The sequence below is a fragment of the Pseudomonadota bacterium genome (genome assembly GCA_016195085.1).
In the GTDB taxonomy this organism is placed as follows: Bacteria; Pseudomonadota; Alphaproteobacteria; order SHVZ01; family SHVZ01; genus JACQAG01.
On record JACQAG010000013.1, the window covers coordinates 1 to 56988 of the forward strand.

Sequence of the window (56988 nt, forward strand, 5' to 3'; positions counted from 1 at the left end):
ACCGACCCAAACCCAGCGCCGCGCCTTCGATCTGCTCGCCCTCCAACCGACGCTGTAGTCAGGACCCGCAACCAAATGCGAGTCACATCAGCGCCTTGCTCGAAAAATGGGTAAAGTTCGGACTAGGCCATCGCCGAGCGGTCGCCGGAGGCGCACACGTAAAACTTAGAAACGCGGACAGGTTCTAGCAGGCTAGCAGGGGCACGCTCGGCAATCGTGAACCATCGTCTGCTGCCTATTGCATCTTGAATCGGTTCTTCAACGCGAGAAGAAGCAGAAAAAGTAGAACCGATGAAAACAATGCATGTAAGGCGGCAACAGTTGGCATGATTGGTACGACTTTGACGGCTTCATCGATTGTCGTTTTCCACAATGCTTCCCATGAACCGGTGAATGGATACAGCACGGGTAGTGTCTGGCGCAGCGTATAGTGGATATGCGCTAACATGCGCGTCTCGGCCGTTGCAGATGCTACTGAATCGAATCCAATCCGATACACGGTGGCACCAAGCAGTGCGCCGACTCCCGCGAGCCAAGCGATTGGCCGAGCTATACTCTGCCCATAAAGAGAAAAGAGTCCGTACGTCTGCGCAAAAATCCTTACAATGCCGCGCTCCTTTACGCTACGGCAGCGCAGCTCCATGACAAAAAATAGCTGCTCGTCGCGATGGGCCTCGTGCTCCCTTCGGATCTTTTTTAGCGTCTGATATGCGGCCTCAGCTCCATCGCTTTTGATGTCTTGGAACTGCCTCCAAAAGTGACGACCAACAGAAAATGACGTGCCGGGATGTAGTCTCGCGCCGTGGAATTCAGGTGCTACGGCAAATTTGCAATCGCGGAAATCCGAAAACCCTTCAAGGAGCACACCTTGAAATATCGCGCGATCGTCGAATACAGCTCGGTCAAACCTCACCTGCCCGCGAAATGCAGTGTCACGAACGAACGTAACGCTACGCGCGAAGTGAGCACGATTGAGTCTTACGTTATCTTGGAAGGCTCCCGAAACGGTAACTGGACCCTTAAATTGCGCTCGGTAAAATGAGCATATTTTCCTTGCTTCAATGCGCTCGAGATTAACGTCTTTTTCGAAGATTGAACGTACCCCTCGAACAATACCTGACCAGGTTCCACTGAACTCAAGTTTTCCGTAGAACCTTGCATGGCTGATGTTGAGGGCCGGTCGTGGGCCTTCATTCACGAAATGAGCGACCAACTGGGCGCGCCCGCGTATGCATGTTCGAACCAAGCTCACTGGGCCGCGGCACGTCCCGCTGATTAAGAGGTCGCCTTGAACTTTGGCTCTATCAAGTAGGACATCTCCGTCGATATCGACTCCAGTTAGATAGAGGTTACCTTGGATCTCTCGTGATCGGAGATCGATACTAAATTTGGAATGCAATTGACCTTGAAGCGTGACGCTCTCACCAACTAGTACAGGACGAAAGATGCCGCCATGCGTCGTAGTCGTTTCCAACAGTGTGATGTCCTTAGCGAATGTCGTAGCTTCGAAGAGAACGTCGCGCATAAATCGGCATTTCTTGAATGTGACCTTGCCTGCGAAGACCGTATTGGTCAGATCCAAGCCATTCTCAAATTGTACGTTTTCGAAGTGAATATCTCCGGCGATTTCCGCACCGCAGATGAAGTCACGTGCGTCCAATAGAACGTCTCGTAGGATCAGTCGCCCCGGTATTCGCAGACCTCTGATGTGACTGGTTAGCCTTCCGCCGTAGTGGACGATGTCCGATCGCTCGTTGATGTGAAGCTTGGATTGACTCTCATGCCATACCTTCAGTTGATCTGGAGTCCACGTGAAGAGTGAGGCCAAATCGGTTTGCGGCATTCCGCGTTCCACGCTTTAGTTGAATGGTCGTAAGGCACTCAAACGAATTTCGGCGGCGCCTGGAATCCTTGATACTCCCGCTCGAGCGCCTGAGCGAAGGCGATCGTGACCCAGTCGCCGTATTGTGGGCCGACGATCTGCACGCCGACCGGCAAACCCTGCGGCGAAAGCCCGATGGGGGCCACGGTCGAGGGCAGATAGGAGATCCCGGTCAGCCCCGCCCAGAAGAAGAGCGCATTCATCGGCCGCTTCTTGCCATTGATGGCGACCTGCCGCTGGTTCATCGGCCCGTGATCATGGGGAAAGGCGACGGTCGGCGCGGTCGGGCAAAGCAAGACATCGTAGTCCTCGAAGAAGCGCGCCCAGCGGCGGCGCATCTGATGGCGCTGCTCGTTCAGCACCAGCCAATCCTTGTGATGCAGCACCTGGCCGCGGATGATCGCGGCCGTGAGGCTGTCGTCTTTTGGGTCGAGCTTTTGGGCCGCTTCGAGATTGCGCTTGAAATCCGCCGCCGGTTGGCGGGCGGAGAGTGCCGCGATCATCATCGTGACGAAGACCGACAGGCATCGTCCCATGTCGATGTCGGGCCGCGCCTCTCTGACCTTGACCCGGCTCTTGGCGAGGAAGCCGAGGAGATCCTGCAGCCGATCGCCGACCGCGGCATCGACCTCGGCAACCGGGTCGCTCTCCATCACCGCCACGCGGAAGTCGCGAAGCCGGCGCTTCGCCGGGCGCGCCGGGACCAGGCGATAGCCGCCGCCGGCGAACTCCTCCGGACCGGCCATGATTTCGAGCGCGATCGCCAGATCCTCCGCACTCCGCGCCATGGGACCGATCACGGATATGTCGGCCGATGCCGCCCAGTCGCCGAGCGCGTGGCCGCGGTTGGGGCAGAGCCCGAAGGTCGGCTTGTGTCCGTAGACGCCGCAGAAATGCGCCGGCACGCGGATCGAGCCGCCGATGTCGCTGCCGATCTCGAGTCCGGTCAAGCCCGCCGCCAGCGCCGCCGCCGCCCCGCCCGAGGAGCCGCCCGGCGTGCACGCGAGATCCCAAGGATTGCTCGTGGTGCCGTAGATCTCGTTGTAGCTCTGCCAATCGGCGAGCCAGATCGGCACGTTGGTCTTGCCGAAGACGACGGCACCCGCGGCGATGAAGCGGTCCACCGCCAGCGCGTTCCACGGGAGCCGATTGTCTTTGAACTCCGGCACGCCCCAGTTCGTCGGCATGCTGCCGGCGGCGAAGGAATCTTTCACCGTCATCGGCACGCCGTGCAACGGCCCCCAGATTTCGCCCTTGGCCAGCGCCCGGTCGGCGGCCTTGGCCCGCTTGCGCGCGGCCCTGAGGTCGGTCGCGACCACGGCATTGACCGCTTTGTTGTGGCGCTCCAGCCGCCGCCAATAATGCTCGAGCAGCTCGAGCGATCCGAGCTTGCGGCGGCGAATGGCGGCAGCGAGCTTTTTTGCCGACCAGAAAGCGATATCGCTCATGGAGTCTTCTCGTATCCGTGGGAACATGCGTGAGGCTGCGGACAATGCGTATAGGATCCCCGTGGACGATGGCAGATCATTGAGATCCTTAGAGCGCGCCGGCCGCTCATGCTGAGACTGCTCGGGCGCAATCCGGGTTTTGCGATCTTCGTCGCGCCGCTCAGTAATGGAACTCGGCGATGGCGACCTGCCCCGCCGCCGGCGACTCGGCTCGGACGGTCATGTGCTCGCTGTTGAACACCACCGCCACCGGCTTGCCCGCCTGGGCGAAGCTCATGCTGGCGATCGAGGTTCCCGGCACGCCGGGATTGACCCCGTCGGGCACCTTGCCGTCGATGGTGAAGGTGTCGCGGCCCTCTCCGAAATAGCCCCTGGGACGACTGATGGTGACGGTGGCGGCGGCGTCCTTCAGCTTCGGGTCGATCGGCTTCAGGTGCAAATGCACAGTGCGGCTGGAGCGAGGGAAGGGTGTCCGATAGACGTGTTGGGTCGGGTAGCCCGGAGCGTCGACGACGAACTCGTAATAGGCATCGGGCTTGGCCGCAAACGGGCCCCAGCGTCCGTCGAATCCGGTGATGGCGCGATGCGCCGCCGCTCCCTCTCTGGCGCCGGTCGCGGGATCGACCGAGAAGACCTCGACGCTGGCGCCCGGCACCGGCAGGTTGGTGGAGGCGCCATTGGCAAAGCCGGCCACCATGCCGTCGAGGCTGGGTGCGGGCGAGGGTGCGATGTCGGTGGTCGCCGGCTTCCGGCCGAGGACCGCCTCGTACATGACCGCGAAGGCTCGGGCATGGAAGGCCACCTCGCGATGGTCGAGCCCGGGAAGCACGATGTTCTCCGCGCCGGCGAGCGCGGGCGCATCATAGTCGACGCCGGTCGGCTGGCCCGGCCTGCCGATGAACTCGCCGGTCGGCTGGGCGTATTTGTCGGATTTGTCGCTGCGCATGGTGACGAAGCGCACACCTGGATACACCTCGCCATCGGCGTTGAGCCTGGTCATGAAGGTGCCGCCGCCATTGAACTCGCTGTTCGGGCTGGTGGTCGCGACATAGACGCCGTGATTAACCCCGCCGCCCAGAATCACCAGCGCCACATGGGTGTGGCCGCCGCCGAACTTGACGTAGTTGCGGATGGTATTCGCACCCCGCGAGTTGCCGACGAGAACCACCTTGTCGCGGCCGGTTTGGATCAGCACCCGGGTGACGGCGGCGGCGAGCTGGGCTGCCTGATCGGCGCTGGTCGAGCGGTTCTCCTCGCTCTTGGTGTCGTCGCCGGGCGCCTGCGGTGCCGCCATGTCGACGGCGATCAGCAGGCTGGGATCGTAGCCGTTGGATTCGAAACGCCAGATCGTCGTATGCCACAGCCCGGCATTGTCGCCATTGCCATGGACGAAGACGATCGGCAGCGCCGGAGAGCCGCTCTGAGCCAGCGCACCCGGCGCCAGGACGAGGCCGAGGCCGACGACGATGCGCCGCAAGATCGCGATCATTGGCGTTTTCCCTTTCTGTCAGCTCGTGTCCTGATCGAGACGTTCGTCAGATAAGGCGGCACCTGCACATCGATCGTGCGTCCTTCGACAAGCTCAGGATGAGCGGAATTGCGCGTTGCGGAAAGACCGGCGTGGCAGAAAGAACAACCTCATCCTGAGCTCGTCGAAGGACGCACGGCAGCGGTCCAAGACTCCATCGTGCACTGACGAACTTCTCGATCGGAACGCTTGTGGATTCACAGTCTATTCCGCCGCCTCGGCGGTGGCACTCTCCGGCCGCCAGATCAGGATCGGCTTGCGCGCCGCCGCGGTCTCGTCCAGGCGGCGACGCGGCGTCAGCCTGGGTGCTGCGTGGAAATACGCGGCGTCGCCCGCTTTGGCGCGGCGCGCCAGAGCCCGCATGGTCTCGATGAACTGGTCGATGGACTCTTTGCTCTCGGTCTCGGTCGGCTCGACCAGCATGGCGCCGTGCACGATCAGCGGGAAATAGACGGTCATCGGGTGATAGCCCTCGTCGATGAGGGCCTTGGCGAAGTCGAGGGTGCTGACGCCGGTATCCTTGAGGAAGCGATCGTCAAACAAGGCCTCGTGCATGCAGGTGCCGGGGAAGGCCGGCGTCATCTCGTCCTTGAGCCGGGACAGCACATAGTTGGCGTTCAGCACGGCATCGCCCGCGACCTGCGCCAAGCCGTCGGAGCCGTGGCTCATCATGTAGGTGAGCGCGCGTACGAACATGCCCATCTGCCCGTGGAAGGCCTTGAGCCGTCCCAGCGACTTCGCACCCGCACCGCCTCTGGACGGGAATTCGATGAGCTCGAAGCCCTTGGGCCCATGCACCAGGAGCGGCAAGGGCGCGTAGGGGGCGAGGGCCTCGGAGAGCACCACCGGCCCGCTGCCCGGCCCGCCGCCGCCATGGGGCGTGGAGAACGTCTTGTGCAGGTTGATGTGCATGGCATCGATGCCGAGATCGCCGGGCCTGACCCGCCCGACGATGGCGTTGAAGTTGGCGCCGTCGCAGTAGAGATAGCCGCCGGCGGCATGCACGGAATCGGCGAGCTCGCCGATCTCGCCCTCGAAGAGACCGCAGGTGTTGGGGTTGGTCACCATGACCGCGGCCACGTCGGGCCCGAGCCGGGAGCGGAAGGCGGCCAGATCGACACGCCCCCTCGCGTCCGCCGGCACCGCCTCGACCGTATAGCCGGCCGCAGCCGCGGTGGCAGGGTTGGTGCCATGGGCCGATTCCGGCACCAGCACCCGGCCGCGCTTCTCCTTCCGCGCATCATGGGCGGCGCGGATCGCCAGCATGCCGCAGAGCTCGCCATGGGCGCCCGCCGCCGGCGAGAGGGCGACGGCCGGCATGCCGGTCAAGGTCTTCAGCCAGTGGGCCAGCCGGTCGATGAGCTCGAAGGCACCCTGAACGGTGGAGATCGGCTGCATGGGATGGATGTCGCTGAAGCCCGGCAGCCGCACCATCTTCTCATTCAGCCTGGGATTGTGCTTCATCGTGCAGGATCCCAAGGGATAAATCCCGGCATCGATGGCGTAGTTCTTCTGGCTGAGCCTGGTGAAGTGGCGGATCACCTGCGGTTCGGAAAGGCCTGGAAGCCCGATCGGCTTCCGGCGCGCGAGTCCGCCCAGGCGATCGGCCAGATCCGGCGGCGGCGGCAGGTCAACCCCAGTGCGTCCCGCCTGGCCCTGCTCGAAGATGAGCGGCTCCTCATGGCTCAAGCCGCGATGGCCGGCACCGGGCGCTTGCGTGCCCGCCGCCTGGGCGAAGCCGCCCTGGGTGACGCTGGCGGTCACCGCCTTGTTCCAGTCGCTCATCTGACGGCCTCCGCGAAGGCACCGGAAAGTGCCTCCATGTCGCTCTCGGTGGTGGTCTCGGTCGCCGCCACGATCAGGAGATCGGCGAGGTCCTTCTGGCGCGGATAGAACCGGCTCACCGGCACGCCGGCGAGGATGCGCTTCTTCGCCAGGCGCTCGACCACGCGGGCGGCCGGCTTCGCCAGCTTCACCGTGAACTCGTTGAAGAAGGCCGGGTTCAAGACGCTCACGCCGGGAACGCGACCGAGCTTGTCGGCGAGCCGCATAGCGGCCGCGTGGTTGAGGGCTGCCAGCCGGGTGAATCCGGCATCGCCGAGGAGCGCCATATGGATGGTGAAGGCGAGCGCGCAGAGGCCGGAATTGGTGCAGATGTTGCTCGTCGCCTTCTCGCGGCGGATATGCTGCTCGCGCGTCGACAAGGTCAGCACCCAGCCGCGCCTGCCGTCGACGTCGTGGGTCTGGCCGACGAGACGCCCCGGCATCTGGCGCACGTATTTTTCGCGCGACGCGAACAGGCCGACATAGGGGCCGCCGAAGGTGAGGCCGTTGCCGATCGACTGGCCCTCGCCGACGACGATGTCGGCACCCATGGCGCCCGGCGATTCCAAGGCGCCCAAGGCGACGATCTCGGTCACCACGACGATGAGCAAGGCGCCTTTGGCATGCGCCGCTTCGGCGATCGGCGTGAGGTCGCCGATGCGGCCGAAGACGCTGGGATACTGGACGACCACCGCGGAGACGTCATCGCCGAGCGAATTTACGATGTCTTCCGTGCCGTGCGGGTCGGGGGCCAAGAGCTCGGCTTTGAAGCCGGCAAATTTCGCGTGGGTGGCGACGACCTGGCGATACATCGGATGGAGCCCGCCGGAGAGGACCGCGCGGCGGCGGCGGGTGATCCGGTTCGCCATCAGCACGGCTTCGGCGGTCGCGGTCGAGCCGTCATACATGGAGGCGTTCGCCACCTCCATGCCGGTGATCAGCGCCACTTGGGTCTGGAATTCGAAGAGATATTGCAAGGTGCCCTGGGCCACTTCGGGCTGATAGGGCGTGTAGGAGGTGAGGAACTCGCCCCGCTGGATCAGGTGGTCGACGGCGGCGGGCACGTGGTGGCGATAGGCGCCGGCGCCGATGAAGCTGGGGCAGGAGCCGGCGGCGAGGTTCTTGGCCGCGATGGCGGAGAGCAGGCGCTCGACCTCGATCTCGCCCAGATGCGCCGGCAGATCCACCGGGCCTTTGAGCCGGGCCTGCTCCGGCACGTCCTTGAAGAGCGTGTCGACCGATGGCACGCCGATGGCGGCCAGCATCTGGCGGCGGTCGTTCGGCGTCAGCGGCAGGTAGCGCATCAGGGCTGCTCGCCGAGAAATTTCTGATAGGCCGCTTCATCCATGAGCTCATCGAGCTCGGCCGGCTTGGCGAGCTTGATCTTGCAGAACCAGCCGGTGCCGGTCGGGTCCTCGTTCACCGTGGCTGGTGTCTCGGCGAGCTTGGCGTTCACCTCCACCACCTCGCCGGTCACCGGCGCATAGACCTCGCTTGCCGCTTTGACCGACTCGACGGTGGCGCATTCGCCGCCCTTCGTCACCTTCTTGCCCTTGGCCGGCAGCTCCACATAGACCACGTCGCCCAGCTGCTCCTGGGCGTAGCTCGAGATCCCGATGGTGCCGACACCGTTCTCGACCCGGACCCATTCATGGTCCCTGCTGTATTTGAGCTCGCTCATCAGTCCTTCTCCCTGTTCAGCATCATCGGCCGCGCCGGTAGCGGTGCGGCACGAACGGCAGATCGGCCACCCGTGCCGGCCGCTTGGTGCCGCGCACCTCGGCGAAGATCTGGGTGCCGGTTTTCGCTTGGCTCATGGCGACATAGCCCATCGCGATGGGACCGCCGAGGCTGGGTCCGAACCCGCCCGAGGTGATTTCGCCGATGGTCTTCGCCTCGGCATCGGTCAGGCTGGTATGGGCGCGGGCCGGGGCCTTGTCCTTCGGCCGGATGCCGACGCGCCGCCGCGCCGTACCTTCGGCAAGCTGCCGCTTGACGATCGCCGCTCCGGGAAAGCCGCCTTCCTCCCGCCGCCGCTTGCCGATGGCCCAGGCGAGATCGGCTTCGATCGGCGTGGTGGTGGGATCGATGTCTTGGCCGTGCAGGCAGAGCCCGGCCTCCAGACGCAGCGAATCCCGGGCGCCCAAGCCGACCGGCTTCACACTCGGATCCTCCAAGAGCTGACGCGCCAGCGCTTCCGCATGCCTGCCGGCAACCGAGATCTCGAAGCCGTCCTCGCCGGTGTAGCCGGAGCGGGTGACGAAGCAGGGAAAGCCGCCGACCGCGACCGCAGCGCCGGACAGGAAGACGAGCTTGACCGCATCGGGCGACAGCTTCGCCATCGCCTTCTCCGCCCCCGGGCCTTGCAGGGCCAAGAGTGCCTGATCCTCCAGATAGTCGATGCCGACGCCCTTGAGATGCCGGCGCATATGGGCGAGATCGGCATGCTTGTTGGCGGCATTGACGACCATGAAGAGATGGTCGCCGGCATTGGTCACCATCAAATCGTCGAGGATGCCGGCCTGCTCGTCGAGGAAGAAGCTGTAGCGCATGCGGCCCAAGGCCAGCGCCTTGAGCTCGCCCGGCACCAGCCGCTCCAAGGCCGGCACGCGCTCGGCGCCGGTCAATTTCACCTGGCCCATATGGGAGACGTCGAAAAGGCCGGCCGCTTCGCGGGTGTGCAGATGCTCGGCCAGGATCCCGGCGGGGTATTGCACCGGCATGTCGTAGCCGGCGAAGGGCACCATCTTGGCGCCGAGCTCGCGATGGAGCGCGTTCAACGGCGTCTTGGCGAGGGACTGATCGGCCATGGTCTTGAGCGAACTCCGGGCTCGGCGCGGCACCGGAGAAATTCCGGCGCCAACGCCCCCTCTGTCGCTCAAACCTGAAAGATTGGCCCCAAGGGCAGGGAATCGCCCTTCGGGTTTACCTCTTCGGTGAGGCGGGTGGTGCCCGCCTGCTTTCCAGAGTGTCCTCCCCCCACGGTCCTGGGACCTGAGAGTTTCCGGGGCGGTTGCTCCTTCGGCGCCGGCCTAAGCCAAGGGGCTCGGCCGATCTCTCCCGCGGGGATCAATGGACCGCGCCAAGGTGAGCGCCGGCCCGATAAAAGTCAACATGAGGCGACGGCGGAACAATGCTTCCGTTTGGTAACTGAGTAATATTCCGTCATGGCCGGGCTTGACCCGGCCATCCACGTCGTGTCTTGCGATCGCGATGTTGCTCGCCGAGACTTCGTCCGTGAAAGGCGGATGGGTCTACATCATCACCAACCGGCCAAACGGGACGCTCTCTGTGGGTGTCACCAGTGATTTGGCTCGCCGTGCCTGGGAACATCGGGAAGGCGTGGCAGACGGCTTCAGCAAGCGGTGTGGCCTCAAGCGACTCGTCTATGTCGAACGCCACGACGATATCGGGGTTGCCATCCAACGAGAGAAGACCATGAAACATTGGCCTCGCGCATGGAAGGTCCGGCTGATCCTGGCCGAAAATCCCCGATGGGACGACCTATACGATCGGCTTGCGTCATGACGTGGATGGCCGGGACAAGCCCGGCCATGACGATAAGAATGATATTTCAGCCTGCATCAAACTGCGGATCTCAGCCGTATCGGAGGATTGTCGATCACAGATACCTCGCCCACAGATACACATGGGCGATGGCGACGCTGATCAGCATCAGCCAGAAGGCGTGCTTGGTGTAGGTCCAGAAGCCGAATTCGATGCCGTTGCGCTCGGCGATACCGGCGACGGTCAGATTGGCCGACGCGCCGATGAGGGTGCCGTTGCCGCCGAGGCAGGCGCCCAAGGAGAGCGCCCACCACAACGGCTCGAGCTTGTCGGCGCCGCCGAAGCCGGGCCCTAGCGCCTTGATCAGCGGAATCATCGTCGCCACGAAGGGAATGTTGTCGACGATGGCGGAGAGGAAGGCCGACGCCCAGAGAATGATGTAGGCGGTGAGCGCGAAGCTGCCGCCGGTCGCCCGGACGAGCCGGTCGGCGAGCCAAGCCAAGACCCCCGTCACCTCGAGCCCGTGCACCACGATGAAGAGGCCGACGAAGAAGAAGATCGTGATCCAGTCGATCTCGTTGTAGGTCTCGGTCACCCGCCGGCTCTGCTTCTCCTTCTCGCCGTGGTGCTCGATGTTGTGGAGCACCATGAGGGCGGCTGCACCCAGGAGCGCGATGGTGCCCGGCTCGAGCGCGAGCTGGCGCGCCAGCACGAAGGCGATCATCACCATGCCGATGACGATGAGCGATGCCCACAGCAGCGGCCAGTCGGTGATGGTGGCGCGCTCGTCCATGGCCATGACGCGGGCGCGCGCCTCGGCCGTCGCGTGCATGGATCGGCCCCAGACGAGGTGGGTCGCCAGCGCCTGGACCGCCATGACGACGAGGATGACCGGGGTCAAGTGCAGCACGAACTCGTTGAACGACAGGCCGGCGGCCGAGCCGATGATGATGTTGGGCGGGTCGCCGATGAGGGTGGCGGTGCCGCCGATGTTGGAGGCGAAGACCTCGGCGAAGAGGAAGGGATAGGGTGGGGCGCCCAGCTCGCGGGCGACCACGAGCGTGACGGGCGCGATCAGCAGCACGGTAGTCACATTGTCGAGGAAAGCCGACAGCACCGCCGTCGTCACCGACAGCATCAGCAGCATGACCCAGGGCTCGGCCCGGCCCTTCTTCGCCGACCACACCGCCAGATACTCGAACATGCCCGAGCGGCGCGAGATCGAGACCAGGATCATCATGCCGGTCAACAGCGCGATGGTGTTGAAGTCGACGCCCTTGACCGCTTCCTTCTGATCCAAGACGCCGACGGCGATCATCAGCCCGGCGCCCAAGAGCGCCACGATCGAGCGGTTCATCCGCTCGGTCACGATGAGAACATAGGTCGCAACGAGAATGGCGGTCGCGATCCACACCTGGCTCACAGGGCTGTCCCTTTCGGTATAATTCTCAGCGGCCCTGCGTGCGATGCTGGTATTGGAGCTGCGCCTCGGTCAGCTGGAAGCCGAACAGCACGGAGTAGCCCGGACCCTTGAGGCGCTCGGAGAGCGGGATGCGCTGGCGCAGATCCTCGCTCAACAGCACGCGGGCCTGCTTGCCCTTGAATTCCGCCTCGGTATCGAAGGCCTCTTTCTGCAGGACCTGTCCATCGGGATCGAGGACCGCGGCGAAGTATTGCACGCGCGCCTTGCCGTCGCGGTCGGCCAGGCCTTGGAACGCCTGAATCTGCACGGTGATCTCGATGGTGACGCCGGTCTTGTCATAGGTGCAGCTCGCCGCCAGGCCGGCAAAGGCGAACTCGTAGCGCCGGTCGGTCACGTCGCGGCCGGTACCCTCGCGGAACTCGGTCAGGCGCGACAGATCCTGTAGCACGGCCACCCGGGGACAGGCCGTCGGCGCTTCCTTCTTGCTGCTGCTGCTGCAGGCCGCAAGCAGGAGGACCAGAAGGACGAGCAGCGGGGAGAGATGCCGCACCGATGGCCTAAAGCGACTTGTGCGTGCCGTCGCAGAAAGGTTGCGTCTTCGTCGCCTTGCAACCGCAGAAGTAAAGGGTCTTTGCCGCATCCGCCGGGTACATCAATGGTTCCAGGCCGGTACCCTTGTGGCTGCCGTCGCAGAAGGGCTGTTTGGCCGAGCGACCGCAGCGGCACCACCAATACTGCTTTCCGGCGTCGACGTTGACTGCATAGGGCGCCTTCTGTGCCGGTATCGGATCTGCCATATCTCTCTTCCTTCGCACGTTTGGGTGTACTAGGGTCCCGGCGAATCCCGGGGCATTGCCACCATGCCCGCCAATCCCGCTCGGGGGTCGGTTCCCGAGAGCCGGCTCGAGGCTGGCGGGCGGCGGCGACTGTAGAGAACGGCCGCGGCGGAGACAAGGGCGCCCGCTTGGCCGCTAGTGTGATGATTCCGAAGTTCGTCGGCGAACTTCGGAATCATCACACTAGATTCAACGGGACACTAGGGAGCAATGAGCTTGAGCGAAGCCTCACCGTCGCTGACTGTGCTGTTGGCCGCGCCGCGCGGCTTTTGCGCCGGCGTCGATCGGGCGATCCAGATCGTGGAAGAGACCTTGAAGCGCTTCGGCTCGCCGGTCTATGTGCGCCACGAGATCGTGCACAACCGGTTCGTGGTCGAGGGGCTGGAAGCCAAGGGTGCCGTCTTCGTCGAGGAGCTGGACCAGGTCCCGGACGGGGCGCCGGTGGTGTTCTCCGCCCATGGCGTGCCCAAGACCGTGCCGGAAGAGGCGCGTCGCCGCGGCCTGGTGCAGATGGATGCGACCTGTCCGCTGGTCAGCAAGGTGCACCACGAGGCCGAGCGGCAGCATGCCGAGGGAAGGCAGATCGTGCTCATCGGCCATGCCGGGCACCCGGAAGTCATCGGCACCATGGGGCAGCTGCCGCCGGGTGCGGTCCTGCTCGTGGAAAATCGCGAGCAGGCCGAGGCGCTCCAGCTCGAGCCGCCGTTCCGGCTCGCCTACATCACCCAGACGACGCTGTCGGTCGACGAGGCCGCCAGCATCGTCGCCATCTTGAAGCGCCGATTTCCCGCGATCGTCGGCCCGCGCAAGGAGGACATCTGCTACGCCACGACCAACCGGCAGCGTGCGGTCAAGGAGCTGGCGCCCAGGGTCGACGCGGTCCTGGTGATCGGCGCGCCGAACTCCTCCAATTCGCGCCGCCTGGTCGAGGTCGCCCGCAGCGCCGGCTGCCCCAAGGCGCAGCTTCTGCCGCGGGCGAGCGCGCTCGACTGGGCCTGGCTCGACGGCGTCACCCGCCTCGCCATCACCGCCGGCGCCTCGGCGCCTGAGGCCCTGGTGCAGGAGCTGGTGAGCCTGCTCCGCCAACGCTTCCAGGTGAGCATCGAGGAGGTGGCGGTGACCGCGGAAGACGTCTTCTTCAAGCTCCCCCGCGCGCTTGCCTCGTGAGACTCGACCTCGGACATCTATGAGACGCAAACCCTCACCCGCCGCGCTGCGCTCGGCACCCTCTCCCGCGATGCGGGCGAGGGGCTACGAAAGCGCGGCGCAAGAACCCCTCTCCTGCATCGCGGGAGAGGGAGGGACCCACGCGCATGCGTGGGAGGGTGAGGGCACGCGCCCGCGGTTCCGCGTTCGCTAACCCCGACGATGGCCGTCTATACCGCCGTCGCCGACGACGAGGTCGCCGAGTTCGTCGCTGCCTATGACATCGGCACGCCGGTCAGCTTCGCCGGCATCGCCGAGGGCGTGGAGAACTCCAATTTCCTGCTGCGCACGACGACCAGCAGCTACATCCTGACCCTCTACGAAAAGCGCGTCGCCCTCGGCGACCTGCCGTTCTTCCTCGGATTGATGGAGCATTTGGCCTCCCGCGGCGTCGCCTGTCCGACGCCGCTGCATGCCGGCGACGGCAAAGCCTTGCGCGAGCTGAACGGCCGTCCAGCCGCGGTCGTGACCTTCCTCGAAGGGCTGTGGCCCCGCCGCATCCTGCCCGTCCACTCAACCGCGGTCGGAAAAGCGCTGGCGGAGCTGCATCGCGCCGGCGCCGATTTCTCCATGCGGCGCCCGAACGACCTATCGGTCGCCGGCTGGCGGCGCCTCTTTGCCGCCACGGCGGGGAGTGCCGACGCGGTCAAGCCTGGTCTCGGCCAATATCTCGCCCGCGAGCTGGCTCACCTCGAAGACGCCTGGCCGTCTTGTCTCCCGGAGGGCGTCATTCATGCCGATCTCTTCCCCGACAACGTGTTCTTTCTCGGCGAGCGGCTCTCCGGCCTCATCGATTTCTACTTTGCCTGCACCGACTTTCTCGCTTACGACCTCGCCGTCTGCCTGAATGCCTGGTGCTTCGAGCCGGACTGGAGCTTCAATGTGACCAAGGCCCGGCTGATGGTCGGCGCCTACCAGAAGGAGCGGCCGCTCGCCGCCGACGAGCTGGCCGCACTGCCGCTCTTGTGCCGCGGCTCGGCGCTGCGCTTCCTGTTGACCCGGCTCTACGACTGGCTCAATCACCCGGACGGCGCCTTGGTCAAGCCCAAGGACCCGCTCGAATACGTGGCCAAGCTCCGCTTCCATCAGGGTGTCTCGAGCCCCGCCGGCTACGGCCTCGACGGCCCGCCATGAGCGAGGCCCCATGAGCGAGCTAGAGGGCGGCGGCGAGGACTTGGTGGAGATCTATGCCGACGGTGCCTGCAGCGGCAATCCCGGTCCCGGCGGCTGGGCGGCGATGCTGCGCTATCGCGGCGTGGAGAAGGAGCTCTCCGGCGGCGAGCCCATGACCACCAACAACCGTATGGAGCTGATGGCGGCGATCCGCGCCTTGGAGAGCTTGACCCGTCCGGTCCCGGCGCGCGTCCACACCGACTCGACCTACGTCAAGGACGGCATCACCCGCTGGATTCACGGCTGGAAGAAGAATGGCTGGCGCACAGCCGACAAGCAGCCGGTGAAGAACGTCGATCTGTGGCAGCGCCTGGATCAGGCCTTGGCCGGGCACAGGGTGGAATGGGAGTGGGTCAAGGGCCATTCCGGCCATCCCGAGAACGAGCGGGTCGACAAGCTGGCGCGGGCCGCGATTCCGAGGGCCGAGGCGGCTAACCCGGAAGGCTGAGCGGAACCACCGTCGCGGCGCTGGTCTCCTGCATCTGCGGGAAATGCCCTTGCATGGCCTCGATGCGGGCGAGCCAGCGCCGCACCGCGTCGAAGCCGGTCAAGTCGAAGCCGCCTTCGTGGCAATTATGCGTGTAGGCGTAGAGCGCGATGTCGGCGATCGAAATGCCGCCCTCGACGAACCAGTCCTGCCGAGCCAAGTGCTGGTTCATGACCGAGAGCGCGTGCATGCCTCTCGCGTGGTTCTCGGCCAAGCGCCGGGCCTCCGCCGGATCGGCCGCCATGAAGCGGCGGATGTAGCGATTGACCGCGATCGCCGGCTCGTGGCTGTACTGCTCGAAGAACATCCAGCGCAGCGTTTCGGTCTGCAGCCAGGGATCCTCCGGCCAGAAGCCGGTGCCGCGGGCGAAATAGAATAGGATGGCGCCGGACTCCGACAGCATGCGGCCATCGTCGAGCCTGACCGCCGGCACCTTGCCGATGGGATTGAGGCGCCGGAATTCCGGCGTGCGCGGCCCGCCGCTCACCTGGTTGACCTCGACGCGGGCATGCTCGATGCCGAGATAGCCCCAAAGCAGCCGGACCTTGTAGACGTTGCCCGATTCCAGATTGCCGTAGAGCGTCAGCATCCCGGACCTCCAATGCTGCCGGCGAAGTCGACGCGACAGGCTTGGCCTGAGGCCAACGCCGCCTCGAAGACGCATGCCGCCGCCGCGACATCCTGCAACGCGGTCCCGGTCGAGTCGAATATGGCGATCTCTCCGGGCCGGCGGCGGCCGGGCTTGCGGCCGGCGACGATCGCCGCCAGCTCCCCATGCACGTCCGCCGCGCGCATGGCTCCGGCCTGGATCGCGTGCCTGAGATCGCCGCCCTCCATGCACTGCTCGAGGTGATCGACGACCACGGTCGAAGCCGCCATCAGGTCGGGCGCCAACTCCTGCTTTTCCGGGTTGTCGGCGCCGACCGCGGCGATGAATGCGCCAGGCCGAACATCGGCCAAGCCCAAGAGCGCCGCCCTGGCCGGCGTGCAGGTCACGCACACATCGGCGCATCTGGTCGCGCGGGCGATCGTGGCCTCGACGCGGATCTCGATTCCGAGCTCGGCTGCGAGCTCGTCCGCGAAGGCGGCGGCGACTTTGGGATCGCGGTCGACCACCAAGGCGAGCTCCAGCGGCAGTACCTCTTTCAGCGCCCGGAGCTGGTGGCGCCCCTGCACGCCGCAGCCGATGATGGCGACGACCTCGGCGTCGGGCAGCGCCAGGTGCATCGCCGCCACTGCCGTCATCGCCGCGGTGCGCTTGGCGGTGATCTCGATCGAATCCAGCACGGCCAGCAAGCGTCCGTTGCCGCCGTCGAAGAGGCCGATCATGCCCTGGATCGTCGGCAGGCCGAAACGGTCGGGATTGGTCGGGAAGTTGGCGTTGATCTTGGCCGCGACATAGAGGCGGTGCAGCCTGAGCCCGCCGGCCTTCACATGGAAGCTGCCGGCATCGGCATGGAGGCCGAGCACGGCGGGGCCGATGGCACGGCCCTTGTCTTGCTCGATCAATGACGCTTTGACGACCCGGATGCAGGAACCGATATCGAGAAGCCGCGCCACATCGGCCTGGCCGAAGATGAGCGTTCCCGTGTCACCCGAGGAGGGCGTCGTCATATCACCCGCCGTATCATCAGGTTCTGCCAGCGTCGGCGCTCCTCCCGTCCGGAAAGGTCATCATCGGCAATCCCGAGATCGCGGAGGAGATGGGGTCCCAGCGGCGGCAAAGGCTGGCGCGGGCCGAGCGTGCGTCCCGCCCGACAGCGCGCGGCGAGCCGGGCGGCGAAGCGCTGCAGCCTCGATGCCGGATCCCAGGGATGCCAATGCGGCTCCCACGAGGCCTCGCGGCACCACGCATAGAGGCAATCGACCAGCGGCAAGCCCAGGCGGAGCGCGTCCTGCTCTTCTCGCGATCGATCGAGGAGGCCGGCGAGGATGGCGCGCGCACCGGCGGCTTCCGGCACCACCGCGCCGGCGTCGTTGGCGGCGGCGCCGACCGCCCGCTCGAAGCGCCGAATGCCGGGCGCGTCCAGCCGGAACACATGCACGAAGTCGCCGAGCCTTTCCAGCTCGACGATGCCCCCCAGCCTGACGCCGGCGACGGCAAAGGGAATGGCGCCGGTGGCAGCGGCGAGCCGATCCACGTCCTCTACGGCGGCGAAGCGGAATTCGCTGGCGGTGTCGACGAAGCGCCGCACCAGCCAAGCGCAAGCGAGCGGCTCGAGAGCGAGCGGTCGCCGCGTGACCCAGATCATCGAAGCGGCTGCCCATGTAGGCGCGTCACCGCCGGCTCGGGCGCGGCGCGGCAATAGGGATTGCGATCGAGAGGTGAGGGGAGGGATTGTGCCAAGATCATACCGTTGCTCCCAGGCGAAGCGACGGCAGAACTTGGACGGTGATCGTCTTGGGATGCCGGGCGTCTGCGGGAGCCCGACTTGGGTCAGCCTACAACAGCTCGACGCCGGCAGACAACGGGATTGCCATTGGCGGGATTGCCATTTGCGCCGGTGAAAGGAGGCGGCAGCCGGCCGGAGCGAGCCGGCCGCCGCATCGAGATCACAGCACCGACAGGATGTGCTCGGCGCTGGAGACCTTGAACTCGCCCGGATTCTCCACTTCGAGCTGCTTGACGACGCCGTTCTCGATGACCATGGCATAGCGCTTGGAGCGCTTGCCCATGCCGAAGCCGGTGCCGTCCATCTCCAGGCCGACGGCGCGGGTGAAATCGCCGTTGCCGTCGGCGAGCATCACCACCTTGTCGCCGACGTTCTGGCTCTTGCCCCAGGCGTCCATGACGAAGGCGTCGTTGACCGACAGGCAGGCGATCATGTCCACACCCTTGCCCTTGAGATCGGCGGCCTTGTCGCGGAAGCCCGGCAGATGCTTGGCCGAGCATGTCGGCGTGAAGGCGCCGGGAAGCGCGAACAGCACGACCTTCTTGTTGGCGAAGAGCTCGGTGGGAATCACGTCCTTCGCGCCGTCCGATGTCATTTGTCTCAGCTTCGCCGCCGGAACCTTGTCGCCGACCTTGATCGTCATGGCACCCTCATCTTCATAATTCGTTGGGGAATGGATGACCGCGGGGGGGCGGTCCTGCGTCAAAGGGACGCGTCCCTAACATAAGCATGCGCTCCGCCGTGTCCAGCCGCTTCGGCTCGGCCGGGTTTCCCTATGCAAAACACCACGCGTCGCGGGCATCGAGGGGCCAAGATGACCTGCGGCTTCAGGCATGTAGCGTTTGCGCCGCGTTGGGCCGTTGGCGTAGGCTTTGCAAAGGGCTGTACGCAGACCTTCGGCAGGAATTCGGGGTGGGGTTCTTACGCATCGCTGGAGGACGGGCATGTTGAGCCTGGTCCTTCTCGGCGTGGCTTTGTTGCTGCTCTTGGGAGCGCTGGCGCCGTTCGTCGGTGGCGAGGCCGCTGCGCGCCGCATCGTCTACGGGGCAAGCCTCGCCATCTCGGCGGTTCTGGCAGTGCTGGCGATCGCAAGGTTGCTCGAGGGCGGACCGCCGGCGAGTGCCGTCTTGCCCATCGGCCTGCCCTGGCTCGATGCGCATTTTCGGCTGGACGAGCTGTCCGCCTATTTCCTGGTGGTGGTCAATCTGGTGGCCGCCATCGTCAGCATCTTCGCCTTCGGCTATGCCAGCCACGATGTCGAGCCGGCACGGGTCACCCCGCCCTATCCGGTGTTCCTCGCCGGCTGCAATCTCGTGCTCATCGCCGACGACGCCTTCATGTTCCTGTTGTCCTGGGAGTTCATGTCGCTGTCGTCGTGGCTCCTGGTCATGGCCAACCATCGCCAGCCGGAAACCCGCCGCGCCGCCTTCGTCTACCTGGTGATGGCGGCCTTCGGCACGCTCATGCTGCTGTTTGCCTTCGGCGTGCTCGCCGGACCGGCCGGCGACTACGATTTCGATTCCATGCGCGAGGCCAAAGTTAAGCCGCTGCTCGCCTCGGCCGCCTTCGTGCTGGTGCTGCTCGGCACCGGCTCCAAGGCCGGGCTGGTGCCGTTGCATGTCTGGCTGCCGCTGGCGCACCCGGCCGCACCCTCGCATGTCTCGGCCCTGATGAGCGGCGTCATGACCAAGGTGGCGCTCTACGGCATGATCCGCGTGCTCTTCGATCTCCTGGGTGAGCCGGCCTGGTGGTGGGGCGGGCTGGTGCTGCTGCTGGGTGCGGTCAGCGCCGTCATCGGCGTGCTCTATGCGCTGCTGCAGCGCGACCTGAAGGTGATGCTCGCCTACAGCACGGTCGAGAATGTCGGCATCATCGTGCTCGGCATCGGGCTTGCGCTCGCCTTCAAGGCGAGCCGTCTGCCCGATCTGGCGGCGCTGGCGCTAGTGGCCGCACTCCTGCACGTGATGAACCACGCCCTCTTCAAAAGCCTGTTGTTTTGCGGCGCGGGCGCAGTGCTGGTCGCGACCGGCCAGCGCGATCTGGAGAAGCTCGGCGGCCTCATCCGCCGCATGCCGCTGACGGCGCTGTTCTTCCTCGTCGGCTGCCTGGCGCTCTCCGGCCTGCCGCCCTTGAACGGCTTCGTCTCGGAATGGCTGACCTTCCAGGCGATCTTCTCCTCGACCGCGTTCTCGAACGAGCTCTTGCGCCTGGGCGTGCCGGTCGCCGGCGCGCTCTTGGCGCTCTCGGCCGCCTTGGCGGCGGCGTGCTTCATCAAGGCGTTCGGCATTGCCTTTCTCGGGCGGCCGCGGGGAGCGGCGGCGGCGGCCGCACTCGAGCCCGAGGGGGCGATGACGGCGGCCTTGGCGCTGTTCTCCTTCGCCTGCCTGGTCTTGGGTGCCTTTCCCGGCTTCGCCATCCTCATCGCCGACCCGGTGGCGCGCACGCTTTTGGGCGACGGTCTGCCGGTCAATGTCGGCGGCTTCCTCTGGCTCACTCCCTTTCCCGATGGCGCCACTTCCTATAGCGGTCTCATCGTGCTGGTGCTGGTGCTGTCGGTGCCGCTGTCGATCGTATGGCTGGTGCAGCGCCTGGGGGTTCGCCAGCAGCGGCGCTCCCACTTGTGGGATTGCGGCTTTCCCGACCCGAGCCCGGCCACCCAATACACCGCATCCAGCTTCTCGCAGCCGATCCGCCGCGTCTTCGGCACGGTCCTGTTCCGTGCGCGGGAGAGCGTCGACATGCCGCCGCCCGGCGACATGCGCCCGGCTAGGTTCGCCGTCACGCTGGTGGATCCGGCCTGGGATTGGCTGTTCCAGCCGATCGGGCGCATCGTCGGCTACGTCACCCAGCGCATCAACATCCTGCAGTTCATGACCATCAGGCGCTATCTGTCGCTGATGTTCACCGCACTCGTCATCCTGCTCCTGGTCGTGGTGGTGAACCAGTGACCGGCCTCATCTTGCAGATCGTGCAGAGCCTGTCGGTCCTGCTCGTAGCACCGCTCTTCACCGGGCTCGTGCGCAAGATCAAGGCCCGCCTCGTCGGGCGCGTCGGGCCGGCCTTGGTGCAGCCCTACCGCGACTTGGCGAGGCTCATGCGCAAGGAGGCGGTGGTGGCGGAGCATGCCTCCTGGCTGTTCCGCTCGACTCCCTATGTGGTCTTCGCGCTGGCTTGGCTGGTGGCCTCGGTGGTGCCGACGTTTGCCATCGGCCACGCGCTCGCCGGCGTCGGCGATCTCATCGCCATCGTTGCCTTGCTCGCCACCGCGCGGTTCTTCCTGGCGCTTGCCGGCATGGACATCGGCACCAGCTTCGGCGGCATCGGCGCCAGCCGCGATTTGATGATCGCCTCCTTGGCCGAGCCGGCGATGCTCATGGTGGTGTTCTCGGTGGCGCTGGTCGCCGGCTCGACGGCGCTGCCGACGATCGCCTCTTTCGTCTTGACCGACGGCATCGGTCTCGAGGTGTCGCTGGCGCTGGCGCTCATCTCCGTCGTCATGGTGGCGATCGCCGAGAACGGCCGCATCCCCATCGACAATCCCGCCACCCATCTCGAGCTCACCATGGTGCACGAGGCGATGGTGCTGGAGTATTCCGGCCGGCACCTGGCGCTGATCGAGGCGGCCGGCATGCTGAGGCTGGTGATCTACGTGTCGCTCATTGCCTGCATCTTCGCGCCCTGGGGTCTGGCGCGCGCCGAGGGAGCGGGGCTCGCCGACTACGCCGTCGGCTACGCGGTCTTCGTCCTCCATCTCGGCTTCGCCGGCCTGGCGCTCGCCGTGTTCGAGACCTCGATCGCCAAGATGCGGGTGTTCCGCGTCGGCGAATTCTTAGGTGCCGCCCTCATCCTGGCGCTGCTGGCGGTGATCTTCCGCTTCGTCTCCGACGTGTTCTGATGCCGGCAGCCGCCAATCACTTCTACTATGACGTGGCGCATCTGTTGGGCGCCTTGGTGCTGCTGTGCAGCTTCGTCCTCATCTACCAGCGCCGCCTGACCGGAATCATCAATGCCTTCACCATGCAGTCCCTGGCGCTGGCGCTGGCGGCCGCCTGGCAAGCCTTCGTCCAGGACGCCCCGCATCTCTTCGTGACCGCCGGCATAGCGCTCCTGTTCAAGACCGTGACCGTGCCGGTCGCCCTCCACTGGATCGTTCGCCGCCTGGCGATCCACGAGACGGTGGAGAACGCGCTCGGCATCGGGCTGTCGCTGCTCTCCGGGGTCGGACTGGTGGCGCTCGCCGTGCTCCTGGTGCTGCCGGTCACCGGCTCGACCGCGGCCTTGACCCGCGAGACCTTGGCGATGGCGCTGTCGATCCTGCTCCTGGGCCTCCTCATCATGATCGCCCGGCGCAATGCGATCGCCCAGGTCGTCGGCTTCATGTCCTTGGAGAACGGGCTGGTCCTGGCGGCGGTCGGCGTGAAGGGCATGCCGCTGGTGGTCGAGATGAGCGTCGCCTTCTCGCTCCTGGTCGCCTTCATCCTTTTCGGCCTGTTCTTCTTCCGCATCCGCGAGCGCTTCGACACCCTCGACCTGCAGTTCGTCGAGAGCTTCCGAGGCGAGCGCCGGTGATCTCGATCGCCCTCATCCTCGGGATTCCGCTCGCCGCCGCCTCGATGCTGGCCTTCGTGCCGCAGCACAAGATCGGCGGCTGGCTCAATACCGGTGCCTCCTTCCTGACGCTGATCGCCGGCGCCAGCCTGTTGATCGGCCGGCCCGAGCCCTCGGCCTTGGCCTTCATCGACGACTTCAACATCTATCTCGTGGTGCTGACCTCCTTCGGCGCCTTCACCGCCGCCTGGTTCAGCGCCGGCTACATCGACCACGAGGTCAAGACCGGAAGGCTGTCGCCGGCCTATCTGCGCTTCTACCACGCCATGTATCAGATGCTGAGCTTCGGCATGCTGCTGGCGCTGGTCAGCAACAACATCGGGGTGATGTGGGCGGCGATCGAGCTCGCCACGCTCACCACCGTGGTCATGGTCAGCCTCTATCGAACCCGGCCGGCGCTGGAAGCCGCGTGGAAATACTTCATCCTGGGTTCGGTCGGCATCGCGCTCGCCTTGTTCGGCACCATCCTCGTCTACTTGGCGGCGCAGACGGCAATGGGCCCCGGGCTGCAGGCCTTGTCTTGGTCGTCCCTCTACAAGGAAGCGCCCAATTTCCAGCCCGAGCTCTTGAACCTCGCCTTCGTCTTTCTGCTGGTCGGCTTCGGCACCAAGGTCGGCCTGGTGCCGCTGCATGCCTGGCTGCCCGACGCCCATGCCGAAGGTCCGACGCCGATATCGGCGGTGCTGTCGGGCCTGCTCTTGAACGTCGCCCTCTATGCGGTGGTCCGCTACAAGATGCTGCTCGCCGCCAACGGCGATGCGCTGGCCCCGGGCCCGCTGTTGATTTCCATGGGCCTCTCCTCGCTCATCGTCGCCTCGCTGATGCTCTATCGCCGGCGCGACATCAAGCGGCTCTTCGCCTATTCCTCGATCGAGCATATGGGCATCATCACCTTCGCCTTCGGCATGGGCGGCCATCTGGCGAATTTCGCCGGCCTTCTGCACATGGCGATGCACAGCCTGACCAAGTCGGCGATCTTCTATGCGGTCGGCCTCATCGCCCAAGCCAAGGGCTCGCAGCGCATCGAGGACATCAGGGGCTTGACCTCGAGCAATCCCGTCTTGGGATGGGGCTTCGTCGCCGCCGTGGCGGCGATCGCCGGCCTGCCGCCCTTCGGCCTGTTCATGAGCGAGTTCCTGCTGGTCTCCTCCACCTTCCCGCGCTCGCAATTGCTGGCGGTCGTGCTCGTCTTTGGCCTGGTGCTCGCCTTCGGCGGGCTCATGGTGCGCCTGCATCAGATCGCCTTCGGGCCCGCCGAGGGCGAGGCGAAGCCGATCACCGCCTCGCTGGTGCCGCTGTTCGCGCATCTCGTGCTGATTCTCCTGGCCGGGCTCTTTCTGCCGCGGCCGCTGGTCGCCTGGTTCCAATCGGTCGCGGACTTGCTAGGCTGAACCCAAGATGAGCGACGCAGCCGGTCTCGCCAGCGTTCTCGCCACTCTCGGCCCCGAGGATGGAACTCTGCCGTGGCCGCGCTATCGCCTGGACCGCGAGAGCTGGCGCGGCCTCATCGCTCGGCTGGCGACGGTCGACTGGTCCCTGGTGGCGCTCTGGGGCGAGGAGAAGACGGTGCAGCTGGCGCTCCGCGACGAGGTCGCCGGAACCCAGGCCCTCGCCCGCCTCGACTGTCCCGAGGGGAGCTATCCCTCGCTCGCGGCGGTGAGGCCGGGGGCCATCCGGCTCGAGCGCGCGATCCGCGATTTGCATGGTCTCGACGCCGAAGGTGCCGCCGATACCCGTCCGTGGCTCGACCATGGCAGGTGGGGAGCGATCTCGCGGCTGATCGCCGCGGCACCTTATCCGTTCCTTCCCGTCGAGGGCGAAGGGGTGCACCAGATCCCGGTCGGCCCGGTGCATGCCGGCATCATCGAGCCGGGGCATTTCCGCTTCCACGCCAATGGCGAGACCGTCGTCAGGCTGGAGGAGCGGCTGGGCTATGTGCACAAGGGCACCGAGCGGCTGATGCAGGGAAAGACCGCGCTCGAAGCCGCGCGCCTGGCCGGGCGCCTCTCCGGCGATGCCACCGTCGCCTACGCCATCGCCTTTGCCCGCGCCGTCGAGGCCGCACTCGGCGTGGAGCCGCCGCCGCGCGCGGTCTATCTCCGCGCGCTGATGGCCGAGCTCGAGCGCATCGCCAACCATTTCGGCGATTTCGGCGCCATCTGCAACGACGCCGCCTTTGGCTTCATCCAGGCGCATGCCACGGTCGCCCGCGAAGGCGTGCTGCGCGCGGCCGAGACCTGCTTCGGCCACCGCTTGATGATGGACCGGGTGGTCCCCGGCGGGGTCGCCGTCGACTTGGCGGAGGCCGCCGGCCCGCGCGTGGCGCTGCTGATGACCGAGCTCGCCGACAGCCTCGCCTATCTCATGCGCATCTACGACAACAAGCCCTCGCTGCAGGATCGCACCGTCTCGACCGGTGTGGCACTCTCGGAGCTGGTGCACCGCTTCGCCGCCGGCGGCTTCGTCGGCCGCGCCTCGGGCCGCGCCGTCGATGCCAGGAAGTCCCCGGGATACCCGCCCTACGACGATCTCGACTTCGATATTCCGACGCGCAGCGAAGGCGACGTGCACGCCCGGCTGATGATCCGCATCGAGGAGCTGAAGCAGTCCTTCCGCCTGGTCGAGCAGCTCTTGGAGCGCATGCCCCAGGGCGAGATCCGCCGCGAGCTTCCGTCCGCGGTGGGTGGGGGCGGGAGCGGCGAAGGCATCGCCGAGGTCGAGAGCTTCCGCGGCGATGTGTTCGTCTACGTCAAGCTCGACGGCGAAGGCCGCGTCATCCGCTGCCACCCCCGCGATCCCTCCTGGTTCCAATGGCCGCTCTTGGAGGCCTGCGTCGAGAACAACATCGTCGCCGACTTCCCGCTCTGCAACAAGTCGTTCAACTGCTCCTATTCCGGACACGATCTCTGATGTGGCGCCTGATTGCCAAGACGCTGGTCAAGGGTCCGTTCACCATCGCCGCGCCGCCGCCTTCCGGCGACGGCCTGGCGGAGCTGGCGAGCCGGGTCGATTCGGCGGCGCGCGCCCGCCTCGGCCGCAGCCTCGTTATCCGCGAGGTCGATGCCGGCTCCTGCAATGGCTGCGAGCTCGAGATCCATGCGCTCAATAATCCCGTCTACGATCTCGAGCGCTTCGGCATCCGCTTCGCCGCCAGCCCGCGCCATGCCGATGTGCTGATGGTGACCGGGCCGGTCACCAAGAACATGGCCGAGGCCCTGAAGCGCACCTATGACGCCACACCCAACCCGAAATGGGTGGTGGCGATCGGCGATTGCGCCTTCGATGGCGGGCTGTTCCAGGGCGGCTATGCGGTCGTCGGCGGGGTCAAGGAGGTGGTGCCGGTCGACCTCCACATCCGCGGCTGCCCGCCGACGCCGACCCAGATGCTCACCGGCCTGTTGGCGCTCCTGGAGACCGTCGAGCGCCCGCAGCCCTGAGGCAGGAGCGCCGCGTAGCCTCGGCACGGAGGCAGCCTCGTCAGCAACCGGCGCTCGTGCCATGATGCCGCCATGGGACCGCTCGCCATGCCTCGGATGCCGTCCTCCTATGCCTGGACCCTGTTGGCCGGGGCAGCACTCGGCTTCGCCTATGGCGACAAGGCCTTTCCGGACCTCGAAATGGTGATCCCGGATCCTTACTGCGACATGCTCCTGGGCGTGGGCGGCGCGCTCTTCGCCGGGCTCGCGCATGAGGTGGTGGTGCGCCTCCGCCAGCGGCTCTGAGGGGGCCTGCGAAGGCTCCTGCCGATCCCATCTCGCAGGTCCGGCCGCTCCGCGTCCGATGCCCCTTGCATGTAGCACATTTTGTACTACATTGTCGTGTCCGAGGACCATGCGATGGCCAAACAGATCAGCCTCCGCGATGCGAACCAAGGCTTTGCACGCTGCGTGCGCGCGGTCGAAGCCGGCCAGGAATTCGTGATCACCCGCAACGGCAAGCCTGTCGCTCGTCTCGTGCCGATCGCCGGGCACCGTGTTCTGACCTCGCAGCAGCAGGCTGCGCGAGCCCGCGCTCTGGCCCGAATGCGGAAGGGCTGGCCAATCGGCGCCGGCAAGCTCAACCGGGCATCCTTGCATGAGCGCTGAGCGCTTCACGCTCGATACCAACATCCTTGTCTATAGCGTCGACTCCAAAGCCGGCACCCGCCACATGCTGGCGCTCGAAATCGTGAACCTGGCGGTCGAGCGCGATTGCTGTCTCACATTGCAAGCGCTCTCGGAGTTTTACGCGGCCGTCACCCGCAAAGGGATCGTGCCGCCCATGGAGGCGGCCGCTCAGGCGGAAGACTGGCTGGAGATCTTTCCCGCCGCCGCCGCTTCGCAGACCTCGGTGAAAGCGGCCCTGGCAAGCGTCGCCTCCGGGCGGGCGTCCTACTGGGACGCACTCTTGCTGGCGACCGCCGCGGAGGCCGGCTGCACGACGATTCTGACGGAAGACCTCTCCGATGGAAGCACGTTCGACGGCGTGCGCATCCACAATCCGTTCGCGAGAAACGGCCTCTCCGGCCCTGCGCGCAGATTGCTAAGCGTCAAATAGACGCCTGCACGCCGCGGCAGAGCCAACTTGCTCGCATTGAGAGCGGCCGCCGCTCACTTCAGCAGGTCGGCGACCTTGTCGATGCCGGCTTGCACGCAGGGCTCGTCCACGCCGGGCGAGCCGGAGACGCCGGCGCCGCCGATCACGTCCTCGCCGACCTTGATCGGCAGCCCGCCGCCGATGGCAATCACGTTGGGGAGCGTTACCTGCTGGCGCACGGTCGGGTCGTTGTCGGCGAAGCGCTTGGCGTAGGCCGTGGTCGGCTGCCGGAACGTCATCGCCGTGTAGGCCTTGCGCCGTGCATTCTCCATGGTGTGCGGGCCCGAGCCGTCGCCGCGGAACGCCACCAGAGTCTCGCCGCCGCGATTCACCACCACAGCCGAGACCCTGTAGCCCTTGGCCTGGCAGCTCTCGACGGCACCCTCGGCGATCGTCTTGGCGATGGCGTAAGACAGATCCTTGCGCTCGAGGAGCTGCGCATCGGCAGCCGAGCCCATGAGCAAGGCCAGCCCGGTACTGGCGACCAACGGACCGATGCGACGCATGCTGAAGCCTCCCCTTGTTGTATCGAGTGATAAACAGCGCCGGAGGGGACCTTAATCCATAGTCCGGTCCCAGGCGATCACACCGGGCGTCGCGCCTTGAGGGCGGCGGTCAAGGTGCCGTTATCGAGATAGTCGAGCTCGCCGCCGACCGGCACGCCGTGGGCGAGGCGCGAGACGGTGAGGCCGATTCCGGCGAGCCGGTCGGCGATGTAGTGGGCGGTGGTCTGCCCCTCGACCGTGGCGTTGGTGGCGAGGATCACCTCGCGTCTGCCTGGGCCGCGGGCCCGCTCGATCAGGCGGGTGATGCCGAGGTCGTCCGGCCCGATGCCCTCCAAGGCCGACAGGGTTCCGCCCAGCACGTGGTAGAGGCCGTTGAAGGCATGCGCGCGCTCGAGCGCCCAGAGATCGGCCACGTCCTCGACTACGCAGATGATCGATTGGTCGCGCCTTCGGTCGGTGCAGATGGCGCAGGGATCGATGGTGTCGAGATTGCCGCAGGTGGAGCAGAGCTTCACCGTCTCCGCCGTCTCGGCCAGCGCTTGGGCGAGCGGCAGCATGAGCTGGTCGCGCTTGTTCAGCAGATGCAGGACCGCCCGCCGGCCGGAGCGGGGCCCGAGTCCGGGCAACTTCGCCAGAAGCTGGATCAGGCGCTCGATCGCGGTGGTGTTGGGCATAGGCTCGCGGAGACTCGCTATTGGCCTAGCCTCGGCCCTTCGGCCGGCATTGCATGCCCCCACCCCGACCCTCCCTCAGCAAGCTGGGGGAGGGAGCGGTCGGTGCGCCGTCGACTCCCTCCCCCGCGGATGCGGGGGAGGGTTGGGGTGGGGGCACGCGCATGCGCACGCTTGCTACGGCCGGATTGCAATCAAAACGGCAGCTTCATGCCCGGCGGCAGCTTGAGGCCGCCGGTGAGCTTGGCCATCTCTTCGGCGAGCTGTGCTTCGACCTTGGTGCGGGCGTCGTTGGCGGCGGCCACGATCAGATCCTCCAGGACCTCGGCTTCGCTCACCACCAGGAGCGAGGGGTCGATCTTGATGCGGCGCATCTCGCCCTTGCCGGTGACGGTCACCTCGACCATGCCGCCGCCGGCATTGCCGGTCACCTCGACCTGGTCGAGCTTGGCTTGCATCTCCGCCATGCGCGCCTGCATCTGCTGCGCCTGCTTCATCATCTGGCCGAGATTCTTCATCGCTCGCTGTCTCCTTCGGGCTCCCCGCCATCCGGCGGGGTATCGGTTGCAGCACCGGGTTTCGGCAACAGGTCGCGCACGGACTCGATGCGGGCGCCGGGAAAAATCTCGAGCGCCGCCTTGACCAGCGGGTGGTCGGCGGCGGCGGCAAAGCGGCTGTTCTCGGCGGCCTGGCGTTGCGCTTCCAAGGTCGGCTCGCCCTCCTCGCTGGACACGCTGACGACCCAGCGCCGGCCCGTCCATTCCGAGAGGAGCCGTCCCACCTGGCCGATGAGGTCCGCTTCCGCCTGCTCGGTCACCCTGAGCTCGATCCGGCCTTGGGCGGCATCGAAGCGCACCAGATGCACATCGCCCACCAGCTGGGCAAACAAGATCGCCTCGCGGCGCTCGGCGAAGAGCCGGGCCACTTCCGCATAGCTCTCCGGCGCCGGGCTCGCCTTCGGCTTGTCCGCCACCGGCACTGGCACCGATGCCGCGCGGGGTGCCGGCGCGCCGCCGCCGACCGCTTCCAGGCGCGAGGCGGTGCCGCCGGACCCGCCGCGCGGCGTGCCGCCGCCCCCAGCTCCACGGCCGCCAACTCCACCGCCATCGCCGCCGCCGGCCTGGATCTGACGCACAAGCTCGGCCGGCGAAGGAAGGTCGGCCGCATGCGCGAGCCTGACCAGCAGCATCTCCAGGGCCTGCAACGGCAATGGGGCGGCCTGCACCTCGGCCAAGCCCTTAAGCAGGATCTGCCAGGCCCGGGCCAAGGCCGAGATCGCCAGCGCCTGGGCGAGACGCCCGCCATGGCCCCGCTCCACCTCGGTCAGCATCATCGCCGCCTCGGCCTTGGCGGCGAGCTTCAGCCTTGTCACCAGATGCACCAGCTCCAAAAGATCCTGGGTCAGCGCCACCGGATCGGCGCCGCCGCGATAGAGCGGGTCGAGGCGCTTCAGGGCTTCGTCGACCTTGCCGCTCATGACCGACTCGAAGAGGAGGAAGATCTCGCTGCGATCGACCAGGCCCAGCATGCCGGCGACCTCGGCCTCGAGGATCGTGCCCGACCCGATGGCAATGGCCTGATCCATGAGCGACAAGGCGTCGCGGGCCGATCCGTCGGCCGCTCGTGCGATCAGCCCGAGTGCCGCCGCCGCCGCCGTCACGTTCTCGCGGAGGGCAAGGGTGCCGAGATATTGCGCCAGCGTGGCGGCGTCGATCCGCCTGAGGTCGAAGCGTTGGCAGCGGGAGAGCACGGTCACCGGAACCTTGCGGATCTCGGTGGTGGCGAACACGAACTTCACATCGGAGGGCGGCTCCTCCAGCGTCTTCAGCAAGGCGTTGAAGGCCTGGGTCGAGAGCATGTGCACCTCGTCCAGGATGTAGATCTTGAAGCGGGCGCTCACCGGCTTGTAGCGCACCCCGTCCAGGAGCTCGCGGATGTCGTTGACGCCGGTGCGGCTGGCGGCGTCCATCTCCAAGACGTCGACATGGCGATCCTCGGAGATCGCCTGGCAGTGCACGCACACCCCGCAGGGCTGGATCGTGGGGCCGCCCTTGCCGTCGCTGCCGATGCAATTCAGCGCGCGCGCGATGATGCGCGCGGTGGTGGTCTTGCCGACCCCGCGCACGCCCGTCAGGATGAAGGCATGCGCGATGCGCCCGGTGGCGAACGCATTCGACAGCGTGCGCACCATCGCCTCCTGGCCGATGAGCTCGGCGAAGGTGGTCGGCCGGTATTTGCGGGCGAGCACACGGTAGGGCGCTTCGGCTGCGCCCGCCGGAGCGGCTGCGGGGAGGAGTGAGTCGGTCATGCCGCCGGCGGAACCATCTATGAAGGTGGGAGACTGGACGGCGACCCGGGCCGGAACTCGTTACGGCTGCTTCCTTCCGGACCTGGCCGGGTTGGCGAGGAGCCCGTCCGTCGCCAGCCTCCCGATGGCACTATATCAGGCTCGGACGGCCCCTGGGCAAGGGATGGGACCCATGGCAATGGCATGGGACTTGGGGTGATAATCGGCCAACCGAATTCACCGAAACACATGCAGGGCCATGGCTGTCATCAACTTCTATGCCCATGGGGGTCTGGATCGCGCCGCGCATCTGCGCGAGGCGGCGAATTGGCTGGAGGCGGCCCTGGCGCGGCAAGGCACCAGGCTGGTGCCGGTGTGGCAAAGCCGGAACCTGATCCAGGCCGCGGCGGAGATTCCCCAAGCGGCTCTGCTGCCGGCCGCCGAGGCCGCCGATCTCTTGTCCGAGGCGGGTGCCGTCGCCCTGCTCGGCAATCTGGACGAGGTGGCGCATCTGGCCGTCGATCTTTCGCATCTGGCCGAGGCCGAGGCGCAGCGCCGCGCGGAGCGATGGGGCGAGTGGCTCGATCTCCGCCGCGTGGGTCCGGTCATCGACCGCCGCCATGGTTCGCTCCTGGCTTATGCGCGGGGGCTCATGCATTGGCATGCGCGCCACGGGTTCTGCGGGGTGTGCGGCAGCCCGACGGAAAGCGCCAGCGCCGGCCATGTCCGCAAATGCCGGAACCCGGCTTGCGGGGCCAGCCACTTCCCGCGCACCGACCCCGCGGTCATCATGCTGGTGCACGACGGCGAACGGGCGCTCTTAGGCCGGCAGAAGATCTGGCCCAAGGGCATGTATTCGACCCTGGCCGGCTTCGTCGAGCCGGGCGAAAGCCTGGAGGAAACCGTGGCCCGCGAGGTGTTCGAGGAGAGCGGCATCCGCGTCAAGGATGTCGTCTACCACTCCTCGCAGCCCTGGCCGTTCCCGGCTTCGCTGATGGTCGGCTTTCATGCGACCGCCGCCAGCCGCGCCATCGATCTCAATGTGAGCGAGCTCGAGGACGCGGCCTGGTTCACCCGCGCCGAGATGCGGGCCTTCGCCGATCAGGGCAAGAGCCTGCCGCGCCTCGACTCGATCGCCCGCCAGCTGGTCGAGGACTGGCTCGCCCGGGGTTGAGTTCTCTACACCATTACATCGTCATACGCGGGCTTGACCCGCGTATCCATCCTCGAGCGGCAAATCCGAAGTACGATGGACCCGCGGATCAAGTCCGCGGGTGACGATACAAAAGGAGTGCCCTCCGCGACGTTGCGAGCAATCCTCTCCTCAATCATCCGCCGGCTGGTTCTGCATGCGGAAGGGATGGGCGGGATAGACGCCGAGGATCTTGAAGGTGCCGCGGCGGCTGAAGAACTTCAGCTCATCGAGGGCGTGCTGCATGCCGCGCTCGTCCGGATGGCCCTCGGAGTCCACGTAGAACTGCGCTGCCTCGAAGCTGCCGCCGACCATGTAGCTCTCGAGCTTGGTCAAATTGACGCCGTTGGTGGCGAAGCCGCCCAGGGCCTTGTAGAGGGCGGCCGGCACGCTGCGCACGCGGAAGACGAAGCTGGTGATGAACTTGCGGCCGTCATTGCGGGGCACGCCGGGATCGCGGCTCATGATGAGGAAGCGCGTGGTGTTGTGCTCGGCGTCCTCCATGTTCTCGACCAGGGTGTCCAGCCCATAGATCTCGCCGGCCAGCCGGCTGGCGATCGCCGCCACGCTCTTGTCGCCCCTCGCCGCCACTTCCTTCGCCGCCCCGGCGGTATCCACGGCGACCACGGGCTTGAGGCCCAGCTTGCGCATGGTGGCTCGGCATTGGGACAGCGCGTGGATGTGGCTCCTCGCCGTCTTCACGGTCTCCAAGGTGGCGCCTTTCGGCGCCAGGAGCTGGTGCTCGACGCGCTGGAAATGCTCGCCCACGATATGCAAGCCCGAGGCCGGCATCAGATGGTGCACGTCGGCGACGCGGCCGGCGACCGAGTTCTCGATCGGGATCATGCCGAGATCGGCGCGGCCTTCGGTGACCGCGGCGAAGGCGTCCTCGAACGACACGCAAGGGAGCGACGTCAGGTCCGGCCTCACCGTGCGGCAGGCCAGATCGGAATAGGCGCCGGGCTCGCCCTGGAAAGCAATGGTGCCGCGCGGCGCGGCTTCGGCAGCTTGTCGCATCATCGGCTCTGGCGTGGGGAGGACGAAGCGAGCAGCTGACGTGCCCGCTCAAGGTCGGCCGGAGTATCGACGCCGAGCGGAACCGTGTCAACGAGCGCGACCGCGATCTGCATGCCGGCCTCGAGCGCCCGCAATTGCTCCAGCCGCTCGCGCTTCTCCAGCGCACCCGGAGGCAGCCTGACGAAGCGTTCCAGGGCCGCTCGGCGATAGGCGTAGAGCCCGATATGGTGATAGACCGGCCCCGGCCCGGTCGGCACCGTCGCCCGGCTGAAATAGAGCGCACGGCCGATGCGAAGGCCGCCGCTCGCGGTCCGCGGCGGGAAGGACACCACCGGCTTCACCACCGCCGGATCGCCGAGCTCCTCCTCGCGGGTGATCGGCGCCGCCACGGTGCCGATATCGACGTTGGCCTCGGCCAGGCCGGCGAAGGCGGCGCGCACCGTGGCCGGGTCCACCGTCGGCAGATCGCCCTGGACGTTGATCACCGCGTCGTGGCGGCGCCCCGGATCCAGACGCTCGAGCACCTCGAAGATGCGGTCGCTGCCCGAGGGGTGCTCCGGGCGGGTCAGCATCGCCTGGCCGCCGGCAGCGATGATGGCATCCGCGATCGACTGCTCGCCGCAGGCGACTACCACCGGTCCCAGGCCCGCCTCCACCGCGCGGCGCCAGACATGCACGATCATCGGTGCCCCGTGGATATCCGCCAGCGGTTTGCCGGGAAGTCTGGTCGCGTGCAAGCGCGAGGGGATGAGCACGATCGGATTGGCGGGCAGCGTCATGGGCCGGGCGGGGTAGGAGTTCTCCGAGTGCGGCATTATGCCGCGTGATTTGGCGCGGCAAGGGCGAGCCTTGTCCGCGGAGGCCCGTTATATCCTCAACCGGCTCCGGGCGAAGGGTTTTTCGCCGGCCGCGGTCTTGAGGCTTCTGGCAGAGGAAGAGGCATGTCGAGCTACGAATGGAACAAGGTCGCCGGCGCCATCCTGCTCGCAGGCTTGATCGCGATGATGTCGGGCTTTCTGGCACGCCAGCTGGTGAGCCCGCACCATGTCGAGCGCCTCGCCTATGCCTTGGTCCAGCCCGGCGAGAAGGCCGCCATCCCCGGCGGCAAGGAGGCTCCGGCGCCGGCCGAGATCCCGCCGGTGGCCCCGCTCTTGGCCAAGGCCGATGTCGCCGCCGGCGAGCAGGTCGCCAAGAAGTGCACCCAGTGCCATACCTTCCAGAAGGGCGGCAAGAACGGCGTCGGCCCGAATCTCTGGGGTGTGGTCGGCAATCGCCGCGCGCATCTCGACAACTTCGCCTTCTCCAAGGGCATGACCGACAGCAAGGACCAGCTCTGGGATTACGAAGCCCTGAACAAGTTCGTCACCAGTCCCAAATCCGTCGTGCCGGGCACCAAGATGGCCTTCCCGGGCCTGCCCAAGGCCGAGGATCGGGCCAATGTCATCGCCTGGCTCAGGACCCAGTCCGACAACCCGCCGCCCTTGCCCTGAGCCGCCGCCCCGCCCACCCTGCCAGAAGCCGCTGAGACGTCCTTGTCGACGGCCTGTCCGGCTGACCTCGTCCATTTTGCCGAAGAGCTCGCCGAGGCCAGCGGCGCGGTCATTCGCCCCTATTTTCGCAGCCACCCGCCGGCCGAGGACAAGGCCGATCTGTCGCCGGTGACGGTGGCCGACCGCGAGGCCGAGCTGGCGCTCCGCGCGCTGATCGAAAAGCGCCACCCGAGCCACGGCATCATCGGCGAGGAATACGGCAGCGTGCGCGAGAGCGCCTCCCATATCTGGGTCCTGGATCCGATCGACGGCACCCGGGCGTTCACCACCGGCAAGCCGATGTTCGGCACCTTGATCGCGCTCCTCCGGGACGGTCAGCCGCTCTTGGGCGTGATCGACCAGCCGGTCTTGCGCGAGCGCTGGCTCGGCGCCGCCGGCCGGCCCAGCACCTTCAAAGGCGCGCCGGCGCGGGTCAGAAGCTGTCCCGGGGTCGGCCGCGCCATCCTCAATGCCACCAACCCGATGATGTTCAAAGGGGTGGATGCCGCCGCCTTCGCCCGGGTGCAGGCGGCGGCCAAGCAGACGAATTTCGGCGGCGATTGCTACGCCTACGGCCTCTTGGCCAGCGGCCATATCGACCTCGTCATCGAATCCGGCCTCAACCTCTATGATTTCGCCGCGCTCGCCCCGGTGATCGAAGGGGCCGGCGGCCTCTTCACCGACTGGCAGGGCAAGCGCATCGAACGCGGCTCCGACGGCCACGTGCTGGCGGCCGGGGATGCCGGCGTTCACCGCGAGGCGCTCGGGCTCCTCGCGGCGCGTTAGCGCAGGCAGGCGGCCGGCTGGTTGAGAAAGCGGACGCAGGTGGGCGAGGCGATCGGAACGCGAATGCCGGTTTGCCGCAGGCAAGGAACCCCCGCCCCGACCTCGATCGCGTGGAGCACCACGCTGTCGCTGTCTTGGTTGGACGCGATGAGCCAGCGTCCGCAGGGAGAAAAGTCGAAGTCTCGCGGCTTCACTCCACCGGACGGCACCGAGGCGAGGTGCGTGATCGCGCCGCTCTGGGACTCGAAGCGAAACAACGCGATCGTATCGGCCCCGCGGTTGGAGACGCCGAAAATCTCCCCCGAAGGGTGCCAGCGCAAGCCGGCGGCGGTGTTGGGGCGCACATCGGTCGTGGCTGAGGAAGACACCGGCTCGAGCGCGCCGTTGCGCCAGCGGAGCGATGCGACCGTGCTCGCGAGCTCTTCTACCAGGATGACGTGGTCTCCCCCGCGGCTGAACAGGACGAGCCGTGGCCCGCTCCCGGCCGGGGCTTTGAAGCGGTAGGGCTGCGCAAGCTGACCGCGCGCCGCATCGAACGGGTAACAGACGACCTCGTCGGTGCCGAGGTCGGGAACGACGAGCCAATGCCCCTCCGGCGAGAAGCGTGTGGCATGGGGATGGGGTCCCGTCTGGCGTTCGGGGTGAATGCTCCCGCCGCGGTGGCGGATGGTCACGGCGGCGGTTCCGGGCCGATCCTCCGCGAGGCCATGAACGCTGATGTGGCCGCTGCCATAGCAGGCAGCGGCAAGCCATCGTCCCGTCGGATCGACATCGAGATGGCAGGGAATTGTCCCCTCGAGCGGCAGGCGATGGAGAAGCCGGAGCCTGGGCGCGTGCGGATCCACCCCTAAGGTGACGATGCCGGCCCGCGCATCGTTGGCCTCGAGGACGGCATGGATGACGTCAGCGGAGCGCCAGCGCAGATAGGCCGGGTTGGGTCCGAGGGCGAGCCGGTCCAGCACCTCGATTCTGCCGCTGTCCGCATCGATCGCCAGCAGCGTCACGCCTTCGCCCTTGGCCCGGAAAGACCCATAGGCCTCGGTATAGCTGCCGACAGCGAGGAGCGCCGGAGACCGGTGCGATGTTGATGAGGTGCTCGCCATGGAAGGCCGGGCTGGAAGGTGACGGATTGGTATCGTACCGGTATCTTAGGGCCCTTCAATGCTGCACGGGACGATGCGGCACCACAAAACGAGGGAGGTCGCCATGCGCACATTGCTCGTCGCCTTGCTCGCGATCGCCTGGAGCCTCTCTGCTCCGGCTTTTGCGCAGTCGAGCTACACCTTCAAACATCCGAGCTGGATGTGGGAGGAGGGTGCCGTCGGCGTCTGGCACAAGGCCCGCATGGCGGAGTTCCAGGCCAAATACCCGACCATCAAGATCGAGGGGACCGTTCTCCCGAGCTCGAACTTCGAGCAGACCATCAACACCCAGGTCGCCGCCGGGGACGTGCCGGATCTCCTGCCCGTCTTCACGAACATGCTGCCGCCGCTCATGGATGCCGGCGCGCTGGCGCCTCTCGACGATTGCATCGCCGCCTCATCCTACAAGGACCGGCTGCTGGCCTCCGTCCGCTTCGCGCAGAAGGACGGCAAGACCTACGGCGTTCCGCTGACCATGAGCCCGCAGTCGCTCCTCTACAATAAGAAGCTCCTCGACGCCGCCGGCGTCTCGGTGCCGATGACGGTCGAGGAGCTCTACAAGGCGGCGAAGGCGATCAAGGAGAAGACCGGCGAGTGGGGCTATGCCTTCAACAACAACACCTCGAACGTGCTCCAAACCTACATCAACGGCATGCAATGGGTGATCGGGCTCGGCGGCGACTGGTCGAAGGCGGACCGCACCATCACCGCCGACGCGCCGAATACGATCGAAGCGGTCGCCTGGATCAAGCGCTTCCTCGATGAGGGGCTGAGCCCGCGCGGCCTCGATGTGGCGCTGGTGCGCACCATGTTCGCCCAGGGCAAGGTCGGCTTCCTCTTCGATGGCCCCTGGGTCATGACCCAGGTGAAGACCGACAACCCGGGTCTCTATCCTTCCATCGGCTATGGCATCATGCCGACGCCGACCCATGCGGCGATCACGGGCGGTGCCTTCTACACCATTCCGGCGAAGTCCCCGCACAAGGCGGATGCCTGCAAGTATCTCGACGTCATCAACGCCGAGGCGGCGCAGCGCGAATGGCTGGAAAAGCTCGTGCAGATTCCCGGAACCACGGTCCAGCCGAGCGAGGCCTTCCTTGGCGCCAACCCTTGGGTCCGGACCATGGTGGAGGTCGCGGCGAAATACCCCGGCGGCCTCGGCTACGCGCCGCCGAGCTACAACGTCAACGCCGCCGAATTCCGCCAGATCGTCGTCGACCACCTCGCTCAGATCTATGCCGGCCAGAAAGATGTAAAGACGGCGCTCGGCGACGCCCAGAAGCGGCTCGAAGCCTGGGCGAAGAAGCTCTGAGCCGAAGGTGAAGCGCCATATTTGAATCGTCATGGCCGGGCTTGACGGGGGTGGACTTTGGGAGGGGTGAGGATCACCCCTCCCCGACCCTCCCCGGCCATCCACGTGGCGCCGCCGCACGATGGAAGACGTGGATGCGCGGGTCAAGCCCGCGCATGACGCGGTGATAGGGAGTTTCGCCTGTCGTGACCTCAGCGCGCCGCTCGTACAACGCGCTCACCAGGACACCAGCGGCGCTCGTGCCGACGCCCCGACCGGAACACGATGATCGCCTCTGACCGCTTGCCCGTCCCGGTTCGCCGACGGCTCGACTGGCTGCCCGTGTGGCTGATCGCGCCGGCGGCGGTGCTGATGTCCGTTCTCATGTTCTATCCGATCCTGCGCGGCGTGGTTCTGAGCTTCTTCAACACGCGCCTTCTCCGCTACGACGAGGGTCGCTTCATCGGGGTCGGCAACTATGTCGACCTCGCCGACGATCCCTATTTCTGGAACTCGCTCACCGTCACCATCCTCTATGCCGCGGGCTCGGTCGTCTTCACCTACGCCGTCGGCCTTCTCTTCGCGCTCTTGCTCGACAGGAAAATGCCGGGTCGCGGCCTCTTGCGCATGGTCGTCATCATGCCCTGGGCGATCCCCGAGGTCGTGGCCGTTCTCATCTTCGTGTGGATGCTCGACGCCCAATACGGGATCATCAACTACGCCCTCGTCGAAGCCAGGATCGTCGATCGGCCGCTCGCCTGGCTCTCGCAGTCGGGGCTGGCGCTCCCGGCCGTCATTCTCGTGACCGTGTGGCAGCAGTTTCCGCTGGCCATGCTCATCCTGCTCGCCGGCCTGCAGACGATCCCGGCCGAACAGCACGAGGCGGCGATGGTGGACGGGGCCGGCGCCGTCAAGCGCTTCCGCTACGTCACCCTGCCGGGCTTGCGGCCGGTGAACGTGATCCTCGTTCTCATCCTCATCCTGAATTCCTTCCGCCGCGTCACCATCCTCTACACCATGACCGCCGGAGGGCCGGCCCGCGCCACCGAGACGCTGTCGATTCTCACCTACAACACCGCCTTCGAATATCAGAAGATCGGCTATGCCGCCGCGGTGGGGACGGCGCTCTTGGCCATCCTCCTCGTCTTCAGCATCGTCTACTTCCACGTCCTCAACCGCAGGCAAGCACCATGATCGGGCTCGCCCTCAAGACCCGCCTCGCGGCGGCCTTCATCTTCGTCCTGGCGGTCGTGGGTGCGGCAATCGTGATCTTTCCCTACTACTGGATGATCGTCTCTTCGCTTGCCCAGAAGAGCATGTTCGAATGGCCGCCCAAGCTCCTGCCGGAGAGCATCGCATTCGGCGCCTATCTCCGGGTGTTCGCCGAGCGTCCGATCGGCCGGTGGTTCGCCAACACGGCACTGGTTGCGGCCACGACCTCGATCTTCTGCACCGTCGTGGCGGTCAACGCCGGCTATGCGCTGTCGCGCTTCCGGAGCCGCCTGACCAGCGTCTTCGGCATCTTCATCCTGGTCTCGCAGATGCTGCCGGCGGCGCTCATCGCGGTCCCGCTCTATGTCGTCTACCGGCAGCTCGGGCTCTACAACAGCCTCCTCGGGCTCGCCGTCGGCGACACCGCCTTCGTGCTGCCGCTTGCCACCTGGCTGATGAAGGGCTTCTTCGACGGCATCCCGGCCGATCTCGAAGAGCAGGCCGAGGTCGACGGCTGCAGCCGGCTCGGCGCTTTCTACCGCATCACGTTGCCGCTGGCGCTGCCCGGACTCATCGTCGTGATGGTGTTCTCGTTCATGGCCGGCTGGGACGAGTTTTTCCTCGCCCGGACGCTCATCTCCTCGCAGAGCAACTGGGTGCTGTCGGTCGGGCTCACCTCTTTCATCAGCCAGTACACGATCGCCTGGGACGAGATGATGGCCGCCTCCGTCATCTTCGCGCTGCCGGCTGCCATCTTTTTCCTCATCGTGCAGCGCTATCTCGTGCACGGGCTGACGGGTGGGGCGGTCAAGGGGTGACCCGCAGGGCTTCGGATCGGAAGGGAGAGTAGGGATGGCGCGGATCAAGGTCGCCGTCGTCGGCGCCGGTATTCTGGGCTCGCGCCACGCGCGGGTGTTTCACGAGCACGCGGAGGCCGAAATGGTCGCGGTCGTGGACATCGACGAAACGCGGGCCCGGCGCGTGGCCGAGCGCTCCGGGGCGCGGGTCTACACGAATCTGGGAGAGCTCTTGGCCGGCGATGCGTTCGACGCGCTTGCCGTGGCCACACCGGACCATCTCCATCGGGAGCCCGCCGTCGCGGCGCTGGCGCGGGGCAAGCACGTGTTCCTGGAAAAGCCTCTGGCAACCACCCGCGCCGACGTCGATGCCATCACCGCAGCGTCCGGCCGCTCGGGTGCCGTCGCCATGGTCAACTACAGCCAGCGCTTCGTGCCGGAATATGCGGCCATCAAGCGTATCGTCGAAGACGGCACGATCGGCCGGCCGGCGATGGTGACCTCGCACAAGTTCGACACCATTCACGTGCCGACGGCAATGATCGGCTGGGCAGCCCAGACATCGCCCTTCTTCTTCATGTCGAGCCACGACCTCGATCTCGTCCGCTGGTATGTCGGGCGCGATCCCGTCGAGGTCGTCGCGCGCGAACGGCGCGGCGTGCTCGAGGCGGCCGGCGTTCCGGTGCATGACGGTCTCAACGTCCTCATCTCCTTCGGCGCCGAGGTGATGGCGAATTTCCATGCCTCCTGGATCCATCCGACCAGCTACCCGGTGGTCGCCGACGGCTTTCTGCAGATCATCGGCTCGTCGGGCACCTTGATGCTCGACAACCGGGCGCGGCGCCTGGTGGTCTATGGGCCGAAAGGCTGCGTGGAGCAGGTCTTCTCCGGGCCCCACACGGCGAACGAGGTCGACGGCAAGATCGTTGGCGCCTTCACCGATTCGGTCACGGCGTTCCTGACTGCGATCCGCAACGGAAGTGAGCCAGAACTCTCCGTGCGCCGCACGCTTCCCATTGCCGAAGCCCAGCTCGCCGCCGTGGAGGCCCTCAAGACCGGTGCTGCGGTGCGGATTGTCTGAGCGGCGCTCGAGCGAGTCGCGTTCCGACCAAGGGTAGCCCCCACCCTCACCCTCCCCCACAGTCGTGGGGGAGGGAATAGAAGGGCGCTTCTCTTACTCCCTCCCTCCCTCGCCGAAGGCGGGGGAGGGGCGGGGTGGGGGCGATCCGAGTTGCACGGCACGCGCACTAAAAGTCTAAACCACGACCGTTCGCCCCTCCGCCAGAGACCGCTCCAAGGCCGCGGCCACTTTCACCGCCTGGAGGGCATCGGCGACCGCAACGCCGGGCGTGATCCCCTCGACCAGGCAGCGCACGAAATGGGCGATTTCGGCCACGAGAATGCCGCCGGCGCTGCCGTCGTCATAGTCCACCCAACGGGTCGTATCGGGGAACTCGAGGCTGGTGCGATCAGCCACGCGCAGGCCCTGGTCGAGACCGTGGACCTCGATCCGCCCCTCGGTCCCGACGACTTCGAGGCGGGCGTCGAGGCCGCTGCCGAAATGCTCGGGCATGATCCAGGAAAACTCCATCGCGACCGGTGTGTCGTCGCCAAGCGTTGCCAGCGCCAGCACCGAGTCGAGGTGCTGCAGCGGGGCGAGGCGGCGCGACACGCCCTTGGCGGTGACCTCGACGATAGGGCGGCCGGTAATCCACTGAACGAGGTCGATGTCGTGCACCGCCACATGCCAGAGGAGGCTCGTCCTCTTGCCGTAGCGGCTGGCGGCGCCGATGGCGCTGTTGCGCCTGGTGGTGAGGTGGACGAGATCGCCGATGCGACCGGCCGCGAGCAGGCGCCTTGCCTGCTGATAGCGCGCATCGAAGCGCAGCATGTGGCCGACCAGGAGAAGCCGGTCCTGGCTCGCCGCCACGATGCGCTCGGCCTCCCTGACGTCGGTGGCGAGCGGCTTTTCCAGGAGCACGGCCAGACCACGCTCGAGTGCGGCCAGGCTCGCCGGCAGATGCTGGTCGTCCGGCAGGCAGATGCTGACCGCATCGAGGCCGTCCGCGGCGAAGAGCTCGTCCCAGTGAGAGTGGCAGGGAAGGCCGAAGATCTGGCGCACCTCAGCCTGCGCGGCCGGGTCATGGTCGACGAAGCCGATGAGCTCGACCCCGGGAATGCTGCGGTAGGCGTGCCCGTGGCGGCGGCCCATCAGGCCGGCGCCGATCACCGCGATGCGCGGCCACCTATGCGATATCGGCCAGCGCCTTGCCTCGACCTCGCGCTCGGTCATTCTCCCGTCGACCTCATCCTCTGTCCCTGCAGGCCCGGAGTCCTTAGCTATGGTCGCATATTCTCTTGAGGTTTCGCCAACGACCAAGGGTACACAGGGGCCGGGTGCAATTTCCTGACGACTGCATTGGGCGCTGGAAATCGCCTAGTATCGCTGGCGAGATCGAAGGTGCGTTGCCTGAAGGGGAGCACTCATGCTGAAGCAGAGTCTGGCGCTGGTGCTAGGGGCGTTGCTCGTTCTCGCCCAGCCCGGCACCGGCCTGGCCCAGGCGCCGACGCGCACGCTGCATGCCTTCGCTACCCATGGCGAGCCGCTCTACGGGCCGGAGTTCAAGCATCTCAACTACGTCAATCCGCAGGCGCCGCGCGGCGGCGAGGTCACGCTCGGCGCCCCGCCGACCTTCGACAATCTCAATCCATTCATCTTGAAGGGCGTGTCCGCACCGGGGCTCGGCCTCATCAACGACACGCTCCTGGCCGGTACCGCCGACGATCCCGAGGGTCTCTATGGGCTCGTGGCGGAGAGCCTGGAGGTGCCCGACGATCGCTCTTGGGTCATCTTCACCTTGCGGCAAGAGGCGCGCTTTCATGACGGCCGGCCGATGACGCCGGCCGACGTCGTCTGGTCGTTCGACACGCTGATGACCAAGGGCCATCCGCAATATCGCACGCTCTACGCCGACGTCGCCAATGCCGCAGCACTCGACGGTCGCCGGGTAAAGTTCACCTTCAAGGTCGCCAACAATCGCGAGCTGCCGGGATTGGTCGGCGGCGTTCCGGTGCTGTCGAAGCATTACTGGGACGGTCGCGATTTCGAGAAGACGACGCTCGATCCGCCGCTCGGCAGCGGACCCTATCGGATCGAAGCGGTCGATCCCGGTCGTTCGATCCGCTATCGCCGGGTCGAGGACTATTGGGGCGATCGCCTGCCAATCAATGCCGGCCGCCATAATTTCGGCGCCATCAGCTTCGAGTCCTATCGGGAGCTCTCGATCGAGTTCGAGGCGTTCAAGGCGGGTGCCATCGACTATCGCCGCGAATACCAGTCGAAGGATTGGGCCACGGGATACGACGTGCCGGCGGTCAAGGCTGGGATCATCAAGCGCGACGAGGTCATGAACCAGAATCCCCTGCCCACCCAGGCATTCACCTACAACGCCCGGCGCGCGCTCTTCCAGGATCGGCGCGTCCGCCAGGCGCTGGGATACGCCTACGATTTCGAATGGATGAACAAGACGCTGTTCTACGGCCTCTACATCAGGATCAGCAGCTACTGGACGAATTCCGAGCTCGCCGCCACGGGCCTGCCCGCAGGCGAGGAGCGGGAGATCCTCGAGCGCTATCGCGGCCGCGTGCCCGAGGAGGTGTTCACCCGGGAATACAAGCCGCCGGCGACGGACGGCAGCGGCAATATCCGCGACAATCTGCGCGAAGCCCTCAAGCTCCTGCACGAGGCGGGCTGGGACATCAAGGCGAACAAGCTCGTCAACGCCAAGGGCGATCCGTTTCGCTTCGAGATCCTCTATGCGCAGGCCGGGCTCGAACGGGTGATCTTGCCCTTCACCAAGAACCTGGAGCGATTGGGCATCACCGCGACCGCCCGCTTCGTCGACTCGGCGCAATACCAGAATCGTGCCGACGCCTTCGATTACGACATGATCATCGGCGGCTATGCCCAGAGCCTGGCGCCCGGCAATGAGCAGCGGGACTTCTGGACTTCGGCCTCGGCCGACATCCGCGGCAGCGCCAATGAAAGCGGCGTCAAGGATCCCGTGGTGGACGAGCTGGTCCAGCTGGTCATCAGCGCCCCCGATCGCAAATCCCTGATCCAACGCGCACGGGCCTTGGACCGGGTGCTGCTCTGGGGCTTCTACATGACGCCGCTCTACTATGGACCGTCGTTCCTAATCGCCTATTGGGACAAATTCGGCCGCCCGCCGACGCCGCCGAAATACACCGACGGCTTCATCGATACCTGGTGGATCGACCAAACCAAGGCCTCGAGCCTGGCCGAACGCAAGGCAGCGATGAAGAATTGAGCCTCGGGAGCCGGGCCGCCCTCGATCTTGCCGGGCTGTGTCCGCGGCCGGGATCACGTAGGATAATCCGGCCGCACGAAAGGAGCGGGCATGGTGAAACTGGCTTTTGGTGTTCTCCTTTCGGTGCTTGCCTGCCTGATGGCGCATTGCCAGGCCCGCGCGCAGGCGCCGGGGCTGCATGCCATCGCCATCCATGGCGAGCCGAAATACGGCCCCGACTTCAAGCATCTCGACTATGTGAATCCGGAGGCACCCCGCGGCGGCGAGGTGGTCTTGGGCTCGCCCGGCCAGTTCCGCACCTACGATACCCTCAACGGCTTCACCTTGAAGGGCGTGCCCGCCGCCGGGCTGGGTCTGATCTACACCACGCTCTTGACCGGGACCGGGGATGATCCGGAGGGTCGCTACGGCCTGGCGGCCGAGAGCCTCGAGGTGCCGGAAGACCGCTCCTGGGTCGTCTTCACGCTCAGGCCCGAGGCGCGGTTCCACGACGGCAAGCCGATCACCGCCGGCGACGTGGCCTGGACCTTCGATGCGCTGATGACCAAGGGCAACCCGCAATATCGGCTGATGCTGGCCGATGTGGAGAAGGCCGAGGCGCTGGACGACCGGCACGTGAAATTCACCTTCAAGGTCGCGGGCAACCGCGAGCTGCCGAGCCTCGTCGGCGGTCTGTCGATCCTGCCGAAGCACTATTGGGAGGCTCGGGACTTCGAGAAGACCACGCTCGAGCCGCCGCTCGGCAGCGGTCCCTACCGCATCGAGGCGCTCGACCGCGGCCGCTCCATCAGCTACCGCAGGGTCGAGGACTACTGGGCCAACACGCTGCCGATCATGATCGGCCGCTATAATTTCGGCCTCATCCGCTACGACTATTATCGCGATCTGCAGATCGACTTCGAGGCGTTCAAAGGCGGCTCGATCGATTTCCGCGAGGAGAACACGGCGAAGGATTGGGCCACGGCCTACGACACGCCGGCGCTCCGCGCCGGCCTCATCAAGCGCGACGAGGTCCGCAACCAGAATCCGGGGCGAGCCCAGGGATTCGTCTACAACCTCCGCCGGCCCTTGTTTCAAGACCGCCGGGTCCGCCAGGCGCTGGGCTATGCCTTCGACTTCGAGTGGATGAACAAGACGCTGTTCTACGACGCCTATGTTCGGGTCGACAGCTATTGGTCGAATTCCGAGCTGGCGTCGACCGGGCTGCCCGAAGGCGAGGAGCGCGCCATCCTCGAGCGCTATCGCGGCCGGATCCCCGAGGAGGTGTTCACCCGGGAGTACAAGCCGCCGGTGACCGATGGCTCCGGCAACATCCGCGACAATGTGCGCGAAGCCTTGAAGCTGCTGGGCGAGGCCGGCTGGCAGATCAAATCCGGCAAGCTGGTGAATGCCAAGGGCGATCCTTTCCAGTTCGAGATCTTCTATCTGCAGGCCGGCCTCGAGCGCATCATTCTGCCCTTTGCCAAGAATCTCGAGCGCCTCGGCATCGCCGCCAGCGTCCGCTTGGTCGATTCCGCGCAATACGAAAAGCGCCTGCAGGACTTCGACTTCGACATGATGATCGGCGGCGCCGGCATGCCGCTCTCGCCTGGTGTCGAGCAGCGGGCGTTGTGGAGCGCGGAGTCGGCCGACACCCGCGGCAGCGCCAATCTGGGCGGCGTCCACGACCCGGCGATCGACGATCTCGTGCAGCTGGTGATCGACGCGCCGGATCGAAAGACGCTGATCCAGCGCACCCGCGCCTTGGACCGGGTGCTGCTCTGGGGCTTCTACATGATCCCGCAATACACGGTCCGGACCTTCCGCATCGCCTATTGGGACAAGTTCGAGCGGCCGGCGATGCCGCCGAAATATGGCGTGGGCTTCCTCGATACCTGGTGGGTCGATGCCGCCAAGACCGCCAGCCTGGAGCAGCGCAAATCTGCCATGAAGAACTAGACGGACATGCTGAAGCCGCTCGGAGCTCTCGCCTTCGCCGCGCTCGCGCTCTGTCTCGCCGGCGAAGCCCATGCGCAAGCGCCGACGCAGACGCTGCATGCGATCTCGATCCACGGCACGCCCAAATACGGTTCCGACTTCAAGCAGCTCGACTATGTGAACCCCGACGCGCCCAGGGGTGGCGAGGTGATCTTGGGCGCACCCGGCACCTATGACAGCCTCAACCCGTTCATCCTGAAGGGCGTGCCCGCGGCCGGGGCCGGCTCGATCTACGATTCATTGATGACCCGATCCGGGGATGATCCGGAGAGCGACTACGGGCTGGTGGCCGAGAGCATCGAGGTGCCTGACGACCGCTCCTGGGCGCTGTTCACTCTCAGACCCGAGGCGCGCTTCCATGACGGAACGCCGATCACCGCGGCCGACGTCGTCTGGACCTTGGAGACGCTGAAGAGCAAGGGCTCCCCGCACTACCGCTCCTATTATGCCGATGTGGACAAGGCCGAAGCGCTCGACGATCGCCGCGTCAAATACACCTTCAATGTCGCTAACAACCGCGAGCTGCCGGGGATCGTCGGCGAGCTGCCGATCCTGCCTCGCCACTATTGGCAGAGCCGCGATTTCGAGAAGACCACCTTGGAGCCGCCGCTGGGCAGCGGCCCGTATCGGATCGAGGCGGTCGATCCCGGCCGCTCCATCCGCCTGCGCCGGGTCGAGGATTATTGGGGCAACCGTCTGCCGATCAATGTCGGCCGCTACAATTTCGGCTTGCTTCGCTATGAGTACTATCGCGATCCCTCGATCGCCTTCGAGGCATTCAAGGCCGGCGCCATCGACTTCCGACGCGAGGTCTCATCCAAGGATTGGGCGACCGGCTACGATCTGCCGGCCGCCAGGGCCGGGCTGATCCTTCGCGACCACGTTCGCACCTTGAATCCGAACCGGCCCCAGGTCCTCGTCTTCAACACGCGCCGGCCGCTCTTTCAGGATCGCCGGGTTCGCCAGGCGCTGGGATACGCCTTCGACTTCGAGTGGATGAACAAGAACTTGTTCTACGGAATCTACGGCCGGCCCGCGAGCTACTGGCCGAACTCCGGGCTGGCTGCCACCGGGCTGCCGCAAGATGAGGAGCTGGCCATCCTCGAGCGCTATCGCGGCCGGGTGCCCGAGGAGGTGTTCACCCGGGAGTTCAAGCTGCCGACGACCGACGGGTCGGGCAATCTCCGCGACAATGTCCGCGAGGCCTTGAAGCTGCTCGGCGAAGCCGGCTGGCTGATCAAGAACGGCAAGCTCACCAATACCAAAGGCGAAGCCTTTCAGTTCGAGATCCTCTACGCGCAACCCGGGCTCGATCGGATCATCTTGCCCTTCGCCAAGAATTTGGAGCGCTTGGGCGTCACCGCCAGCGTGCGGCTGGTCGATGTGGCGCAGTTCGAAAACCGCACCGACGCCTTCGACTACGACATGATCATCGGCGGTCCGGCGCAATCGGCCTCGCCGGGCAACGAGCAGCGCGATTTCTGGAGCTCGACGGCGGCCGATACCCGCGGCAGCCGCAACGAAAGCGGCGTCAAGGATCCCGTGGTCGACGAGCTCATCGATCTCGTCATCGCCGCCGGGGACCGGAAGTCCCTGGTCCAGCGCACCCATGCGCTCGACCGGGTGCTGCTCTGGGGCTTCTACATGATCCCGCAGCTCTACGATCCGACCACCCGCATCGCCTATTGGGACAAGTTCGGCCGGCCGCCGACCGCGCCCGCCTACGGCATCGGCTTCGCCGATACCTGGTGGGTCGATGCCGCCAAGGCGGCGAGCCTGGCCGAGCGCAAAGCCGCGGTGAAGAACTGAGCGATGCCGGCCGCAGGACTGCAGCGGACGTGAAGGGAGAGCGGATGCGGAGGTGGATCGGAGCATTGATGCTGGCGGCGCAGGCCTGGCTGGCACCCTACGATCCGGCCGAGGCGCAACCGGCGACGCACACGGCCCATGCCATCGCCATCCATGGCGAGCCCAAATACGGCCCCGACTTCAGGCATCTCGACTACGTCAACCCGGATGCTCCCAAGGGCGGCGAGGTGATCCTGGGGGCTCCCGGCGCCTTCCGCACCTTCGACAGCCTCAACCCGTTCATCCTTCGCGGCGTCTCGGCCGGCGGATTGCTGCATCTCGACGACACCCTCTCCTGGACCTACGACACCTTGACCGTCCCCACCTGGGACGATCCGGAGGGACAATACGGCCTGGTGGCGGCGAGCATCGAGGTGCCGGAGGATCGCTCCTGGGTCGTCTTCACCTTGCGCCCAGAGGCCCGCTTCCACGACGGCAGGCCGATCACGGCGGCCGATGTCGCGTGGACCTTCGAGACCTTGATCAGCAAAGGCCATCCCCAGTACCGGCTGCTGCTGGCCGATGTGGATAAGGCCGAGGCGATCGACGATCGCCACGTCAAGTTCACCTTCAAGGTCGCCAACAATCGCGAGCTGCCGATCCGGGTCGGCGGCCTGGCGGTGCTGCCGAAGCACTATTGGCAGGGGCGCGATTTCGAGAAGACCACGCTCGAGCCGCCGCTCGGCAGCGGGCCCTATCGCATCGAGGCGGTCGAGCCGGGTCGCTCCATCCGCTACCGCCGCGTGGAGGATTACTGGGGCCGGAACCTTCCCATCAATGTCGGCCGCTTCAATTTCGGCGTCATTCGCTACGACTACTACCGGGACCCGTCGATCGAGTTCGAGGCGTTCAAGACGGGTGCCCTCGACTATCGCCGGGAATACACTTCCAAGGACTGGGCGACGGGCTACGAGGTGCCGGCACTCCGCGCCGGGTTGCTGAAGCGCGACGAGATCAAGAACCAGAATCCGGGACGCGCCCAGGGTTTCCTCTTCAACACGCGCCGGCCGGTGTTCCAGGACCGCCGCGTGCGGCAGGCCTTGGGCTATGCCTTCGACTTCGAGTGGATGAACAAGACGCTGTTCTACGGAATCTACGCCCGGGTCACCAGCTATTGGTCGAATTCCGAGCTGGCCGCCGCCGGGCTGCCCAAGGGCGCGGAGCTGGCCCTGCTCGAGCGCTATCGCGGCCGGATCGCCGACGAGGTCTTCGCCAGGGAATACAAGCCGCCGCAGACCGACGGCTCCGGCAATATGCGGGAGAACGTTCGTGAAGCCCTCAAGCTCCTCAGCGACGCCGGCTGGCTGATCAAAGGCGGCAAGCTCGTCAATGCCAAGGGTGAGCCCTTTCAATTCGAAATTCTCTACGTGCAGTCAGGCCTCGAACGGCTGATCCTGCCTTTTGTCAAGAATCTGGAGCGCCTCGGGATCCAAGCCAATGCGCGCCTGGTCGACAGCGCCCAATACCAGAAGCGAGTCGAAGACTTCGACTTCGACATGGTGGTCTTGGGGCCCACCCCCACCTTGTCGCCGGGCAACGACCAGCGCGACTTGTGGAGCTCAGCTGCTGCCGATACGCCGGGGAGCGCCAACTACGGCGGGGTCAAGGATCCCGTCATCGACGAGCTCGTCGAGCTGGTGATCGCCGCCCCCGACCGCGATGCGCTCATCCAGCGCACCAGAGCCTTGGATCGCGTGCTCCTGTGGAGCTTCTACATGGTCCCGCAATATTACGGACCCTCCTATCTCATCGCCTATTGGGACAAGTTCGGACGGCCACCGATCCCGCCGAAATACGGCGTCGGCTTCGAGACCTGGTGGGTCGATGCCGCCAAGGCGGCGAACCTGGAGCAGCGCAAGGCTGCCATGAAGAACTGAGCGCCGCCCCGATGCTGGCCTATATCATCCGCCGCGTGCTCTTGATGCTTCCGACTCTCTTCGGGATCATGCTCGTCAACTTCCTCATCATCCAGGCCGCACCCGGCGGGCCGATCGACCAGATCATCGCCCAGATCAAGGGCAACGCCATCTCCGCCACCAGCCGCATCGGCGGCGGCGGCGGCGAGCTCTCCCAGAGCGGCGCCGGGCCGCCATCGCAGACCAGCGGCGGCGGCGAGACCAGCCACTACCGCGGCGCCCGTGGGCTCGACCCCGACCTCATCAAGCAGCTTGAGCGGCAATTCGGCTTCGACAAGCCCATGCACGAGCGCTTCGTCCAGATGATGCGCCAATACGTGGTCTTCGATTTCGGCAACAGCTTCTTCCGCGACCGGCGCGTGGTCGACCTCGTCCTTGAGAAGATGCCGGTGTCGATCTCCCTCGGTCTATGGACCACGCTCCTCATCTACCTCATCTCGATCCCGCTGGGCGTGGCCAAGGCGGTGCGCGACGGTTCCAGCTTCGATGTCTGGACTTCGGCTGCGGTCATTATCGGCTACGCCATCCCCGGCTTTCTCTTCGCCATCCTGCTCGTGGTGCTGTTCGCCGGCGGCAGCTTCTTCTCCTGGTTCCCCTTGCGCGGTCTGGTCTCCGACAATTGGCAGCTGCTCTCCTGGCCGGCGCGCCTCGCCGATTATTTCTGGCACATGGCCTTGCCGATCACCGCCATGGTGGTCGGCGGCTTCGCCAGCTTGACCATGCTCACCAAGAACTCCTTCCTCGAGGAGATCAACAAGCAATATGTCGTGACCGCCCGCGCCAAGGGCCTCTCCGAGCCCCGCGTGCTCTATGGGCATGTGTTTCGCAACGCCATGCTAATCGTGGTGGCGGGATTTCCCTCCGCCTTCGTCAGCATCCTCTTCACCAGCGCGCTCCTGATCGAGGTCATCTTCTCTTTGGACGGGCTCGGCCTCCTGGGCTTCGAGGCGGCGATCAACCGCGACTATCCCATCATGTTCGGCACGCTCTATTTCTTCACGCTTCTGGGCCTGCTCATGAACCTCATCGGCGATCTCACCTACGTCGCCGTCGACCCCCGCATCGATTTCGCCACGCGGGAGGGTTGAGGATGCCCTCGAGAGCCCCCACCCCAACCCTCCCCCACATTCGTGGGGGAGGGTGTCATGCGCGAATTCAATGCTCCCTCCCCCGCGGCATAGCGGGGGAGGGTCGGGGTGTGGGCATTCATCCGCGACCTGGGCGTGGGTGCTGAGCCGATGCCCGCGGGTCGCATCCTCGGCTTCAAGATCACGCCCTTGGGCATGCGGCGGCTGCAGAATTTCCGCGCGAACCGCCGCGGCTTCTGGTCCTTGTGGATCTTCCTGTTCTTCTTCGCCTTGAGCCTGTTCGCCGAGTTCATCGCCAACGACCGGCCGATCCTCGTTGGCTACGACGGCGGCTTCTATGTGCCGGTCCTGGCGACATACCCCGAGACCACCTTCGGCGGCGACTTTCCGACCGAGGCGGACTACCACGACCCGGAGGTCGCCTCCCTCATCCAGGCCAAGGGCTGGATGCTGTGGCCGGTCATTCCCTACCGCTTCGACTCGGTGGTGCGCGATCTGGAGGTGCCGGCGCCGTCGCGGCCCTCGGCCACCCACTGGCTCGGCACCGACGATCAGGCCCGCGACGTGATGGCGCGGCTCATCTACGGCTTCCGCATCTCGGTCTTGTTCGGATTGACCTTGACCCTGCTGAGCTCGGCGATCGGCGTCGCCGCCGGGGCGGTGCAGGGCTATTTCGGCGGGTTGACCGACCTCCTCTTCCAACGCTTCATCGAGATCTGGTCCGGGCTGCCGATCCTCTATCTCCTGATCATTCTGGCGAGCGTGGTCGAGCCGAATTTCTGGTGGCTGCTCGGGCTCATGCTGCTGTTCAGCTGGATGTCGCTGGTGGGCGTGGTCAGGGCCGAGTTCCTGCGCGCCCGCAACTTCGACTATGTGCGTGCCGCCCGCGCCTTGGGCGTCGGCTCGATCACCATCATGCGCCGCCATGTGCTGCCCAACGCCATGGTCGCCAGCCTCACCTTCATGCCCTTCATCCTCAATGGCTCGATCACCACGCTCACCTCGCTGGATTTCCTCGGCTTCGGCCTGCCGCCGGGCTCGGCCTCGCTGGGTGAGCTCCTGGCCCAGGGCAAGAACAATCTGCAGGCGCCGTGGCTCGGCATCACCGGCTTCACCGTGCTGGCATTCACCTTGAGCCTGCTCGTCTTCGTCGGCGAGGCCGTGCGCGATGCCTTCGATCCCAGGAAGACCGTCGGATGACCGAGCCGCTCCTCGTCGTCTCCGATCTCAAGGTCACCTTCAAATCGGGGGAGAGCGAGGTCGAAGCCGTCCGCGGCATCTCCTTCACCCTGGAGAAGGGCGAGACCTTGGCGATCGTGGGCGAAAGCGGCTCGGGCAAGTCGGTGACCGCGCTCTCGATCCTCCAGCTTCTGCCCTACCCCCAGGCGCGCCATCCCGGCGGCAGCATTCGCTTTGCCGGCGAGGAGCTCATCGGCGCACCCCGGGAAATTCTCACGCGCATTCGCGGCGATGCGATCTCGATCATCTTCCAGGAGCCGATGACCTCCTTGAATCCCCTGCACACGGTCGAGCGGCAGATCGGCGAGACCTTGCTCCTGCACAAGGAGATGAGCCCGGCGGCGGCCCGCGCCCGCATCCTCGAGCTCCTCGATCTCGTCCAGCTCGACCGCATTGAGGAGCGCCTCGGCCAATATCCGCACCAGCTTTCAGGCGGTCAGCGCCAGCGGGTGATGATCGCCATGGCGCTCGCCAACGATCCCGATCTGCTCATCGCCGATGAGCCGACGACCGCGCTCGACGTCACCATCCAGGCGCAGATCTTGAAGCTCTTGATGGAGCTGCAGGAGCGGCTCGGCATGGCGATGCTGCTCATCACCCATGACCTCCGCCTGGTGCGCAAGGTGGCGAGAAGGGTGGCGGTGATGACCCATGGCGAGATCGTCGAGCAAGGCCCGGTCGCTCCGATCTTCGCCCACCCGCAGCATGCCTATACGCGCCGGCTGATCGACGCCGAGCCCAAGGGAGCGCCGCCCGCGGTCGACCCAGACGCCGCGGTGCTCTTGGAAGCCGATGGGCTCAAGGTGTGGTTTCCGATCAAGCGCGGGCTCATGCGGCGCACGGTCAGCCACATCAAGGCGGTGGATGGCGTCTCCCTTGCGGTCCGCCACGGCGAGACTCTGGGCGTCGTCGGCGAGAGCGGGTCGGGCAAGACCACCTTGGGTTTGGCCCTGTTGCGGCTCACCCACAGCGAGGGGCCGGTCGTCTTCTTGGGCCAGAGCCTGCAGGGCCTCGGGCCCCGTCGCCTGAAGCCGCTCCGCCGTCAGATGCAGATCGTCTTTCAGGACCCGTTCGGCTCCTTGAGCCCGCGCATGTCGTTGGCCGAGATCGTCGGCGAGGGCCTGGCCGTGCATGGCCTCCAGCATGACGCGGCGGAACGGCAGCGGATGATCGATGCCGCCCTGGTCGAGGTCGGGCTCGACCCCACCACCCGCGACCGCTACCCCCATGAGTTCTCCGGCGGGCAGCGCCAACGCATCGCCATTGCCCGCGCCATCGTGCTGAAGCCGAGCCTGGTCGTGCTCGATGAACCGACCTCGGCCCTCGACCGGTCGGTGCAGACCCAGATCGTCGATCTCCTGCGCGGGCTGCAGGAGAAGCATGGCTTGGCCTATCTCTTCATCAGCCACGATCTCAAGGTCGTCCGCGCCATGAGCCACCGCATCATGGTCATGCGCAACGGCAAGGTGGTCGAGGATGGCGAGGCCGAGCAGGTGTTCATGGCCCCGCAGCACCCCTACACCCGCGCGTTGCTCGCCGCCGCCTTGGATTTGGAGGCGGTGGAGACGCACGCGGTGAAGAGCTAGCCCGGAACCGCATCGCCGGTCACATTGCCGTTAGGAGCGCTTGCCGCCTGCCCTCGCTTGCGTCCAATCTGACGGCCAAGAGAGGCACACCCTCCGTCCGAGGAACGTCCGATGCAGCGCCGCCCCGCACGCCTTCGCGCCACGCGCCGATGAAGCGGCTCCGGCGTTGACCTCCTTCGGAGCCCCCATGCAGGCCGGGAGGCGCTACCCCATTGCGCGGCCGGGGCGCCTCCGCCTCGAGCATTGGGTGATGGCGGCGACCATGCTGGCGCTGGTCATCCTCATTGTGCTGCCGCTCGTCTGGCTGTTCTGGGGCAGCCTCACCGGCGAGCGCGGGGTGACGCTCGCTTATTTCGAGCGGGCACTCTTGAGCCGGCTCTACTATCAGGCGCTGATCAACTCCCTGGTGCTGGGCGCCTGGACGGGGCTGCTCAGCATCCTCATCGGCGTGCCGCTCGCCTGGGCGGTCTCGCGCAGCAATGTGCCGGGCAAGCCCTTCATGCGGCTGACGGCGAGCATCGCCTATCTGTCGCCGCCCTTCCTCATCGCCATCGCCTACGTCAATCTCTTTAGCCCGAATGCGGGGATCGCCAATCAGCTCCTGCGCGACGTCATGGGCCTGCCGAACCTCACCTTCAACATCTATTCGATGGCGGGGCTGGTGCTGGTGACGGTGCCGCACACCTTCCCCTTCGTCTATCTCTTGGCGGCGAGCGCGCTCGAATCGGTCGATGCGTCCTACGAAGAATCGGCGCAGATCCTGGGCGCCGGCAAACTCCGCACCGCCTTGTCGATCACCTTCCCCCTGGTGGCGCCGGCGATCCTTTCCGGGGCCCTCATCGGCTTCGTCAACGCCATCGCCCTTTTCGGCTCCCAGGCCATCGTCGGCTTGCCCGGCCGCATCTTCACGCTGCCGACGCGGATCTACGCCTTGTTCAGCTACCCGCCGCAATACGGGCTCGCCTCGGCCTTGTCGCTGATCCTGGTGGCCATCACCATTCTCGCCCTCTATCTGCAGAGGGCCTATCTCGCGCGCCGCTCCTACGCGACGCTTGCCGGCAAGGGTGTCAGGACCGAGCTCGTCGATCTCGGATCCTGGCGCTGGCTCGTCTTCGGTTTCTCGGTTCTCATATTCATCGTCGCCATTCTGCTGCCCTATGCGGCGCTCGTCGCCGTGTCCTTCAGCAAGTCCTGGGGCCTCGCCTTCTGGCAGAACCTCACCTTGGCCAATTATCGTTTCGTGCTGTTCGAGTATGACGTGACCCAGCGCGCCATCCTGAACAGCCTGGTGCTGGCAACGCTCGCCGCCAGCATCGCCGCCATGCTGGGTGTGGTCATCGGCTGGATCGATCTCCGCACCACCGTGATCGGCCGGCGTCTCATCGACTATGTCTCGCTCATTCCCCTCGGTCTGCCCGGCATCGTCATGGCGGTAGCGCTCATCCAGTTCTGGCTGAGCCTGCCGCTGCCGCTCTACGGCACGCTCATGATCCTGCTCCTCGCCTATGTCGCACGCTACATCCCGATCGGCGTGCGCGCCGCCAATGCGGCACTCCGCCAGGTCGATCCTTCGCTGGAGGAGAGTGCCCGCATCCTCGGCGCCTCCTGGGCCTTCACCCTGAAGGAGATCACCTTGCCCTTGATCCGTCCTGCGCTCTTCGCCGGCTGGATTCTCATCTTCGTGCCGGCGATCCAGGAGCTGAGCGCTTCCATCCTCCTCTTCAGCTCGAGCTCGATCACGCTCGCGGTTGCCGTCTACAACCTCTATGAGACCGGCCATCTCGAGCCGGTGGCGGCGCTCGCCATCCTCAACATGGCGATCATCGGGGCGGCCATCGCCGTCGCCAATCGTTTTGGCGGCGAGCGCCGCGGCGTCGGTATGACCCAGAGCGCGCAATGACCGGGATGCTGATCGAGGGACTGACCAAGCGCTATGGCGGCGCCACCCCGGAGATGGCCGCCGTCAGCGGGCTCAGCCTCGACATCGGCCCGCAGCAATTCATCACGCTGCTGGGGCCCTCGGGCTGCGGCAAGAGCACCACGCTCCGCCTGATCGCGGGCTATCTCAGGCCCGATGCCGGCACCATCGCCGTCGGCGGACGCCTCCTCTCCGCCCCTGAGCGCGTGGTCCCGCCCGAGGAGCGGGGCATGGGCATGGTCTTTCAGAACTATGCCGTGTGGCCGCACAAGACGGTGTTCGAGAACGTCGTCTTCGGGCTCCGCGTCCACAAAGTGGCCAAGCGCGAGGCCGCCGACCGCGTCGCCAAGATCCTCGATCTCGTGCATCTAAGCGGGCTCGAGGACCGGTTCCCCGGCGAGCTCTCCGGCGGCCAGCAGCAGCGCGTCGCACTCGCCCGCAGCCTGGTCGTCGAGCCGGCGATCCTCTTGCTCGACGAGCCGCTCTCGAACCTGGACGCCAAGCTGCGCGAGCGCATGCGCTCGGAGCTGAAATCCCTGCAGCGCCGGACCGGCATCATCTTCGTCTACGTGACCCACGACCAGGCGGAGGCGCTGGCGCTGTCCGATCGTATCGCCGTCATGCATCAGGGCCGCCTGCAGCAATTCGGCACGCCGCGCGAGGTCTATGAGAGGCCGGCGAACCCAGTGGTCGCCGACTTCATGGGCGTGGTCAATCTGCTGCCGGGCACCGTTCAGGCGCGCGACGCCGCCGGAGGGCTGGTTGCCGCCGGGCCGTTCCGCCTGCGTGCCTCCCTGCCGCCGGGGCTCGGCCCGGGCGATGCCGTCGACATCGCCATCCGGCCGGAGCGGATCCGCTTCGCTGTCGCCGCAGACGCGGAGGATGCGGTCGCGGCCGAGGTCGAGGAGCTGAGCTATCTCGGCAGCCAGAGCGAGTATACCCTGGTCCTGGCGAACGGGACCCGGCTCCGCGCGCAAGCCCCCGCCGCGATCGATCATGGGGTGGGTGCGACCGTCCGCATCATCATCGAAGATGGCGGATGCACGGTATTCCCGCGTGAGGTGGCGGAAGAGCCCCGGGGCCAATGAACGGGCAAAGGGAGGCGATGATGCAAGGCTGGGCAAGGCTCCGCGGAAAGTGCGCCGGAGCGGCGCTGCTGCTCGGCGCCCTCTTGCTGGGCCCCCTTTTGCTGGGCCGGGGTGCGGGTGCGGCGGAATTCACCCCCGACCCCGTCGACATGGCAGCGGCCAAGCGCGAAGCCGCGGTCAATTGGTACACCTCCACGCCGATCGCGGCCGCACAGAAGATTGCGCTCCTGTTCGAGCAGGCCAGCGCCATCAAGGTGCAGCTCTTCCGCTCCGGCGGTTCGGCGGTGATGAGCCGCTTCATGCAGGAGCTCGATGCCAAGCGCATCGCCGCCGACGTGCTCACCACCTCCGATCCGGCGGCCTCGGCGATCCTGGCGCGGCGCGGCGTCTTCGTCGCCTTCAAGCCGAAATTCTTCGATGCGGTGCCGGACGAGGCCAAGGACAAGGACGGCTTCTACGTCGCCCAGCGCCTCAACATGCTGGGCATGTTCGTGCGCGCCGACAAGGTGCCGGCGGCGGATCGGCCGAAGACCTGGACCGACCTCGCCAATGCCAAATACAAAGGCAAGCTGGTGATGGCGGACCCGTCATTCACCGCCCTCCAGCTCATTGCTGTCGCCACGCTCGCCGAGAAGCTGGGCTGGGGCTTCTATGAAAAGCTGCGCGCCAACGACATC

The 56988-nt window shown here is 66.2% G+C and carries 52 protein-coding genes, 1 other RNA gene and 2 riboswitches (1 of these 55 only partly in view); of the genes, 30 read left to right on the plus strand and 23 right to left on the minus strand.

Annotated elements, in window-relative coordinates; genetic code table 11:
* Positions 1-235 precede the first annotated feature (235 nt).
* The 7 genes from HY058_03735 to gcvT form a co-directional block, all read right to left on the minus strand.
* Entirely contained in the window at positions 236-1660 is a 1425-nt protein-coding gene (locus HY058_03735) for a pentapeptide repeat-containing protein (GenBank protein ID MBI3496399.1), read from the minus strand.
* A 221-nt stretch (positions 1661-1881) separates the two neighbouring features.
* On the minus strand, positions 1882-3330 hold the full coding sequence (locus tag HY058_03740; protein ID MBI3496400.1) for an amidase: 1449 nt from the start codon (positions 3328-3330) through the stop codon (positions 1882-1884).
* Between the two features lie 160 nt (positions 3331-3490).
* Positions 3491-4819 carry a hydrolase gene (locus tag HY058_03745; GenBank protein MBI3496401.1) on the minus strand — a complete coding sequence of 443 codons (1329 nt, stop codon included), beginning with the start codon at positions 4817-4819 and terminating at the stop codon, positions 3491-3493.
* Between the two features lie 243 nt (positions 4820-5062).
* Positions 5063-6643, minus strand: a complete 1581-nt coding sequence (gene gcvPB, locus HY058_03750) for an aminomethyl-transferring glycine dehydrogenase subunit GcvPB (GenBank protein MBI3496402.1) — start codon at positions 6641-6643, stop codon at positions 5063-5065.
* The gene (gene gcvPA / locus HY058_03755) at positions 6640-7986 is read right to left on the minus strand and encodes an aminomethyl-transferring glycine dehydrogenase subunit GcvPA (GenBank protein ID MBI3496403.1); all 1347 of its coding nucleotides are present in this window, start codon (positions 7984-7986) and stop codon (positions 6640-6642) included. Before gcvPA ends, gcvPB begins: the two co-directional genes overlap by 4 nt.
* Positions 7986-8363, minus strand: a complete 378-nt coding sequence (gcvH, locus tag HY058_03760) for a glycine cleavage system protein GcvH (GenBank protein ID MBI3496404.1) — start codon at positions 8361-8363, stop codon at positions 7986-7988. The genes gcvPA and gcvH overlap by 1 nt, the downstream gene beginning before the upstream one ends.
* A 22-nt stretch (positions 8364-8385) precedes the next feature.
* A complete protein-coding gene (gcvT, locus tag HY058_03765) occupies positions 8386-9492 on the minus strand; it encodes a glycine cleavage system aminomethyltransferase GcvT (GenBank protein ID MBI3496405.1) in 1107 nt (368 codons plus the stop codon).
* A gap of 57 nt (positions 9493-9549) precedes the next feature.
* A riboswitch (glycine riboswitch) is annotated at positions 9550-9653 on the minus strand.
* Between the two features lies 1 nt (position 9654).
* A riboswitch (glycine riboswitch) is annotated at positions 9655-9755 on the minus strand.
* A 164-nt stretch (positions 9756-9919) separates the two neighbouring features.
* Between gcvT and HY058_03770 the strand changes: the two genes are divergently transcribed.
* A complete protein-coding gene (locus HY058_03770; protein MBI3496406.1) occupies positions 9920-10210 on the plus strand; it encodes a GIY-YIG nuclease family protein in 291 nt (96 codons plus the stop codon).
* Positions 10211-10304: 94 nt separating this feature from the next.
* On the opposite strand, the gene HY058_03775 is transcribed toward HY058_03770, so the two are convergent.
* From HY058_03775 to HY058_03785, 3 genes are read right to left on the minus strand one after another with little or no spacing between them, the layout of a single operon-like run.
* On the minus strand, positions 10305-11612 hold the full coding sequence (locus HY058_03775; GenBank protein MBI3496407.1) for an ArsB/NhaD family transporter: 1308 nt from the start codon (positions 11610-11612) through the stop codon (positions 10305-10307).
* 25 nt (positions 11613-11637) lie between these two features.
* Entirely contained in the window at positions 11638-12162 is a 525-nt protein-coding gene (locus HY058_03780; GenBank protein MBI3496408.1) for a hypothetical protein, read from the minus strand.
* 7 nt (positions 12163-12169) lie between these two features.
* A complete protein-coding gene (locus HY058_03785; protein ID MBI3496409.1) occupies positions 12170-12409 on the minus strand; it encodes a CDGSH iron-sulfur domain-containing protein in 240 nt (79 codons plus the stop codon).
* Positions 12410-12658: 249 nt separating this feature from the next.
* Between HY058_03785 and ispH the strand changes: the two genes are divergently transcribed.
* From ispH to rnhA, 3 genes are all read left to right on the plus strand, one after another.
* Positions 12659-13615, plus strand: coding sequence for a 4-hydroxy-3-methylbut-2-enyl diphosphate reductase (ispH, locus tag HY058_03790; GenBank protein ID MBI3496410.1), 957 nt, complete (start codon positions 12659-12661; stop codon positions 13613-13615).
* Between the two features lie 201 nt (positions 13616-13816).
* Positions 13817-14788 (plus strand): homoserine kinase, encoded by a 972-nt coding sequence (locus HY058_03795; protein ID MBI3496411.1) that lies wholly within the window; start codon positions 13817-13819, stop codon positions 14786-14788.
* Between the two features lie 10 nt (positions 14789-14798).
* Positions 14799-15275 carry a ribonuclease HI gene (rnhA, locus tag HY058_03800; protein ID MBI3496412.1) on the plus strand — a complete coding sequence of 159 codons (477 nt, stop codon included), beginning with the start codon at positions 14799-14801 and terminating at the stop codon, positions 15273-15275.
* Here the strand turns inward: rnhA and HY058_03805 are convergent.
* The 4 genes from HY058_03805 to HY058_03820 all read right to left on the minus strand — a co-directional run bounded on the left by HY058_03805 (position 15259) and on the right by HY058_03820 (position 18350).
* Entirely contained in the window at positions 15259-15903 is a 645-nt protein-coding gene (locus tag HY058_03805) for a glutathione S-transferase family protein (GenBank protein ID MBI3496413.1), read from the minus strand. The genes rnhA and HY058_03805 overlap by 17 nt on opposite strands.
* Positions 15897-16928 (minus strand): ornithine cyclodeaminase family protein, encoded by a 1032-nt coding sequence (locus HY058_03810; GenBank protein ID MBI3496414.1) that lies wholly within the window; start codon positions 16926-16928, stop codon positions 15897-15899. The genes HY058_03805 and HY058_03810 overlap by 7 nt, the downstream gene beginning before the upstream one ends.
* Positions 16925-17566: a chromate resistance protein gene (locus tag HY058_03815; GenBank protein ID MBI3496415.1), complete on the minus strand. Its 642-nt coding sequence runs from the start codon at positions 17564-17566 to the stop codon at positions 16925-16927. The genes HY058_03810 and HY058_03815 overlap by 4 nt, the downstream gene beginning before the upstream one ends.
* Positions 17567-17867: 301 nt before the next feature.
* Positions 17868-18350, minus strand: a complete 483-nt coding sequence (locus HY058_03820; GenBank protein MBI3496416.1) for a peroxiredoxin — start codon at positions 18348-18350, stop codon at positions 17868-17870.
* 301 nt (positions 18351-18651) lie between these two features.
* On the opposite strand from HY058_03820, the gene hyfB reads away from it, so the two are divergent.
* From hyfB to HY058_03865, 9 genes are all read left to right on the plus strand, one after another.
* Positions 18652-20655, plus strand: coding sequence for a hydrogenase 4 subunit B (gene hyfB / locus HY058_03825; GenBank protein MBI3496417.1), 2004 nt, complete (start codon positions 18652-18654; stop codon positions 20653-20655).
* On the plus strand, positions 20652-21602 hold the full coding sequence (locus HY058_03830) for an NADH-quinone oxidoreductase subunit H (protein ID MBI3496418.1): 951 nt from the start codon (positions 20652-20654) through the stop codon (positions 21600-21602). The genes hyfB and HY058_03830 overlap by 4 nt, the downstream gene beginning before the upstream one ends.
* The gene (locus tag HY058_03835) at positions 21602-22276 is read left to right on the plus strand and encodes a hydrogenase-4 component E (GenBank protein ID MBI3496419.1); all 675 of its coding nucleotides are present in this window, start codon (positions 21602-21604) and stop codon (positions 22274-22276) included. The genes HY058_03830 and HY058_03835 overlap by 1 nt, the downstream gene beginning before the upstream one ends.
* The gene (locus HY058_03840; GenBank protein ID MBI3496420.1) at positions 22273-23706 is read left to right on the plus strand and encodes a hydrogenase 4 subunit F; all 1434 of its coding nucleotides are present in this window, start codon (positions 22273-22275) and stop codon (positions 23704-23706) included. The genes HY058_03835 and HY058_03840 overlap by 4 nt, the downstream gene beginning before the upstream one ends.
* Before the next feature lie 7 nt (positions 23707-23713).
* Entirely contained in the window at positions 23714-25225 is a 1512-nt protein-coding gene (locus HY058_03845) for a nickel-dependent hydrogenase large subunit (GenBank protein MBI3496421.1), read from the plus strand.
* Positions 25225-25752 carry an NADH-quinone oxidoreductase subunit B family protein gene (locus HY058_03850; protein MBI3496422.1) on the plus strand — a complete coding sequence of 176 codons (528 nt, stop codon included), beginning with the start codon at positions 25225-25227 and terminating at the stop codon, positions 25750-25752. The genes HY058_03845 and HY058_03850 overlap by 1 nt, the downstream gene beginning before the upstream one ends.
* Positions 25753-25824: 72 nt before the next feature.
* On the plus strand, positions 25825-26037 hold the full coding sequence (locus tag HY058_03855; GenBank protein ID MBI3496423.1) for a hypothetical protein: 213 nt from the start codon (positions 25825-25827) through the stop codon (positions 26035-26037).
* Positions 26038-26151: 114 nt separating this feature from the next.
* Positions 26152-26400, plus strand: coding sequence for a type II toxin-antitoxin system prevent-host-death family antitoxin (locus HY058_03860; GenBank protein MBI3496424.1), 249 nt, complete (start codon positions 26152-26154; stop codon positions 26398-26400).
* Positions 26390-26851 carry a PIN domain-containing protein gene (locus tag HY058_03865; protein ID MBI3496425.1) on the plus strand — a complete coding sequence of 154 codons (462 nt, stop codon included), beginning with the start codon at positions 26390-26392 and terminating at the stop codon, positions 26849-26851. The genes HY058_03860 and HY058_03865 overlap by 11 nt, the downstream gene beginning before the upstream one ends.
* 53 nt (positions 26852-26904) lie before the next feature.
* Here HY058_03865 and HY058_03870 read toward each other — a convergent pair whose 3' ends face one another.
* The 5 genes from HY058_03870 to ffs form a co-directional block, all read right to left on the minus strand.
* A complete protein-coding gene (locus tag HY058_03870; GenBank protein ID MBI3496426.1) occupies positions 26905-27396 on the minus strand; it encodes a heme-binding protein in 492 nt (163 codons plus the stop codon).
* A 77-nt stretch (positions 27397-27473) separates the two neighbouring features.
* On the minus strand, positions 27474-28070 hold the full coding sequence (gene recR / locus HY058_03875) for a recombination protein RecR (protein MBI3496427.1): 597 nt from the start codon (positions 28068-28070) through the stop codon (positions 27474-27476).
* A 191-nt stretch (positions 28071-28261) separates the two neighbouring features.
* Positions 28262-28585, minus strand: coding sequence for a YbaB/EbfC family nucleoid-associated protein (locus tag HY058_03880; protein ID MBI3496428.1), 324 nt, complete (start codon positions 28583-28585; stop codon positions 28262-28264).
* Positions 28582-30375, minus strand: coding sequence for a DNA polymerase III subunit gamma/tau (locus HY058_03885; GenBank protein MBI3496429.1), 1794 nt, complete (start codon positions 30373-30375; stop codon positions 28582-28584). Before HY058_03885 ends, HY058_03880 begins: the two co-directional genes overlap by 4 nt.
* A gap of 25 nt (positions 30376-30400) precedes the next feature.
* An RNA gene (ffs, locus tag HY058_03890) (signal recognition particle sRNA small type) lies at positions 30401-30497 on the minus strand.
* Between the two features lie 116 nt (positions 30498-30613).
* On the opposite strand from ffs, the gene nudC reads away from it, so the two are divergent.
* Complete coding sequence (nudC, locus tag HY058_03895) at positions 30614-31528, plus strand: NAD(+) diphosphatase (GenBank protein ID MBI3496430.1); 915 nt, start codon at positions 30614-30616, stop codon at positions 31526-31528.
* Between the two features lie 150 nt (positions 31529-31678).
* Here nudC and HY058_03900 read toward each other — a convergent pair whose 3' ends face one another.
* Both HY058_03900 and HY058_03905 read right to left on the minus strand, forming a co-directional pair.
* Positions 31679-32563, minus strand: coding sequence for a prephenate dehydratase (locus HY058_03900; GenBank protein ID MBI3496431.1), 885 nt, complete (start codon positions 32561-32563; stop codon positions 31679-31681).
* Positions 32563-33342, minus strand: coding sequence for a 3-deoxy-manno-octulosonate cytidylyltransferase (locus tag HY058_03905; GenBank protein MBI3496432.1), 780 nt, complete (start codon positions 33340-33342; stop codon positions 32563-32565). The genes HY058_03900 and HY058_03905 overlap by 1 nt, the downstream gene beginning before the upstream one ends.
* Before the next feature lie 162 nt (positions 33343-33504).
* Here HY058_03905 and HY058_03910 point away from each other — a divergent pair, with 162 nt between their 5' ends.
* Together HY058_03910 and hisN are read left to right on the plus strand one after the other, a co-directional pair.
* Complete coding sequence (locus tag HY058_03910; protein MBI3496433.1) at positions 33505-34053, plus strand: cytochrome c family protein; 549 nt, start codon at positions 33505-33507, stop codon at positions 34051-34053.
* A 42-nt stretch (positions 34054-34095) separates the two neighbouring features.
* Complete coding sequence (gene hisN / locus HY058_03915) at positions 34096-34878, plus strand: histidinol-phosphatase (protein MBI3496434.1); 783 nt, start codon at positions 34096-34098, stop codon at positions 34876-34878.
* Here the strand turns inward: hisN and HY058_03920 are convergent.
* Positions 34875-35981: a lactonase family protein gene (locus tag HY058_03920; protein ID MBI3496435.1), complete on the minus strand. Its 1107-nt coding sequence runs from the start codon at positions 35979-35981 to the stop codon at positions 34875-34877. The genes hisN and HY058_03920 overlap by 4 nt on opposite strands.
* Before the next feature lie 103 nt (positions 35982-36084).
* Between HY058_03920 and HY058_03925 the strand changes: the two genes are divergently transcribed.
* The 4 genes from HY058_03925 (at position 36085) to HY058_03940 (ending at position 40401) form a co-directional block, all read left to right on the plus strand.
* On the plus strand, positions 36085-37332 hold the full coding sequence (locus HY058_03925) for a sugar ABC transporter substrate-binding protein (GenBank protein MBI3496436.1): 1248 nt from the start codon (positions 36085-36087) through the stop codon (positions 37330-37332).
* 264 nt (positions 37333-37596) lie between these two features.
* Entirely contained in the window at positions 37597-38505 is a 909-nt protein-coding gene (locus HY058_03930) for a sugar ABC transporter permease (protein ID MBI3496437.1), read from the plus strand.
* On the plus strand, positions 38502-39341 hold the full coding sequence (locus HY058_03935; protein ID MBI3496438.1) for a carbohydrate ABC transporter permease: 840 nt from the start codon (positions 38502-38504) through the stop codon (positions 39339-39341). The genes HY058_03930 and HY058_03935 overlap by 4 nt, the downstream gene beginning before the upstream one ends.
* Positions 39342-39375: 34 nt before the next feature.
* Positions 39376-40401, plus strand: a complete 1026-nt coding sequence (locus HY058_03940; GenBank protein ID MBI3496439.1) for a Gfo/Idh/MocA family oxidoreductase — start codon at positions 39376-39378, stop codon at positions 40399-40401.
* A 174-nt stretch (positions 40402-40575) separates the two neighbouring features.
* Here HY058_03940 and HY058_03945 read toward each other — a convergent pair whose 3' ends face one another.
* Complete coding sequence (locus HY058_03945; protein ID MBI3496440.1) at positions 40576-41613, minus strand: Gfo/Idh/MocA family oxidoreductase; 1038 nt, start codon at positions 41611-41613, stop codon at positions 40576-40578.
* Between the two features lie 193 nt (positions 41614-41806).
* Between HY058_03945 and HY058_03950 the strand changes: the two genes are divergently transcribed.
* The 10 genes from HY058_03950 to HY058_03995 form a co-directional block, all read left to right on the plus strand.
* Positions 41807-43651 (plus strand): ABC transporter substrate-binding protein, encoded by a 1845-nt coding sequence (locus HY058_03950; protein ID MBI3496441.1) that lies wholly within the window; start codon positions 41807-41809, stop codon positions 43649-43651.
* A 90-nt stretch (positions 43652-43741) separates the two neighbouring features.
* Positions 43742-45589, plus strand: a complete 1848-nt coding sequence (locus tag HY058_03955; GenBank protein ID MBI3496442.1) for an ABC transporter substrate-binding protein — start codon at positions 43742-43744, stop codon at positions 45587-45589.
* Between the two features lie 6 nt (positions 45590-45595).
* The gene (locus HY058_03960; protein ID MBI3496443.1) at positions 45596-47437 is read left to right on the plus strand and encodes an ABC transporter substrate-binding protein; all 1842 of its coding nucleotides are present in this window, start codon (positions 45596-45598) and stop codon (positions 47435-47437) included.
* A gap of 44 nt (positions 47438-47481) precedes the next feature.
* Positions 47482-49353 (plus strand): ABC transporter substrate-binding protein, encoded by a 1872-nt coding sequence (locus HY058_03965; GenBank protein ID MBI3496444.1) that lies wholly within the window; start codon positions 47482-47484, stop codon positions 49351-49353.
* Between the two features lie 11 nt (positions 49354-49364).
* The gene (locus tag HY058_03970; protein ID MBI3496445.1) at positions 49365-50480 is read left to right on the plus strand and encodes a microcin C ABC transporter permease YejB; all 1116 of its coding nucleotides are present in this window, start codon (positions 49365-49367) and stop codon (positions 50478-50480) included.
* 150 nt (positions 50481-50630) lie between these two features.
* Positions 50631-51680, plus strand: a complete 1050-nt coding sequence (locus HY058_03975; protein MBI3496446.1) for an ABC transporter permease — start codon at positions 50631-50633, stop codon at positions 51678-51680.
* Positions 51677-53305, plus strand: coding sequence for an ABC transporter ATP-binding protein (locus HY058_03980; protein ID MBI3496447.1), 1629 nt, complete (start codon positions 51677-51679; stop codon positions 53303-53305). Before HY058_03975 ends, HY058_03980 begins: the two co-directional genes overlap by 4 nt.
* Positions 53306-53492: 187 nt before the next feature.
* Positions 53493-55205, plus strand: coding sequence for an iron ABC transporter permease (locus HY058_03985; GenBank protein ID MBI3496448.1), 1713 nt, complete (start codon positions 53493-53495; stop codon positions 55203-55205).
* Positions 55202-56311, plus strand: a complete 1110-nt coding sequence (locus HY058_03990; GenBank protein MBI3496449.1) for an ABC transporter ATP-binding protein — start codon at positions 55202-55204, stop codon at positions 56309-56311. The genes HY058_03985 and HY058_03990 overlap by 4 nt, the downstream gene beginning before the upstream one ends.
* On the plus strand, positions 56308-56988 hold the 5' portion of the coding sequence (locus HY058_03995; GenBank protein MBI3496450.1) for an extracellular solute-binding protein. Its footprint extends 402 nt past the window's final position; the window shows 681 of its 1083 coding nt (coding positions 1-681); it begins with the start codon at positions 56308-56310; the stop codon falls past the right edge of the window. Before HY058_03990 ends, HY058_03995 begins: the two co-directional genes overlap by 4 nt.

Bases quoted from the DNA above. Each gene is read 5' to 3' on its own strand.
- HY058_03740 (MBI3496400.1), bottom strand. From the start codon at position 3,330: ATGAGCGATATCGCTTTCTGGTCGGCAAAAAAGCTCGCTGCCGCCATT.
- HY058_03745 (MBI3496401.1), bottom strand. From the start codon at position 4,819: ATGATCGCGATCTTGCGGCGCATCGTCGTCGGCCTCGGCCTCGTCCTG.
- gcvPB (MBI3496402.1), bottom strand. From the start codon at position 6,643: ATGAGCGACTGGAACAAGGCGGTGACCGCCAGCGTCACCCAGGGCGGC.
- gcvPA (MBI3496403.1), bottom strand. From the start codon at position 7,986: ATGCGCTACCTGCCGCTGACGCCGAACGACCGCCGCCAGATGCTGGCC.
- gcvH (MBI3496404.1), bottom strand. From the start codon at position 8,363: ATGAGCGAGCTCAAATACAGCAGGGACCATGAATGGGTCCGGGTCGAG.
- gcvT (MBI3496405.1), bottom strand. From the start codon at position 9,492: ATGGCCGATCAGTCCCTCGCCAAGACGCCGTTGAACGCGCTCCATCGC.
- HY058_03785 (MBI3496409.1), bottom strand. From the start codon at position 12,409: ATGGCAGATCCGATACCGGCACAGAAGGCGCCCTATGCAGTCAACGTC.
- ispH (MBI3496410.1), top strand. From the start codon at position 12,659: ATGAGCTTGAGCGAAGCCTCACCGTCGCTGACTGTGCTGTTGGCCGCG.
- HY058_03795 (MBI3496411.1), top strand. From the start codon at position 13,817: ATGGCCGTCTATACCGCCGTCGCCGACGACGAGGTCGCCGAGTTCGTC.
- rnhA (MBI3496412.1), top strand. From the start codon at position 14,799: ATGAGCGAGCTAGAGGGCGGCGGCGAGGACTTGGTGGAGATCTATGCC.
- HY058_03805 (MBI3496413.1), bottom strand. From the start codon at position 15,903: ATGCTGACGCTCTACGGCAATCTGGAATCGGGCAACGTCTACAAGGTC.
- HY058_03810 (MBI3496414.1), bottom strand. From the start codon at position 16,928: ATGACGACGCCCTCCTCGGGTGACACGGGAACGCTCATCTTCGGCCAG.
- HY058_03815 (MBI3496415.1), bottom strand. From the start codon at position 17,566: ATGATCTGGGTCACGCGGCGACCGCTCGCTCTCGAGCCGCTCGCTTGC.
- HY058_03820 (MBI3496416.1), bottom strand. From the start codon at position 18,350: ATGACGATCAAGGTCGGCGACAAGGTTCCGGCGGCGAAGCTGAGACAA.
- hyfB (MBI3496417.1), top strand. From the start codon at position 18,652: ATGTTGAGCCTGGTCCTTCTCGGCGTGGCTTTGTTGCTGCTCTTGGGA.
- HY058_03835 (MBI3496419.1), top strand. From the start codon at position 21,602: ATGCCGGCAGCCGCCAATCACTTCTACTATGACGTGGCGCATCTGTTG.
- HY058_03845 (MBI3496421.1), top strand. From the start codon at position 23,714: ATGAGCGACGCAGCCGGTCTCGCCAGCGTTCTCGCCACTCTCGGCCCC.
- HY058_03850 (MBI3496422.1), top strand. From the start codon at position 25,225: ATGTGGCGCCTGATTGCCAAGACGCTGGTCAAGGGTCCGTTCACCATC.
- HY058_03855 (MBI3496423.1), top strand. From the start codon at position 25,825: ATGGGACCGCTCGCCATGCCTCGGATGCCGTCCTCCTATGCCTGGACC.
- HY058_03860 (MBI3496424.1), top strand. From the start codon at position 26,152: ATGGCCAAACAGATCAGCCTCCGCGATGCGAACCAAGGCTTTGCACGC.
- HY058_03865 (MBI3496425.1), top strand. From the start codon at position 26,390: ATGAGCGCTGAGCGCTTCACGCTCGATACCAACATCCTTGTCTATAGC.
- HY058_03870 (MBI3496426.1), bottom strand. From the start codon at position 27,396: ATGCGTCGCATCGGTCCGTTGGTCGCCAGTACCGGGCTGGCCTTGCTC.
- recR (MBI3496427.1), bottom strand. From the start codon at position 28,070: ATGCCCAACACCACCGCGATCGAGCGCCTGATCCAGCTTCTGGCGAAG.
- HY058_03880 (MBI3496428.1), bottom strand. From the start codon at position 28,585: ATGAAGAATCTCGGCCAGATGATGAAGCAGGCGCAGCAGATGCAGGCG.
- HY058_03885 (MBI3496429.1), bottom strand. From the start codon at position 30,375: ATGACCGACTCACTCCTCCCCGCAGCCGCTCCGGCGGGCGCAGCCGAA.
- nudC (MBI3496430.1), top strand. From the start codon at position 30,614: ATGGCTGTCATCAACTTCTATGCCCATGGGGGTCTGGATCGCGCCGCG.
- HY058_03900 (MBI3496431.1), bottom strand. From the start codon at position 32,563: ATGCGACAAGCTGCCGAAGCCGCGCCGCGCGGCACCATTGCTTTCCAG.
- HY058_03905 (MBI3496432.1), bottom strand. From the start codon at position 33,342: ATGACGCTGCCCGCCAATCCGATCGTGCTCATCCCCTCGCGCTTGCAC.
- HY058_03910 (MBI3496433.1), top strand. From the start codon at position 33,505: ATGTCGAGCTACGAATGGAACAAGGTCGCCGGCGCCATCCTGCTCGCA.
- HY058_03920 (MBI3496435.1), bottom strand. From the start codon at position 35,981: ATGGCGAGCACCTCATCAACATCGCACCGGTCTCCGGCGCTCCTCGCT.
- HY058_03925 (MBI3496436.1), top strand. From the start codon at position 36,085: ATGCGCACATTGCTCGTCGCCTTGCTCGCGATCGCCTGGAGCCTCTCT.
- HY058_03930 (MBI3496437.1), top strand. From the start codon at position 37,597: ATGATCGCCTCTGACCGCTTGCCCGTCCCGGTTCGCCGACGGCTCGAC.
- HY058_03935 (MBI3496438.1), top strand. From the start codon at position 38,502: ATGATCGGGCTCGCCCTCAAGACCCGCCTCGCGGCGGCCTTCATCTTC.
- HY058_03940 (MBI3496439.1), top strand. From the start codon at position 39,376: ATGGCGCGGATCAAGGTCGCCGTCGTCGGCGCCGGTATTCTGGGCTCG.
- HY058_03945 (MBI3496440.1), bottom strand. From the start codon at position 41,613: ATGACCGAGCGCGAGGTCGAGGCAAGGCGCTGGCCGATATCGCATAGG.
- HY058_03950 (MBI3496441.1), top strand. From the start codon at position 41,807: ATGCTGAAGCAGAGTCTGGCGCTGGTGCTAGGGGCGTTGCTCGTTCTC.
- HY058_03955 (MBI3496442.1), top strand. From the start codon at position 43,742: ATGGTGAAACTGGCTTTTGGTGTTCTCCTTTCGGTGCTTGCCTGCCTG.
- HY058_03960 (MBI3496443.1), top strand. From the start codon at position 45,596: ATGCTGAAGCCGCTCGGAGCTCTCGCCTTCGCCGCGCTCGCGCTCTGT.
- HY058_03965 (MBI3496444.1), top strand. From the start codon at position 47,482: ATGCGGAGGTGGATCGGAGCATTGATGCTGGCGGCGCAGGCCTGGCTG.
- HY058_03970 (MBI3496445.1), top strand. From the start codon at position 49,365: ATGCTGGCCTATATCATCCGCCGCGTGCTCTTGATGCTTCCGACTCTC.
- HY058_03975 (MBI3496446.1), top strand. From the start codon at position 50,631: ATGCCCGCGGGTCGCATCCTCGGCTTCAAGATCACGCCCTTGGGCATG.
- HY058_03980 (MBI3496447.1), top strand. From the start codon at position 51,677: ATGACCGAGCCGCTCCTCGTCGTCTCCGATCTCAAGGTCACCTTCAAA.
- HY058_03985 (MBI3496448.1), top strand. From the start codon at position 53,493: ATGCAGGCCGGGAGGCGCTACCCCATTGCGCGGCCGGGGCGCCTCCGC.
- HY058_03990 (MBI3496449.1), top strand. From the start codon at position 55,202: ATGACCGGGATGCTGATCGAGGGACTGACCAAGCGCTATGGCGGCGCC.